Consider the following 57,671-nt stretch of genomic DNA (forward strand, 5'->3'; position numbering starts at 1 on the left):
TATTCTTACAGATATTACTGAGAAGCTCCAATCGCAAAAAAGGCTGGAATACTTGAGTTACCATGACAGTTTAACCACTTTACATAACCGGGCATACATGGACATATTTTGTGAACAGCTCACAAATGATATGTTTCCTTTGGGTATTGTTTTTATTGACATGAATGGGTTAAAGCTCATTAATGACGTCTTTGGACATGAAACGGGAGACCAATTCCTGCAACATGCAGCTAATGTATTGAAGACAGCCGCTCCGGATCATTCAAACATGTTTCGCTGGGGAGGGGATGAGTTTATCATACTTATACCCAACGCCAATGAGGCCATATGCGAACAGTTGAAACAAACGATTAAGAATCATGGAGAGAACCATTCTCAATCAGAAGCAAATCATATCCAACTTCCGTTTGAAATAAGTATGTCAATAGGCATTTCTATTATGGAAAAAAATACAGATCACATCACTTCTTATTTAAAAATAGCAGAGAAAAAAATGTATAGAGAAAAATTCCGGGAAAGTAGAGTATTTCAAAATCGAATGATACAAAAAGGTATCAAAATGTTAGAAGAGCTTCAATTGATCAGTCCAGGACATTTGGAGCGAACAAAAGAAATGGCTACTCATTTTGCCATAAAGCTGGGATATCAGCCAAACGATGCTAAAGTTCAAAATCTTCAACTGGTTGCTGAATTGCATGATTTGGGGAAAATTACGTTTCCTAAAGAATTGATTGCGAAGACAGGGTCCCTAACAGAAAAAGAAATAGAATTGATACAATCCCATAGTGAAACTGGATTCAGAATTGCAAAATCCACAGGCTATGCCAGAGTGGCAGAAGCAATATTATCCTTACATGAGAAATGGGATGGAACCGGATATCCGTATGGATTGATGAAAACGGAGATTCCCTTTTTATCCAGACTTTTTTTAATTGTTGAGGCATTTGATGTGATGACTCATCATCGGGTATATAAGCAAGCAGTAGATACGGAAACAGCCTTATATGAAATAAAGGAGCAAAGCGGCAAGAAGTTTGACCCATACTTGGTGGAAAAATTTATAGAATTTATGCGTGAGCGATAAAGCAGGATCGTGGTCTGACGCGCTCTATAAACGATGTTAAACCTGGGGGGCCTAAGTCGGCATCTTTCGAACAAAGGTGACGACGGTTACCGGAGTTGAAGAAGGATCAAGAGGGTGCCGAAAAGACATACAGGCCATACTTACGGCTTTCGTTGTGAATGCGAAGCGAATGGTTACGTTGATCGAAAAACTGCAGCCCGCCTCCTAAGGGAGGACGGGCTGCAGTTTTTCGTTAAAGTACCTATTTTTGAAAAAGAAGTGTAGGGGTTGCCCTACTCTTACCCCCAAGAAGAACTGTTTTGCAGGGCTCTCCCAGTGGGCAGGCGATGCCGATAGCGATAACTCTACCCGGTTGAAAGTACAGATGGATTGAAGCACCCAAATACTGTACCAGTCGCTATCCCGTAATGGGAACTTGATCATTAATAGGCCACGAAATGGTTCTGAACAGTTGATTTCGCTATACTGAATGATAGAATTGTTCCGATTCTGGTCATTTTCGGAACTTTGCTTGGAGGGGATACTTTGAAGCGAAATGGGGCGGTAGACGACAGTTATCATCCGCCGGCGATGAAGCACGTACAAGGATGGATTGGAAGGAGGAGCCAAAGTGGACGTCATTCAAGACTTGAAGAAAGAGCGTAAAAAATTGCTGATGGAAGTGGAGGGGTTGTTGTCGTTACTAGCCAAGCCCATTTTAGTCATTGATCCTGACGGGCAAGTTGTTCATGCAAATACAGCCTCTGAAACCATTTGGCGCTATTCCCAAGTTACACTTGCAAACAAAAATATTATCGAGCTGTTGAACGCGCCGTTCCTCCTGGAGCTAATCAAAAAAGGAAATCCGTTGAGAGAGTACCCACTTGAGTTACTTGATGCTGACGGGAAAAACCATTCCTATACGTGCAGAATGCACCCGTTGTTCGTAGAGAAACAGGTAGAAGGAGCTATTTTGCAGTTTACGGAGTATGTTGAGCAGGAAGCCAAAGAGAAAAGTAAAAAGTACGTAACCCGTTATACATTTGACGATATACGCGGTAACAGCCAGGATATCACTGCTCTAAAAGAACGGGCAGAAAAAGTGGCAAAAGGTGATTCGACGATTCTGATCCGGGGAGAAAGTGGTACCGGGAAAGAAGTGTTGGCACAAGCGATACACGGGGCCAGTTTACGAAAAGATGCTCCTTTTGTCGCACTTAATTGTGCCGCGATTCCCGAGTCCTTGCTGGAAAGTGAGTTATTCGGCTATGAAGAAGGGGCTTTTACCGGAGCGAAAAAAGGAGGGAGAGCAGGACGTTTTGAAATTGCTGACGGGGGGACGTTGTTTCTCGATGAAATCGGAGATATGCCGCTCTATTTGCAGGCCAAACTACTCCGCGTGCTGCAAGAGCGTAGAGTTGAACGAGTGGGAGGCGCAGAAAGCATTAAGGTAGATGTGCGGGTGATGGCTGCTACTCACAAGGACCTCGAGTCGATGATTTCCTTGAAACTATTCCGTGAAGATTTGTTTTATAGGTTGAATGTGATTCCTTTATACGTACCACCATTACGCGACCGGAACGAAGATTTGTACGAGCTCATTTACTTTTTCATGAGTTCGTTTGGCAAACGCTTCGGGAAGGAGCCGAAGCGCTTCTCATCACAAGCTTTACAGAAGATGTTTCAGTACCCTTGGCCAGGGAATGTTCGTGAATTAGAAAACGTGGTAGAGTATGTCATTAATTTAGAAATTAACGAGCTTATTACCGTTAATAGTTTGCCGGAGTCGATTCAAAACGGCAAAGAGGACGAAGAGGTGCATATTCCACAAAAAGTGAGAACTCCAAGGATAGGCATTTTTGCGGAATTGGAGATTGAAAAGACAGAAGAACAACTGATTATTGAAGCAATTAGACAATACGGTAACAGTACGGAAGGGAAAGTAAAAGCTGCCGAAGCTTTAGGAATCAGTCTATCTACTTTGTACAGGAAATTACATAAGATTCAGCGAAAGCGTTTTTTGTCAAAATAAGAAATAGTGCAAAATAACGACATTTAGCAAGAAAAACTAGGAATTCAGGAGATAATCTTGAAATTCAGGAACTGAAATTTCGGATTTTTCTGTATTCAAATCCATTGGGAAAAAACAGAAGAGCCTCGGAAACGTGATTTTTCCAGTGTTTAAGCAAAAAAAATAGATTGGTATGATAGTTGCTTAATTAGGTGATCAGGAGGTCCATTCATTATGAAGCAGTATATGCATCAACAGGACGTCAGTTCGTTAGCGAGCGGTGCGATGTATCTGGGATCGGGAGGTGGTGGAGATACTACGTTCATGCAATTTATGGCAGAGGAAGCGATTCGTGAATACGGTCCTGTTCCCTTGCTCTCGCCTTTTGCATTGTCGGGTGAAAAGTGGGTTGTGCCTGTTGCGATTTTCGGATCTCCAGTGATTCTAAGCGAGAAGTTAATCAGCGGTAATGAACTGATTGGGGCATTACATCAGTTAGAGCAAGTAAAACAAGTGACCGCCAGTGCTGTAACGGCAGTGGGCATTGGTGGAATGAATGCCCTCTCTCCTATCCTAACTGCTGCTTTGGCCAAACTCCCGGTTGTCGATTGTGATGGCATGGGCAGGACATTTACCGAATTGCAGATGACGACTTTTCATGCGTTTGGGGTTCAAGCCAGTCCGTTTATCATGCAAAATGATCGAGGCCATCGTTACCAAATCAAAAGGGCATCAAATTTTGAAGTTGAGCAAGTCGGACGCCAAAAGGTGACGGAGATGGGAGGGTGGGCAGCAACCGCCTGCTATCCGATGACGGCTCAAGTGCTGCGGGAAGTGGCTGTACATCGTTCTATTTCACTAGCCGTGCGTCTAGGGGAGAGGGTGAGAGCAGCAGGTGCAGACATTCACCAAGTGTTTGCCGCACTTGTTCACGTCTTGCACAATTCCCTTTACGGACGCCCTTGCAAACTGATGGAAGGAAAAGTAGTGAACCTGCAAAGAAATCTGACAGCAGGTTTACTCATTGGGAGCTTGATTATCGAGGGAGGGGGTTTTGATACGGGGGAACAGGCTGAGGTTTTCTTCAAAAATGAATACCTGTCAGTAAAGCGGGGAAAGCAGACATTGGCTACTGTGCCAGACTTGATCTGTATTTTGGACGCAAGCACAGGACGTTCGATGGCTATTGAAGAGCTTGAGCAGAATATGCAGGTGTGGGTTATATCTATACCCTGTCCATACATGGTACGTCATCCAAATATGTTAGAGGTGGTTGGCCCCGAAGCGTATGGCTTGGAAGGAACATACGTCTCTACCCAAGAGCGCTGCCTTTTGGAACAGGGGGGACAGGAACGTGTTTAGGTTGGGAATCGACGTCGGAGGGGAACGAGTAATCGGTGTGTTAGTGAATGCCAAGCTTGAAATCGTCTGTTCGGCGGATCAGCCCACCACCCCTGATGTTATGGGGGGAATTGCTTCTGTGCTAAACATGCTGCTTACAAAGTCCAAGGTGAACCCGGGAGCTATTGGGAACGTGATGGTTGGGACCACCTATTGCCATAATGCTTTGCTAGAAGAAAAGAACCTTGCCAAAGTGTGTGCACTACGCATAAGTCCGGCAGAATGCCCACTTCCTCCACTCTATGAGGGGAGTGAGGGGCTGCGTAAAGCAATTGGCTTGCTTCATTTTCACATCCCGGGCGGACATGAGGTAGATGGTAGTGTTTCCTTGAATGAATCGTTTCTTGATCGTTTGGAAAAATTGCTGCCAGCCCTACAAGCTGAAGAAATCGAGTCATTTGCTGTAACGGGAACGTTCTCAACCGTAAATAGTACCCACGAACAATTGGTGGCCAAACAGATTCGTAAAGTTTTTGGCGACGACTGTCCGATTACCCTCTCACATCAACTGGGAAGTGTCGGCTTTCTGGAAAGAGAAAATGCGGCAATCCTTAATGCTGCTCTATCCAAGGTGATGATGAAGGTTTTAAAAAGAATGGGAGACCTGCTCCAAGACCATGGGATCAATGCCTCGATTTATGTTACGCAAAACGACGGTTCGCTGATGTCGTATGAAAATGCACTGCATTTTCCCATTCGAACCTTCCGCTCAAGCTCGGCAAACTGCTTTCGTGGAGCCTCGTTTCTCACTAAGCTGAATGACTGTGTGGTTGTCGATGTGGGAAAATCATTTACTTCTATTGGGATGTTGAAACAAGGGGTGCCAAAGGAAGGGGGGCATAACCAAGTAATGCTCGGCATCAGGGTTAATTTTCAAATGCCGGAGCTTATTGCCCTTCCTTACGGTAGTGACCATCGCGTTAGTGAAGCGATGATCGATGCCATTTACTGTGCAGTACAACGATTCCAACCGCGTTACGAACCTCTGCCAATTGTGTTCGTCGGAGAAGGACGTGATCAGGTCATGCCTTTATTTAAGTATCCTTGGGCAGATATCTACTGTCCGGATTATGCGGAAACAATTAGCGCAATAGGAGCGTGTATTGCCCCGTTGAGTGGCAGTCTAGATCGTATTTTTTGTCTGGATCATGCAAGTCGTGATGAGGTGGTACAATCCGCAGCACAAGAAGTACTCAACTACGCAGTCTATGCGGGGGCGGATCCTGAGACGGTGAATGTTCAGAGCATAGAGATCATTCCGTTTGCCTATGTTTCTAATCGATCGTTACGGATCAAAGCAAAGGCATTTGGCAGGCTGCCTTAGTAACAGTTAAGACTGGCTTTACAGCGGATATAGGAAAAATATGAATGTACAGGAGATGATAAATACTTATGTCTGGGTCTGGGAAAATGGCGGACGACTTTTCCATCACCAGGGTGCCAGAGAGCGCCCGGCTTCCCATGTGGGAAATCATGTTGATCAGAACAGGCGGTCTGATTGCCTTATCGCAGTTCATGCTGGGAGCGGCTCTGGGGTATGGGTTGACTTTCTGGCAAGCCTTCTGGGCAACCATGCTTGGCAGCGTTTTGCTTGAATTGGTCAGTTTATTCCTTGGACTTGCCGGTGTACGCGAAGGGTTGTCAACCAGCTTGTTAGCCCGTTGGACGGGGTTTGGCAAGTACGGTTCCGGGGCAATCGGCATCGTTATTGCAATTGGTTTAGTCGGCTGGTTTGGAATTCAGAATTCTGTGTTCGCCAAAGGAGTAGACAGTGCTTTAGGCGGAGTCTTAGGTTTTCCACTTGCGGCTATCATTACGGGCTTAGGTGTTACGCTCATCGTGATTTTTGGCCTGAAATGGCTTAGCTGGACAGCGAAAATAGCTGTGCCTGGTTTTTTGGCAGTCATTTCATACGGCGTTTATGTCGTACTGCAAGATCATTCGATTGGTGAATTGATTGCCTCGCCGCCACCCGGCCCTGTGCTTTCTTTGGGAATGGCCACGACTATGGTGGCAGGAGGATTCATGATGGGGGCAATTATCACTCCAGATTTGAGTAGGTATTGTCGGAGTGGGAAAGACGTGTTCTGGATGACAATGAGTACCGTAATATTTGGTGAGTTGGGTGTTAACCTGATCGCCGTGTTGATGGCTCACGCGATCAAAAGCGCCGATGTCGTGACCATCATATTGCAAACGGCAGGTTGGTTTGGAGCGGCGGTCGTCATTTTCTCAACTATAAAAATCAACGATATCAACCTGTATTCCGCTTCTCTCGGGATTACCGGTGTGATTGATTCGGTATTGGGCAAAAAGGTAAATCGAGGATTGATTACACTCATTATCGGTGCAATTGGAACGGTGTTGTCAGTGGTCGGGATACTGGATAAGTTTGTTGGTTTCCTGATGTTCTTAGGTGTGTTGATACCACCGATAGGCGGGATTATGATCGTGGATTACTTTATCTTAAAGCGATCCAGGGGAATATTGGATGAAAGTAGAAAGCAAAATAAATTACCCGAACATTCAGAAAAATTTAATCCAATCACCTTGATCTCGTGGGCAATTGGCTTTTTTGTAGGGTATTTGATCGAAGCAGGTATCCCGTCTGTAAACTCGCTGTTGGTTAGCGGCATCGCCTACTACATCGGCATGAAAATGCTTAGTTCTATTCGGAAGCGGAAGCCTGGTCAAGAGATCAATGTATGACAAGCTCGTGGAGCGTATCACAAGGGAGGAACAAACATGAGAGTATTGGGAAAACAAGAGATTGAAGACATGGCAGTCGGTGCTGCTTTGTTGGGAACTGGCGGTGGTGGAGATCCGTACATCGGTAAGTTAATGGCGCTGCAAGCGATTGAAGAATACGGGCCGATCACCTTGCTGTCTGTAAATGAAGTTCCTGATGATGCCTTTGTAGTATCCACAGGTATGTTGGGAGCTCCGTCCGTAATGATTGAAAAAGTGCCAAACGGAAACGAAGCAAAAGAAGCGCTCGAAACCTTGGAGCATTTTATGGGGAAAAAAGTATTTGCTATATATCCGATTGAAGCAGGTGGTTTAAACTCAATGCTGCCGCTTGCACTTGCTGCCCGACTGGGGCTGCCTGTCGTAGATGTGGATGGGATGGGACGAGCGTTTCCGGAAATGCAAATGGTGACATTTTATTTGGACGGTATTCAGGCTTCCCCGTTCGTCATTGCTGATGAAAAAGGAAATGTCACGTTGCTAAAGACCATTGACAATCTGTGGGCAGAGCGGATTGCTCGCGCTGCGACGATTCAAAAAGGCGGGGCAGTCATGTTTGCTGTCTATCCGATGACAGGTAGAAATTTAAAGGAAAGTGGTATTCACGACAGCTTGAAACTGGAGGAAGAGATTGGGCGCACGATTCGTCTGTCTAAGGAGGACAATTGCGATCCCATCCAGGAAATTCTTAGTCTTACCGGGGGATTTGAGCTGTTTCGCGGGAAGGTGACGGATATCAACAGAAAAACGGAAGCGGGATTTCTTCGCGGGACGGCGAAGCTGGAGGGGCTAGCGACATACAAAGGTGATGTGATGGAGCTTCGTTTTCAAAACGAACATTTATTAGCGAAGACGCAGGATCGCCTGCTGTGCATAACACCTGATTTGATTGCTGTGGTAGATGCAGAAACCGCGATACCGATCACTACGGAAGGCCTGCGGTACGGATCGAGGGCGGTAGTAATAGGCATCCCCTGCCATCCGAAATGGCGTACGGCTAAAGGAATCGAAACGTGCGGCCCCCGATACTTTGGCTACGACATTGATTACACACCGGTAGAAACGTTGATAGGGAAAGGAGTTGCGCTGAAATGAATTATCGTATTGGCATTGACGTAGGCGGAACCCACACAGATGCCGTGTTGATTGACAGTGATTACCGGATTGTGGCTTCGACCAAAACGCCCACTACCGAGGATGTTACCAGCGGTATCTACCAAGCGATGCGGGCGGTTATCAGCAATGCAGGTGTACCTCGCAGCCTGATACAATATGCGATGCTGGGTACGACACACTGCACGAATGCCATTGTCGAGCGGAAGAGACTTAACCGCATTGCCGTCATTCGCATCGGTGCACCGGCGGCTTTAGCCGTTAAACCGTTGGTCGGCGTTCCGGCTGACTTGCGGGAGCATTTAGGCGGGCATGTGTATGTGGTTGGTGGAGGCCATGAGTTTGACGGGCGAGAAATAGCCAAACTTGAAGAGAATGAACTGTATAGAATTGCCTCTGAACTTATAGGGCGTGTTGATTCAGTAGCGATAACTTCCGTCTTTTCGCCAGTGTCGAAACGGCATGAGCTGCGGGCAGCTGAGATTTTTCATGACGTACTGGGGGCGGATCTACCAGTCTCACTCTCACATGAGATCGGCAGTGTAGGTTTGTTAGAACGGGAAAATGCCACGATCTTAAATGCAGCAGTAATACATGTAGCGAAAGAGATGACAGAAGGCTTTGTCCGCGCGCTTGAACAAGAAGGAGTCAATGCCAAAGTCTTCTTCGGACAGAATGATGGCACACTCATGAGTATCGAATACGCAGTCAAGTATCCAATTTTTATGATTGCCTGCGGCCCGACGAACAGTATCCGTGGTGCCTCCTACTTAACGGGGCTAGCAGATGCGTTGGTTGTAGATGTGGGTGGAACGACAACCGACATCGGTGTGTTGGTGAAGTCGTTTCCACGAGAGTCTTCGCTCGCAGTAGAAATTGGCGGAGCGCGGACTAACTTTCGCATGCCGGATATCATTTCGATCGGTGTTGGCGGAGGTACGATGATTCGTAGTAAGCAAGAAGGAGGGGTCACCATTGGTCCGGAAAGCGTCGGCTATCAGTTACAGGAAAAGGGGCTCGTTTTCGGAGGTGATACACTGACTGCTACCGACGTGGCTGTCGCTCTAGGTAAAGCAGAGTTGGGCGATCCGTCAAAAGTGGCTCATCTGGATAAAGTTCTTATGGAGAATATATATGCGGCGCTGGTCGAAAAGGTGGAAGTGGCAATTGATAAAATGAAGACGAGCAGTGAGTCGGTTCCGGTAATTCTGGTTGGGGGTGGAAGCATCCTTTTTCCCGATCATCTGAAAGGGGCATCCGAAGTGTTGCGACCAGAAAATTTCGGTGTTGCCAATGCGATTGGAGCTGCTATTTCGCAAATCAGCGGGCAAATCGAAAGAGTTTTTACCCTTGGCGAATTGGACCGTGACGTTGCATTGGATATAGCGAAAAAAGAAGCAATCGATGAAGCGACAAATGCCGGCGCTGACCCCGAGACAGTCGAAATAGTCGATATTGAAGATGTTCCGTTGGCGTATCTTCCAGGAAACGCTACGAGAATTCGCGTCAAAGCTGCCGGCTCACTTAACGTGAAGGAAGCTTAACATTCAATTAGGAGGGGCTACAGGTGAAGATGATGCCTACCTTAATCGTACAAAGCGAAGCAGAGCTACGGGAGTTCATCGGGTACCCAACGAAAGATGTAGAAGGTAAAAAACTGCCTGTATTTGAATCCGTAAGTCGAGAATTTATCGCACATTCACCTTTCGTCTGTGTAACGACACGGCAGCCGAACGGAAGCATCGACTTGTCTGCGCGGGGCGGCTTGCCTGGGTTTGTCCATGTGCTGGATGATCGTACACTGCTCATTCCCGATCATCCAGATAATCGTTTAAGTGACAGCCTAGAAAACATTCAGGCTAATCCTTTTATCGGTCTTATCTTTTTTATTCCGGTGGTCAATGAGACCTTGCGGATCAATGGGCGTGCCCACGTTGTTCGGGATAAGGATGTGCTAGCTACTCATTTTCCCGAAAATCAGTGTGAAGCGGCAATAGCAGTCACGGTAGTGGAGAGTTATCTGCATTGTGCAAAGGCGTTCATTCGCTCCCGTCTGTGGGATTCTGCTGCACATGTGAATACTCAGTTGACGTTTACACATCAAGTGGAGACGGTCGTTCGTCGGACAGAATTGGACGAACAATGCCAAATGTTTATCCGTAATGCCCCCTTTCTCTGTCTTGGATCAAGCCTAGTAGAAGGCGGAGCAGATGTCTCTCCGCGGGGTGATCCCAATGGATTTGTCATGATGCCAAGTGAAAACACGATGTTAATTCCAGATCGTCCAGGGAATCGACTGGCTGACAACTTCCGTAATATTCTCGTCAACCCTCTACTGGGAGTGATGTTTTTTGTTCCGGGGATTGACTGGGCACTGACGGTTCACGGCCGAGCATGCATTGTCAAGGATCCTGAACTACTCGAACCACTGACTGTTCAAGGAAAAAGACCGGCTTTGGGAATTTGGATTGACATCGAAGAAGTTTTACTGGCTCATAACCAAGCATTGCAACTCTCGCTTTTATGGAATCCGCAAGTTCGGATTGCACGAAAAGATTTCCCATCGTTTGGTCAGATGATTGCCAAACAGTTAGCGTTCCTAGGTAGTCTAGGCGACACGAATGCTGATTCTTTGGATCGTTTTCTCGAGTCGGAAAACAAAAAATGGCTGTACTGATGTCTTACTGACCACCGACCTACCCACCCAACCAATGAACAAGATCGCCCTTCCCTCCTTCTTCTTACCTGGGCAGAAATGGAATGGCAAGTGGTAATACGTTACATACTATCGAGGATAGGATTACCATTACCATGACCTGAAGGTGGAGAAGGGGTAAAGACGAAAATGGCTAAACACCAAGGAGTGGAAGGCAAAAACATACACAGAGGGTCGATTCTGGGTGTGATCATTGCGGGGGCCATCGCCGCTTTGCTGAACCAGACGCTATTAAACGTCGCCTTGCCAAAACTGATGGAGCAGTTCCACATCACTACGTCGACGGCACAGTGGGTCATTACGATTTACATGCTGGTCAATGGGGTCTTGATTCCCACAACGGCTTTTTTAATGCAAAAATATACGACAAGGCAGCTGTTTATGACGGCTATGGGGCTGTTCGCCACGGGAACGCTCATTTGCGGGATAGCCCCCAGCTTTTCAATCATGCTGATAGGGCGTGTCGTACAGGCAGCAGGTGCGGGAATCGTCATGCCACTGATGACCAACGTCATTTTCAATATGTTCCCGCTCGAAAAAAGAGGATCAGCTATGGGGATTGTCGGGATTGCGATGGTGTTTGCCCCGGCGATTGGTCCTACGCTGTCTGGTTGGATTGTCGAGCACTACTCATGGCGGCTGTTGTTTTTCATTATTCTCCCGATCGCACTCATTGTGCTTGTGATCTCATCCTTTGTCTTGAAAAATGTGACCGAGACCAGCAGCCCACGCCTCGATGTTTGGGGAGTTATGCTCTCGACGATCGGGTTTGGCAGCTTGCTCTACGGCTTTAGCTCTGCGGGGGGGCTGGGCTGGAAAAACACAGAAGTGATTATCATGCTTCTCATCGGCTGTATCAGCCTGGTGCTTTTTGTTTGGCGCCAACTAACGATCGATCACGCCATGCTGGAATTTCGCATTTTTCAAACGCCAACGTATACATTGGCCGTACTCATCAGCCTGATGGTAAACATGTCTCTGTATTCCGGGATGATTCTCTTGCCTGTCTACGTTCAAAACATCCTGCACTTTACGCCCGTACAATCTGGTCTGCTCTTGTTGCCGGGTAGTATCATCATGGGAATCATGTCACCGATAACAGGAAGACTGTTTGACAAATTTGGAGCGCGGGGGCTGGCTTTGACCGGGCTTGTGATCACGAGCGTGACGACTTTTGGATTCACCAAGCTGAGCTTGTACACAAGCTACACGTATCTGGTCACCCTTTACACGGTGCGGATGTTTGGCCTGTCGATGCTCATGATGCCAGTAATGACATCCGGTCTGAATGCCCTTCCGCTGAAATTAAACCCGCACGGAACAGCCATGTCGAATACGATCAATGCGATTGGAGGGGCTTTGGGTACTGCACTTTTCGTGACAATCATGACTACAAAAAGTGCGGCCCATACGGCTGACATCGTTCGAAGCCAGCATATTAACCCTGCGGATCAGACACAAATGGGACTAGCTACCATGCAAGGAATGGCGATGGGGACAAGCGATGCTTTTTGGATCGCCACCATGTTTACCGTGATGGCACTCATACTGGCTCTCTTCCTGCGGAATAACACGCCGCGAAGAGACGAGGTCACCGAGAAAAAGCGCGTTCCCCAGCTTTCCTAGGCTGCTGGAAATGGAAAAAGCGTCGCCCTGATGAGGGAGCGACGCTTTTTTGTGCGATCTCATACTTACGCTTGCTTGCGCATAGCACCAAGCTCTTCGACGATGGCAGTCATCTCATTGATGCCAAACGCGGACTTTTTCTGCACCATTTTATACAGGTACAGCAGGTCCTCATAATGCTCCAAATCAAAATCCTCTGGGCGCATGACAGCGGTGTTTGCCATATTCAGCTTCGCTTTGATACCCTCGATGATCACAGCCAGGTTTTCTACCGTAGGTTGATTCAGGTCAGCCATTCTATTACTCTCCTCTCTTCAAAACAGGATGTTATTTCGTCAGCTGTCCACGAGTGACGCCCAATTGGTTGGTTGCCTTGAGGGTACGCCATACGTGTGTGCCGCTTACTTCTCCGCGCAGTGCTTTGCGATACAGACTGATGACTTCCGCTACACGCTCTGGCTCTTCTTCCAGGAACTCGATCCGATAGCTGCCTACATTCAATGAACGGAATTCTTTTAAATACTCCGCACCTGACTGGTCAATCGCATTGTAGACCGTATTGCGGCAGCCAGTATCTACGCGAACCGGATGGGAAAAACCTACACGGTCCTTGAGCGAGATGCGGGAAGTTTCACAAGGCGTTCCGCAGTTCGTATGATCAGTACCTTCGCTCATGAAAGTGCAGTAAACGCAATGCTCGGTGTGGAACATTGGCATGTGCTGATGAATAACTAGTTCCATATTTGCCGCATTGGAGCGACTGAGCAAATCGACCATCTGTTGAATGTTCAAATCGTAGGATGGCGTGACGCGTGTCAGACCAGCCTCGAGGAACAGCTCCACAGCCTTGTGATTGGCTACATTCAGCGAAAAGTCGCCAATCAGCGGAATGTCGATTTCACCCTTGCGTGACAAGTAGTAGTAAAGTGCCCCTGTATTGCGTACGAGAATCGCATCAGGCTTGCTTTTCGCGATCAGCGCCAGTACGCCGTTTTCATCCGGCATATGGATGCGCATCGTTGCAATACCGATTTTTTTCCCGTATTTGTGCGCGAGCTTGACTCCTTCTGGATACTGCTTGACGAACTCAAAGTCAGCGTAGAGGAAATCCACGTCGGTCTGTGCAGCGGCCTCCAATTGCTCAAGCGAACGGCAAAGAGCAGTCAACAGCGGTTTTTCCACAGGCTGCTTCATAGGAACATCTGCGTACACGTTAACATCGTGATGATGGTAGACAGGTGGTTTGGAACGCAGGAACATCAGCTGCTCTACTGCTTCCCGACGCATACGGTTCAGCTCACTGACAGGGACGATCAAATCTGTGTCCAGATCAACGGTCAAATCGCCCGCTTCCAGATGAAACAAGGTTCCGCCCAGACGGCTCAATTGATCATGCAAAAGCTCTGCGGTCAAAGGACGCTTGAGAGCGGCCTCCAAAGCCATTTCCGATGGAACCGTGACGGCGTGATTCGCCTTTTTATCTACCCACGTCACACGTAAGCTTTCACCAAGTTTGCCGCTCGCATGAACAGCTAATGGGAAAGTATGGTACGGCTTTTCCGTCTCAAATGTTTTACGCAGACGTTTGTCCAACTCAGGATCGCTGGTCTTCCATACGCGGTCCCCTACGTGGAGACGCTTCAGGTTGACGTCATTTCGGCCCATAACGATTTCGTACAGACCTTTTTGGACTTCGCCTTCTACCTTTTTGCCGCGTGTAAGAATATCGTAGATGCGTCCGCCTTCTTCTTTTTGCGTAGGGTCTCCCGCGTCAAATACGATGCCATCCCCGCGTTTTACGGGAGAGGTGACTTCTACTAATACAGCGCTACTCATCAGTTTTTTGACTGTGCCCAAAAATACGCCGCGGCTTTTCGGGAACGATCCGTCAACGAGCTGCTTGTTGTTTGTCCCGGTCAAAAATCCGTGGGTGAAGCCCCGAGAAAAGCTTTGCTGCAATTCGCGAACTTCCTGCTCACTTGGACCTATGTCTTGACCTGCAAAATAGCGTTCGATCGCAGCGTTGTATTTGCTCACGACGTTCGCTACGTATTCCGGCGTTTTCAGACGTCCTTCGATTTTAAAGGAAGTGACGCCTGCCTCAATCAATTCAGGTACCAGATCAATGGCAGCCAAATCTTTTGGCGAGAGCACGTAAGCGATGTTGCCCATTTCTTTTTGGACTCCATCTACCATCAAATCATAGGGCAAGCGGCATGCCTGGGCGCATTCACCGCGGTTGGCGGAGCGGCCTCCCCACATCTCAGAGGTCAAGCATTGTCCTGAATAGGAGACGCATAGCGCTCCGTGCACAAATACTTCCATAGGAAGCTTTGCTTTCTCTCCGATCTTTTTGATCTCTTTCAGCGAGTTTTCCCGGCCCAGAACGACACGTTCCATATCAAAAGGCTTGGTAAACTCCACTGCTTCCGGTGAGGTGATCGTCATTTGCGTAGAGCCATGGATCGGGAAGTCAGGCGAGATTTCACGAATCAGCTTTACGAGACCGAGGTCTTGCACGATAACCGCATCTACCCCGGCATGAATACAGGCATCGATTAGCTCGCGAGCGTCCTCTAATTCATTTTCAAATACCAGGATATTAAAAGTAAGAAATCCCTTTACACCGTACATGTGCAAATAGGACATAATCTCAGGTAAATCCGCCATATGGAAGTTCTCCGCTCGCGCGCGGGCGTTGAACTTTTCTACTCCAAAAAAGACAGCATTCGCTCCGTTAGCAACGGCAGCCTTTAAACAGTCCCAATTTCCGGCAGGGGCCAACAATTCAATATCTTCACGCTTAATACCATTTCGCATGTGTATGTCTTACCTCCAAGGTCTTCAAACAAGCTCTTCTTCATCATAGGGAAATGTAAGGGCCATCGCAACAAAAACATCGACTCTACCAGATGTTGAAAATGTCCCTTCCAGACAGACTGGAAAAAATGGTATTCTGTAAGAAAAGTCCAAAAATTTGATTACGATCAGAGGAACCGATATGCCAATCATCAAAGACATTCTCCTGCAGTTTCTATTTATTATCGTCCCTGTCCTATTGTTCAAAAGTGTCTGGCTGGATCGTTCAAATTTACACAAACTGGATATCAAAACATCTCTGGTAGTTTTGCTCAGTTCCGTAAGCGTTATTTCTTGTATGAGCTTCCCTGTACAATTCGGTGATGATCTACAGTATGATTTTCGCTCGATACCTATCATTATTACCCTGCTTTACGCTGGTTATATCCCCGGCATTCTGACGATTATCGTCATGATTGCTTTTCGGCTCTCTCTCGGCGGAGAGGGTATTGTTGCCACGATCTTTAGTTGTATTGTCTATACAAGTCTTACCTGTCTGTGGGTGAAGCGGTGGTATAGCTATTCATTTCGCAAAAAGATGGGAGTTATCCTGCTAGTGGGCATCGTGAAGCAGTTGTCTGTGATGCTCGGAATGCTTGCGGTATACCTCTCGAATGACTTGTCGACCGAGGAGATATATACCCATTTGCGACCCATAGCTGAAATTGGTGTACTGAGTCTGGTTGTATTCGGAGCAATTACCTATTTAATGGAATTCATCCGAGAGTCGTACATCATCCGCATCCAGGTCGAACGATCAGAAAAACTGAATTTGATCAGTGAGCTGGCAGCGAGTGTCGCCCATGAAGTTCGCAATCCGCTTACGGTAGTGCGCGGGTTCGTGCAGCTTTTGGGAGAGGAAACCAAGCCGCACAAGAATGAGTACATACGATTGGTATTAAACGAGCTGGATCGGGCGGAATACATCATATCCGACTACCTGAATTTGGCAAAGCCTCAAGCGGATAGTAAGTCGCGTCTGGAGATTACATCCGTCGTAGGGGAAGTAGCGGCTCTCATGGCTTCCTATGCCGTAATGAACGGAGTAGAAATCGTGACGAATTCCAGAGAGGAGTTGTTCATCTACAGCAATTCCGCCAAGGTGAAGCAAGCCTTGATGAATCTGATAAAAAACGGCATCGAGGCGATGCAGCAAAGTGGAGGAGTCCTGTTCATAAAAGTAGAGAGAATCAACGAGCACATCGTCATCTACATCCGGGACGAGGGCGTAGGAATGTCCAAAGAACAGATTGCCCAGATCGGCCTTCCTTTTTATTCGACCAAAGAAAAAGGAACCGGGCTCGGCCTCATGGTTAGCTGTCGGATTATTGAGTCCATGGCTGGAACTGTCCAAATCAAAAGCGAGCAGGGTAAAGGTACACTGGTAACGATTCGTTTGCCCGCTGTGCCCTGACCTGGAAAGGAGGCGAATATGGGACATGAACAAGCAATGTGGGAAAAGCTGTTTTACGAGCTGGCCTGCATCAAAAGTGAAATGAAGGCGTTCAAGCTGGAAACGCGAGCAGAACTTTATCAAATCAAGGCTGAGCTGAAAGAATGGCAACAACGTATCGAGCATCAACGGCTCCCAAACGAAGGGGAATAGACGATGATCAAATCGCAAAAAAAGTGGTGGCAAAAGACGCTCAAAGCTATTCTGGCAGCAGGCTTATCCGTGTCGCTGGCGGCATGCGCACAAACAAAGGAAGCAGCAAAACCAACGGAACAACCCGGGTCATCGGGGACGACGCAATCAGAAGCAGCTCCTCCTACCAAAGAGCCTCAGCAAGTGCTTCGACTGAACAACTTTACCGAACCGCTCTCATTGCATCCGGGGCTCATCACGGATGTTTGGTCTTCCAACGTAATTTTCCAGACGTTTGAAGGGCTGACCCGCATTGACAAGAATGGCGTGCCGCAGCCGGCCATTGCAGGTGAAATCAAGGCTTCGGATGATCTGTTGACTTACACCTTTACGATTCGAGACAATGCCAAATGGTCCAATGGTGACCAAGTGACTGCCCAAGATTTTGAAAACGCCTGGAAATGGGTGCTGGATGCGAAAAACGGCTCGGAGTATGCCTATCAGCTGTTTTATGTAAAAAATGCAGAAGCGGCATTTAGCGGCAAGGCGAAGCCAGAAGAGGTAGGCGTTAAGGCAACAGACGACAAGACCTTGGTCGTATCATTGGAGAATCCGACTCCGTTCTTTCTGGAGCTGACTGCTTTCTATAGCTATTTTCCACTGAATACCAAAGTCGTGAGCCAGAATCCGAACTGGGCCAAGGAAGCAGGCCCTGCCTATACCTCCAACGGTCCGTTCAAGCTGGCCCAGTGGGAGCATAAGACCAAGCTCATCCTGGAGAAAAATGAAAACTACTGGGACGCACAATCTGTCAAGCTGACCAAGATCGAGATGAATATCATTAATGACGCGAATACAGAGCTGTCGATGCTGGAGAATGGCGATCTGGACTGGGCAGGTGCTCCGACAGGCAATCTGCCGCTCGATGCGATGGAAACGCTCAAGGACAAAGGATTGCTTGCGATCACGCCAAAAGCAGGCACGTACTGGTATGAGTTTAATACGCAGCAAAAGCCATTCCATAACAAGAAAATCCGGCAAGCATTCTCCTACGCGATCAATCGAAAAGATATCGTAGACAACGTGACTCAGGGAGGCGAGCTGGTAGCTACTGCGGTGGTGCCGCCAACGATGTTTGCCGAAAATGAAAAGGGCTTGTTCCTGGACAATGATGTGGAAAAAGCGAAGCAACTGCTCGCCGAAGGAATGAAAGAAGAAGGCTATGCCAGCATCGACAAGCTGCCTCCAATCATCCTTTCCTATAATACAGAAGATGCGCAGACCAAAATTGCACAGGCCGTCCAAGACATGTGGCAGAAAAATCTGGGTGTGCATGTTAAGCTGGAAAATCAGGAATGGAACGTCTACTACGAGAATGTGAAAAATGGTAAGTTTCAGGTAGCGCGGATGGGATGGACAGGTGATTTCAACGACCCGATCAACTTCTTGGAGATTTTCCGAACCAAGGAAGGCAATAACCACACGAGATGGGAGAAGAAGGAGTATGCCGATCTCCTGGCTGCCTCTTCCAAGGAAAAGGATGCTGCCAAGCGCAAAGCGATCCTACAGGATGCAGAAAAGATTTTGGTCGACGACATGCCGGTTATTCCGTTCTATTTCAAGTCGACCGTATATGCAAAAAACCCCAATCTGAAAGACGTCGTTATTTCAGGACTGGGGAACGCGCAATACAAATGGGCCTATTTTGAATAAAAGAAAACGAAGGGCTGGTCGCTAGGATTCTTCCACGACCAGCCCTTCGAATACGATGGAGACCTTCTCTTCCATAATTTCTTCCAATGCCCATGCCCCTTCATTACGAACCCAGTCATAAAGAGCATTGTAATAAATGTTTTCCAGCATGTTGGCAGCGACGAGAGAATTGAATTTGCTTTTCAGCTGTCCTTTTTCTTGTGCTTCTTCGATCAAGTCCGCAAAAAGCTGGCGCAGCTCAAAATACATGTTTTTTTCATTTTCCAGCACTTTGCGATGCTTCATCGAAGATTCAACCACGACCTTGATGAAGTCAAAGTTGGTAATGGTGACTTCATTCATGATTTTATAAATACGCAGCACCTTTGCTTTGCAATCGTCACCAAAATCCCACTCATCACGGCGCTCCTCAATCTCATGCAGCCGTTCGTAGCCCCAGTTGGCAAGGATGGCTTCTTTTGACGTGAAATGCAAAAAGATCGTGCCGCGAGCGACATCCGCTTCTTCTGAGATCATGTCGATCGTGGTTGCTTCAAAGCCAAATGTTTTGAATAGCTTGATAGCCGAACTGAAGATTTTATCGCGAGTCTCGCGCTTTTTTCGTTCCCGTCTTGTCGTCAAAAAAGAAACACCTCCCTGATTCGTATGCTTGATTATAACACAACCATTACCTACAAAAGAATTGATACACAAAGTTCGGGCAAAAAACGCTAAAAAAAGGATAGACTTATGGGAAAGTCGATTGTATATTTATATACTATAATGAATAATTATTAAATCATACCAAGCTGCCAGAGCGTGGAGTGGAGGAGTGTAAAATGAGTGTTGCTAAAGCGCTGACGGTACGTCAGGCAACGATGAGAGACGTTGACGCCATGTTGGAAATTGTTAATGAATATGCACAACAGGGGTTGATGTTGCCGCGAACCAAATTGTCTGTCTGTGAAAATTTGCAGTCGTTTATCGTCGCTCATGACGGAGACGCGGTAGTGGGCGTGGCGGGACTGCATATTTTGTGGGAAGACCTGGCCGAAATTCGCTCGCTCGCCATCTCTGAAAAGGCAAAAGGAAAAGGCGTCGGAAAGCATTTGGTTCTCCACTTGGTCGAGCAGTGCCGTGTCATCGGAATCAAACGGGTACTTGCCTTAACGTATCAAAAAGAGTTCTTTGAAAAATGCGGATTCTGGATCGTTGCCAAAGAAACGTTGCCGCAAAAAGTTTGGAAGGATTGTATCAATTGTTCCAAGCTGCCCATGTGCGACGAAATTGCGATGATCATGGAAACGGTTTGATATTTTAGGAAGAGCCTTCCTTTTTTTCTTTTCTGGTACTATATTTATGAGAAGTACACAAACATAAAGAATAGTTTGCCAGAAGAGATTGTCAAATGGGGGGCTTTTCTATGAAATTGGGGGCGCGCGTACTCATTGTCTTGTTACTTGCTGGAATTGTACCTTTAACGGCAGCAGGCGTATTTGCTTATCAGGAAACAAAGCAAGCATTGCTGAAAGAAAGTGCGGCTACCCTGGAAGCACTGCGCAACAGCAAGAAGGAGCAGGTCGAAAATTACTTTCGTGAAAGGGCCCGCAACGTGGATACATTGGCTGCATCGGGAACAGTGATATCGGCCTTGTCTTCGTTTGAGGGCATCTGGCATGAGGGGCGGGATTCACCTGCGTATCAGGAGGCAGAGCATACCTTTACAAAGGAACTGAAGATGGAGATAGCCCGCTATGGATTTGCCAACGCATTTCTTTTGAATGATAAAGGGGATGTGGTGTACGAGACGAATCCGCAGGCTGATCTGGGCACCAATCTATTGAACGGCCAGTATGCAAACACGATTCTCGGGAAAACCGTACAAAACGTACTGAAAGTGCAAAGCGCAGAAATGTCCGATCTGGGACGATACGAACCATCCGGAAATACACCTGGCGTGTTCATCGCAGCACCTATCTACGAAAGAGGGTATATTCTCGGACAATTAGCGGTGGAGGTCTCCCTGGATTATATCTCCAGGCAATTGAACCAACGTGAGGGACTAGGGGAGACAGGCAAAATTTATCTGGTTGGATCAGACAAGCTGATGCGCTCCCAGATAGGCTCGGGACAGGAGATGCTGCTGCACCAAAAGGTCGAAACACCTGTCATCGAAAAGATCATCCATACAGATCAGTTTACAGGCACCGAAGAGAGCATAGACTTTCGCGGACAACAAGTTCTGGTTTCCTACGATCAGGTGAACATAGGGAAAGCGAAGTGGGCGATTTTAGCAGAAATGGATATGACCGAAATATTGGAAGGACCGAGCCGCATTAAAAACGCCATGGTCGTGTTTAACGGAGTCGTCTTGCTGCTCATTGTCGCGATTTCATTGTTCACCGCAAACTGGCTGCACCGCTCGTTTCAAGGCTTGCTCGCTGTGACTGACCGGATTGGGCACGGGGATTTTTCCAGTCCATTCCCAAGCAAGCTATTGAAGCGAGGGGATGAGCTGGGAGAACTATCACGATCGCTTTTAACCATGCGGGATCAATTACATACGATTTTGCAGCAGGTACGCCAGGCAGCGACCTCCGTTTCCTATGCGGTACGAGATATACACGGAAATACCGGTGAGATCGCTTCCTCTAGCCAGCAAATTGTGCAAGTCGTAGACCAGGTGGCAGCGTCCGCTGACAACCAGATGGATAAAATGGGGACGACCTTGCAGTTAGCAGTGGATTTGACCAATGATGTCGCAGGCGTAACGGAAAATGTAGAGCAGGTTTCGGTATCATCACAGGAAATGAAGCGACATGCAGAGGCTGGCAGAAAAGCTGTAACGGCCGTGATGGTCAGCATGGAAGAAATCAATCGTTCCGTCGAAGGGGTCACTGATGTCATTCATGCACTGGAGAGGCGATCGCAGGATATTTCTCGGATTATTTCCGTCATTACCGAGATAGCTAGGCAAACAAATTTGCTGGCGCTGAATGCAGCGATCGAAGCAGTACGTGCTGGTGAGCATGGCAAAGGATTCGCGGTAGTGGCAGGGGAAGTACGCAAGCTGTCGGAAGGCACAAACGAGGCTACCCAACAAATCGTGAACATGATCAGCGACATTCAAAAGGATACAAAGGCAGCGGTGGCTCGGATGGCAGAAGGCGCCGAAACGACCGCTCACGGGATGAAAACAGCCAGTCAATCCAAAGAGATGTTCCAGCGCATCGAGGAAAATATTATCCGGGTATCGCAGGAAATGGAGAGGGTCAGTGAGGCTTTCACGAGGATGGCTCCCGACGCCAAACAAGTGGTCACTGTAGCCCAAGAAGTGTCCTCAGCATCCATGCAGGCGGCCGCTGGAGTCCAAAGCATTTCCGCAGCAGTAGAAGAACAAAGTGCAGCTATGGAGCTGATTGTCCAGTCAGCTGATCAGTTGGCTAAGATGGCAGAAGACCTGCGCATATCGTTGTCATCCTTTGTTTTGACTGAAAATTAAGAAAGATGAGAGGCCAGGAAAACTGGTCTCTTTTTGCGATTTTGAAGGATATCCAAACCAAAATGTTGAATGATAAGGACGATGGAGAGTTTCGGGCCGGAGGGACGTAAGCGTGCACAAACTAGATTGGGAACTATATCTGCTGCCGTTCGAGCAAGCTGTAGAAGAAATTAAAGTCAAAATTAAAAATATCCGCAATGAGCTGCGCAAGCGCAAGGAGCACTCGCCGATTGAGTTTGCGGTTGGCAGGGTAAAATCCATCCCCAGCATTTATAACAAGGCAAACCGCCTGCAATTTCCAATTGATGAAAACATTTGCTGGGAGATTAGAGACATCGCTGGTGTGCGTGTCATTTGCCAGTTTATTGATGATATTCCCGCTGTCGTGGAAATGATTCGCAAGCGGGGAGACATGCGTGTCTATTTGGAAAAGGATTACGTCTCCACACCAAAAGAAAGCGGTTACCGCGGCTATCACTTGGCGGTAGAGTATCCGTTAATGATGGCGGATGGACAAGTGACGATCCCTGTGGAGATTCAAATTCGTACCTTGGGCATGAATTTTTGGGCGACGATCGAGCACTCCCTGAATTACAAGTATGAGGGGATTATCCCGTCCAATGTTCGCCAGCGCCTGTTCGAGGCTGCCAAGGCGTCCTATAAGCTGGACAGTGAGATGAACAACATTCGGGAAGAAATCAAAGAGGCGCAAGCTGAATTTACGAAAAAAGAAGTGCCCATGGAATCGCTGCTGTCTTTAGTCGAGCTGGATCTCGACATTGATGCCGGAATGGAAGACATGAGCATAACGGAAGGGAAAGAACAAGAAGATGACAACCATTAATTGGCTTGCGGAAACGGAGAAAAGAAGGGAAGAGCTGCTATCCACTACCCAAGCCTTTTTGCGAATCAAAAGCGTACTCGACCCGGCCACTGCCCGGGAAGGCGCACCATTCGGCGAAGGAATACGTGAGGCGTTGGACTATGCTCTGGGTGTATGCGAGGACGCAGGCATGACGATAAAAGACGTCCGCGGGTACGCGGCGCACGCCGAATTCGGTGAAGGTGAGGAATTGATCGGTATCTTGAGCCACGTCGATGTAGTGCCTGAGGGCGATGGATGGAGCACACCTCCCTATGCGGCAGAAATCGTAGACGGCCGGCTGGTCGCACGCGGAGCAATCGATGACAAAGGGCCGACGATGGCCGCTATCTTTGCTGCCAAAATCGTGATGGAGCTGGGGCTGCCTCTCTCCAAGCGGATACGGTTTATTTTGGGAACGGACGAGGAATCCAGCTGGCAATGTGTCAAAACGTATTTTGAATCAGAAGAAATGCCGACGATGGGCTTTACGCCAGATGCCGACTTCCCGCTCATTTACGCGGAAAAAGGACTGACTGACCTGACATTGCGTCAGACTGTGGAAGCATTCCAGGGCTTGTCGGTTCCGGCTGTACAAAATGCGCAGGCGAGGCTTGTATCTTTGCAGGCAGGTTTGCGGATGAATATGGTGCCTGATAAGGGCGTAGTGACGTTAGAGGCTCTCGGATTGGATAGCCAAACGATTGTACAGAGCTATCGCGAGCACTTGGAGAAGACGGGACTCACAGGGAATGCAAAGGAACAAGATGGTCTCGTGCATCTGCGAATGGAGGGTGTCTCGGTACATGGCATGGACCCGAGCAAAGGTGTCAATGCCGGCACTAAGCTGATCCATTTCTTGCAGACGCTCACGCTGGATGAACGAGGAGCTCTTTATGTCGGCTTTGCTGACCGTTATTTGTACCAGCAGCATTACGGTGTGGCTTTAGGAATCGCGCATCATGACGATGAGATGGGCGACCTTACAGTGAATACGGGTGTGCTGGAATACGAGGCAGACAAGGATGCGTTATTTCGACTCAACATTCGTTACCCGCATTCTGTCTCATTCGATCAATGGTCTGCTGTGCTAGCTGGGCATAGTGCCGAGGCTGGGTTCGCACTGGAAGTGGCCGAGCATTTGACACCGCATCGGGTAGACCCGGGCCATCCGTTAGTAACCACGCTGCAACGAGTGTACACGCAGCAAACAGGAGAAGAAGCAGGGATTATTGCCATCGGTGGCGCTACATACGGACGCTCGCTCGATGTAGGGGTGGCATTCGGACCGTTGTTCCCAGGCCGTCCTGACAGCCCATCAGCGCGATGAATATATACTGGTAGATGATTTGATCAAAGCAACGGCGATTTACGCCCAAGCGATTTACGAATTGGCGAAGTAATAGCAAAGACGGCTGGATGTGTAGAGGTTCCATACACGCCTGCCGTCTTTTTTTGCTGCAACGCTGTGTGATTCTGATCCTGTACCTTAGTTCAACTCAAGACTGGGGACAGCTTTCTTGCTCTCGATCCATTTGATGGAGACAAAATAGGCAACGAGCAGGACCAAGGCGCCGAACAAATAAGGCAGATTGATTTGAACATCGAATAAAATACCGGCAAGTGCGGGTCCGAAAATATTCCCTAGACTCATATAAGCATTGTTCATTCCGGCCACGAATCCTTGTTCATCCCCAGCTTCCTTGGAGAGCAGTGTATTGATCGTCGGACGCAAGATGTTGTTGCATGTGAAAAACAGCATCGTGATGAACATCACATACAAAAATTGACCCGAGATGAGAAGCAGGACGAGAGCGATCGAGGACAGCAGCAGTGTGTAATTGATGGTGGTTTTTTCCCCGAAGCGTCGAATCAGTCTGCTCGTCAGCATAATTTGATTAAACGTGCCGATCAAAGAGCATACCGTTATCAAAATGGCGATATCGCGGGTGGTAAATCCGTAGCTCTGTACAACAAATAGAGGGTATATCGCTTCAAAGTGAGTAAGGCCGAAGGTGAGGGCGAAGACAAGGAACAGTAGAACGAAATAGCGAGACTTGATTGAAAGGGCAATCTGTAAAAAAATGTTAGGTTTTTTTTCTGAGGATTGTTGCCGCAGCAGGCGAGTTTCCAAGGAAAGTGACTCCGGTAACAAGAGAATGCTACATACCATCGCGAGAAGACCGACACACGCAGAAGCGTAAAAAGGTGCTCGAATCCCAAACTCAGCGAGCAATCCTCCGACACCAGGACCGATAATAAATCCTGAGGACATGGATGCCCCCAAATACGACATCGCTTTGGTGCGCTGATCGTTTGTAGTGATATCCGCCACATAGGCCATGATCGAAGGGACCAAAGCAGCAGAGCCGACACCCCCAATCAAGCGTGATACGAACAACAGCCACAACTGGTCTGCGATGGCTGCGAGCAGGTTGGAAATCGCGAACAAGCTCAGTCCAATGACAATCATCGGCTTGCGGCCGCGCTTATCCGCAATGTTGCCGGCAATGGGCGAAAAAAGAAACTGCGACAGTCCGAAACAGGAGACCAGGTAACCAGCTGCTTGTCCACCTGCCCCGAATTCGTTCAGAAACTCTGGTAAGACCGGTATGACGAGGCCAACGCCAAGCATAGCGAGAAACATGTTTACTAATAGTAGTGGAAACGATGGGTGAATAGACACGGATTTTTCTCCTTAGAACTTACTTACTTGCTTCTCATGGTTTTTCTCCAGAGAGCAAATGGATTTTTTGCCTCGTCTTCGTTCTTCAGGTGCAAGATCGGCAATGCTTGTTTTTCATAAGGAAGCGCCAGCTGTTCATAGACGTACTTGGTACTCATGCCGACCTCTGCGGCGTCTTTTTCGGTGTAAGCATAGTAAACAGTTTTGGCGCCTGTCCAGTAGATGGCGGCGAGACACATAGGGCACGGCTGCCCGCTGGCGTATACTTCGCAGCCTTCGAGCGAAGGGCTGTTCAATGTTTTGCATGCTTCCCGGATGGCCTGCATTTCTGCATGAGCCGTTACGTCATGAGTAGCGAGAACTTCGTTTACTCCTGTCCCAATCACTTTCCCGTCTTTTACAATGACTGTACCAAAAGGCTTGCCCTGATTCTTCAAAGTGTTTTCGTACGCCATTTCGATTGCTTGCTGCATGAACGGATTTGCTGTCATTGCGATCTCCTCCCAAATAACATGAGATTTATTTTGCTCCAGCTTTCAGTGCTATACGTTACGTCACTATGCTACCATGAGAGCTGATATACGAAAAATATTAATGAAGTTCATGTTGCTTATTTTTTTCGTATAGAAAAAAGGGGGCGCTTCATTTGGATGTCAAGCAACTGCGCTATTTCATTGCGATTGCAGAAGAGAAAAAGATTTCGGCAGCCGCGAAAAGGCTGCATATGGCCCAGCCTCCATTAAGCCAGCAACTGAAAAACCTGGAGCAGGATTTGGGGGTGCCATTAGTCATCCGCCACCAAAAAGGCTTGGACCTGACGGAAGCGGGTGTCAACCTGTACAAGCACGCACTGAAAATCGTGAAATATATGGATGAGTCACGTCTTGAGGTAAAAGAAATCGGCGATGGCACACGAGGAAAATTGAGTTTGGGGGTCAACACCCTCTCCTCCGACTTATTAGCGGATGAATTAAGGAAATATAAAGAGCGATATCCGCACATTACCTATAAAATTCAACAAAACGAGTCGGCTCAGCTCTGCAAGATGGTCAAGGAAAGGGTAATAGAGCTGGCGATCGTTCGCTTCCCGCTTGAGCTCGATGATTTTTCCATTTTGCATTTGAAAAGTGAACCCTTTTATTTTGTTTCTTCTACACAGGAGGAGCGGTGTGCTGCTGTGATTCGTTTTGAGGAGATGCAAGCCTATCCGTTGATTTTACCGAGTACCGAAGGCTTAGGGGTGTACCATATGATTCTTGAGGAATTTTCCCGGCGTAACTTGGAAGTCAAATTTTTGTCCGAATGCTCGGATATCCCCATGCTTTTGGAGCTGGTATCATCGGGTTTCGGAGCGACCATTGTACCTGAGGTCGTGCTGAAAATGCACAAGGGACATGAGCTTTCGGTCATCAAGATTGAAGAGACGAATTTGAGCGGGGCATCTGGAATTATATGGTTGAAGGACCATTATCTCTCCATGGCGGCAAGACACTTTATTGAGCAAATCAAGGATTCTATCCTTCCTTTCACGAAATAATGATTACATAAGTCTGTTGATAAAAGGAGACTGAGGATGGACGATATTACATTAATGATCAAGGAATTGACGGAAGTAGATGGGGTTCCCGGACATGAGAGAGAAGTGCGGATCAAGATGGAGGAATTTTTACAGCCGCTGAGCGAAACGCTGTTGAAGGATCGGCTCGGGGGTGTATTGGGAAAAAAAACAGGACTGGAGGGCGGCCCAAAGATACTTTTGGCTGGACATTTGGATGAAATTGGCTTCATGATCACGCACATTACGTCGAAAGGGTTTTTGCGTTTCATCCAGCTCGGCGGGTGGTGGCCGCACAATGTGCTTTCTCAACGCGTGAAAGTGAAAACACGCAAAGGAGAGTATCTGGGGATTATTGGATCAAAGCCGCCGCATGCATTGGAAAAAGAAGAGCGCGAAAAAGTGATGAAGCTCAAAGAACTCTATATTGATATCGGAGCGAAAAATGAAGAAGAAGCGAAAGCGATGGGAGTACGCCCGGGTGATTGGGTAGTCCCGGCCAGCGATTTTACGACCATGCGTGACGGCGAGCTCTGGGTAGCAAAAGCTCTGGATAATCGGGCGGGTTGTGCGCTCGCCATCGAAGTGCTGAAGCGCCTTACAAGCGTCGAACATCCGAATGTCGTTTACGCTGGCGCAACCGTTCAAGAGGAAGTGGGGTCACGAGGTGCTGGTACTGTGGCGAAGCTCATTGAGCCCGACATTGCGTTTGCGCTTGATGTTGGCATAGCGTACGATACCCCCGGAAATGAAGCGTATCCGATGACCTGTAACGTAGGGGACGGACCGCTCGTCATGCTGTTTGACGCCACGATGATTCCTCATACCGGATTACGTGATCTGGTAATGGATACGGCTGAGGAACTCGGAATCAACATACAGGTGGATGCACTGGCTGGCGGCGGTACAGACGCTGCTAAATTTCATACGAATGATATCGGCTGCCCGTCACTCGTCGTCGGATTTGCAACACGCTACATTCACAGCCACAATTCGATCATGGCAAAAAGAGATTTTGAGCAGGCTGCTGATTTGCTGACTGCGGTCATCAAAAAGCTTGATCGAGAAACGATCAACGCGCTGTTGGATTCGTAGACAAATTAAACCCTCTTTGTTCTTCGGATATGGGAGGGTTTAGTTGTTTTTTTGCAACGACTCATTTAGTATAGGTAGGATAGGAATCCGAGTGGACAAAAGTCTGCCTAGGGATGATTATGATTGACGGTAGCCGGTTTTTTCGCACCCACTGTCCATGCAGTCTTTGGTGTGGCGAATCGGACCGCTTGTGAAAGGAAGTGGACACCATGGCAAAATCGTTTGCGTCTTTTGGCTTTCGACCGGAGCTGATGCAAGGGATTCAAGACCTGTACTATAAAGAACCAACGCCGATTCAGGAGGAAGCAATTCCACTGATTTTAGATGGAAAAGATGTCATCGGACAAGCCCAGACGGGTACGGGAAAAACAGCGGCATTCATGCTGCCGATCCTCAATGGAATAGAAGCGGGCAAACGAGATATTCAGGCGTTGATCCTCACGCCAACACGCGAATTGTCGATTCAAATTGCAAAAGAAGTAGAGAAGCTGGGGAAGCATTTGAATGTAAATGTACTTTCTCTGCACGGTGGTACGGACATTGACAGACAGCTGAACAAACTGAAAGAAACGGTACACGTAGTCGTAGGAACTCCAGGCCGTGTATTGGATCATATGAAGCGGGGCTCGCTTCATTTTGGACGCATTTCCACACTCGTACTGGACGAAGCAGACAAGATGATGGAGATGGGGTTCCTGGAAGATGTGGAGCAGGTCATCGTCCACACGCCATCCCAGCGCCAAGTGCTGCTGTTCTCGGCAACCATGCCTGATCTGGTGAAAAAGCTGGCGCATCGCTTCATGAAGCAGCCGCCACACATCAAAATTGAGGGCAAACAAAAAACGGTTGAGAAAATTGAGCAATTCTACTACGTCGTGAATCAAAGCGACAAGACTGACGCTCTTGTGGACGTACTGGAGCAGGAACAGCCGTTCTTGACGATCGTGTTTGCTAATACGCAGGTGCGTGTGCAGCAGTTGACAGCGCGTCTGCAGGAAAATGGACTCGCAGCGCAAGCACTGTACGGGGATTTGTCACAAAACAAGCGGGAGCAATTGATGAAGCAATTCCGCGACATTCGCTTCCAATATTTGATTGCAACGGATATCGCGGCACGTGGCCTCGACGTAGAAGGCGTGACACACGTCATTAACTACGACCTGCCCAATGACGTAGAAAGCTATATTCACCGTGTCGGCCGTACAGGCCGTGCTGGACAAAAGGGAAAAGCGATCTCGCTCATATCTCCTCGTCAGAAAAACTTAATGGGTCGTTTCGCAAAAGCAACCAAGGCATCCATCGAAGAGCGCATTTTACAGGCAGGTCGCCATTTGGATGCGGGTCGTCGCGAGCGTGCAGAAGAACGGGAAGCTCATTACGTCGAATTGCGTGCGCAACAACAGAAGGAGCAGAAGAAGGAAAAAGACAAAGAATTCGCTCCGGTTCGCGAAGCCTTGAAGAAAAAGGCGAAGGTAAAGCCAGGCTACAAGAAGAAGCTGGCGCGTGAGCTAGATGAATTACAGACCAAGTACGAGCAAAACCGCAAAAAGGCAGAAGCCATCGCGGCACGAAAAGCTGGAAAAACCGCGGGGCCGACTGCCAAGAAAGCAGGAAAAGGCGGAGCAGGACGACCAGCCCAGGGTGGCAAGCCGTTTCGACCGTCTACAGGGAAAGGCAAAGGAAGAGGCTAAAAAACTAAATGGGCTTACTGAAGACTGTTTCGATACCATTCGTATCGGGGCAGTCTTTTTTGGCTGCTTACAAAAAATAATAAAGTGAAATACGATAAAAACTTACATTATTCTTGATTATTTGATAATCGACTTTCATAAATGAATTCGCTGCTATAATGAGAGGAGGAGGGATGACATGGACCGTATAGATGAACAAATTCTACTTTTGTTGAAAGAGAATGGACGAATCACCAGCTCGGATATTAGCAAAAAGGTCCATCTATCCGTACCAGCAGTCTCGGAACGTATACGCAAGCTCGAGGAAGCAGGCATTATTGACCATTTTACCGTCAAGCTCAATCGCGAACAGTTGGGGCTTCATCTGATTGCATTTATTATGGTTCAACTAGAGCGGCCAGAGCATGTATCGGGATTTCGAGAGGCGATCTTGCAAACAGATCGTGTATTGGAATGTCATCATCTCGCTGGTTCCTATGATTACTTGCTCAAGGTCGCACTAAAAGGAACGGCAGAGTTGGAGCGGCTCATATCGGACACCCTCAAGCAGATCGAAGGAGTCACCAAGACCAACACGATGATCGCCCTATCTACCATGAAAGAGGAGATGTGAGAAAGATGGCCGTATGGGATGGTCTGCTGTTCGGAATGCTTCTGCAGCTCTCCGTTGGCCCCGTCTGTCTGGCCGTTTTGCAGCAGTCGATCACGCGAGGTTTTCGGCATGCATGGAGGATGATTGCAAGCGTGGCCCTGGTGGATGCATTTTACATGGCTGGTGCTATCGGCGGGTTGTCTCTACTCTTGCAGCTACACTGGGTCAAGCAACTCGTGTTGATCGGAGGCGCAGTTATACTGGCCTGGTTTGGAGTGGGTAGCTTGCGTTCTAAAGTAGGAGAGGGGAGGACAGAAAGTGAATCCCCAGAACATGGGAAGGAACGGGGGAGCAGTTTTTTATACGGGCTGTCGCTGACCTTGAGCAATCCATTGACGATCCTCTTCTGGTCAGGGGTTTTCGGATCGCTGATGGCATCCCACAGTGTGCAGGGCGGGCTTCAACTATTTTTCTTTGCTGGCGGATGTCTGCTTTCGACTCTTTTCTTCCTTGGTCTGGTCGCTATTCTTGGAGCGTATTTATCACGCTTTTTTGTACCGAAGTGGCTACAGAGGCTTAATATCGTGGTGGGCCTGTTTCTGATCGGTTTTGCCCTGATCCTGCTCCAAAAAGGGTTGTCTCCCGTGAAATAGTGTTTTCCTCCCCACACATTGTGGGTAATATATAGGTAGATAGAACCCTGCGTGCAAAAGACAACAAAGTACAGGGTACGAGGAGAACCAGCGATGACAGATAAATGCTTTACATGCGGCAACATTTTAGACCCTGGGGAGCACAGTTGCAAAGTATGCGGGCAGAACGATATGGATGACTACCGGATGATTCGGAACTATGTGAGAAGCTACCCGAATTCAAACGCCATGCAAATTGCCAACGCGACGGGTATTTCCGTATCAAAAATATTGCGTTATATTAAAAATGGCTCATTGACTGTAGTTGACAATCATTCTCGCCGAGGGAGATAACGAATTGAAACATTGGAAAGCCCATGCCGCCTTTGTGGAGGTAAGTGGGTTTTTTCGCATGCGGCAGGAAGAGAAAGCCAGCAGGGAGCCCATCGTGTCAGAAATTGGCCGAACATGAAAGGAAAAGCTAGAATCGTGGCGAATCATAGTGATTGAGGTGAGAAGATAATGAAGGGATCCCGTGCACAACGTTACCGCTCCCGGCGGAGGAATGATTCAGAAGTAAGCCGGTTTTGGATCATGGGGTTGCTTTTCTCACTGCTGGTGCTCGCTTTTGAATTCTTGATCGAGATTCCCGCTGAAGCAAATTGGCTGCAAGAAATGGAGATGGCTTTGTTTTCTGCCAGCTTCACTTTGCTCGCTTTTTATTTGCTTGGGCTTACCTTTGCCTTTTCCCGCCAACAAAAGGCAGGGAAGATCAATCACCAGGTCATTATTTACGTATGGCTGGGGGCGATCTTGTTTCATTTGTTCCTGCTCATCAGCAATTTGTCCAATCAGCATGTCTATAAAGCAGGGATCATTTTATTTTTAGGCCCTCTTTTTTTAACTGTCTACCATTTCATTACGTACTTGTCTGAATTGCGTGCAGAGCGTGAGGAGCAAGAAGCCGCAACGACTGCATCCATGGAGCGGACAGCCTATCAGATGATTTTGGAGGGCAGCAAGGTATACGGAGAGATCAGCCGTTTGAAAACAGAGTATCCCGAAGTGGAGCAGATGCTTCGAGCCAACGATTTTCACGATAAACTGGAGCGATATGCCCTGGAAATGCAGCAGTATTTGCAGGTCAAGCAATTTGAGCGCAAGGACGTGGAGCTGTTGGAAGGGCATTACCTCTATTTGGAAAATCTGCTGATCCTGGCGAAACAGCATCCGGGAATTATAGAGTCCCGCATGTACTCCCGTCGTGATGACTAACTGTGGACAAAAGGAGAAGGTGAAACATGTTCTGGAAAAAGGACAAGGGACTTGCGGACAAAGAAACAGCAGCGACAGCAGTAGAGGCACAGGTACATAAAGCAGATGAATCGCAAAGGGAGATGAAAAAGGAGCTATCGGCCATTTACGAACAGATGGGGACTATTATTTCTTCACACAACGAAGTGAACGCACAGCACGATGAGCTCGGTCAACTGGCGTCACAAATGAAGCAAGTGGTAGAAAAGATTCGGCGCATTAACGAGAGCGACGATGAATCCGCCAACCAGCTGTTTGAGAGAGGCGAGCGTCTGACCTCAATTTGCCAGCAATCGGTTGAACGCTCTGATGAAGGCAAAAAAGCGATGAATGAGGTCGTACAGGTCATGAACACGCTGGAACAGGATTTCGTCAACACGTCTCGTTCCATGAGCAGATTGGAAGAGCGCTCTTCGGAAATTACGAGTATCGTCAAGGTAATCAGTGATATTGCCAATCAGACGAATCTTTTGGCATTGAATGCAGCGATTGAAGCAGCGCGTGCTGGTGAGCAGGGGCGCGGTTTTGCCGTGGTGGCGGACGAGGTACGCAAGCTGGCAGAAATGACAGCAAACTCGACGAAGGACATCGCAGATTTGATCGGCAAAATTCAGGAAGAGACAAAAGAAGCGCTGGCGAATAGCGAAAAAAGCAGCAGCGCCATCAAAGACGGGCTTTCCATCAGCAAAGATGCTTCGAGTAAAATGGAAGGAATCGTTCATGCCTTCCATCATGTGAATGAAGAAGTGTCTGGGGTTATGCAAATTATTGGGCAGCAAAAGCACTTTGCGGGTGAGGTTTCGCAGCAGGTAAACGAAGCGAAAAGCTTGCTGGACGAGCTGAATGCAAATTTGGTGAGCCATGTAAATGAAGCGGGTGAGGTTGACCGGCTCCTGCAGGCAAGTATCAAAGATGTGAAAAAAGTATTGGCCTAGTATCTTCTTTATCCAATTTAGTTGAAACGAAACGTCCCCTTCCTGAGTCTTAAAGGAAAGGGACGTTTTATTTTCATTCCTTCGAACGAGTTGGAAGAGCCTTTTCCAGCATATACCGGTAAACGGGAACTTCATCGCCTTTTTCTACAGCTATAAAGTTAAAGGTGACGTAGCTGTCAACAGATTCAGGCTCCATTGTGAGTGCGATAAAGTTGGCATTGGGTTGATCCATCTGGTACACATAGCTTCCTGCGGGGAATGTTTTGGTTTTCTCTGACACGTTGGTTGTCACTTGATTGGTAAAATGCCCATTTTCATAAGTTGGATTTACTTTGTTGTCAACGACAGTGTAGCTTTCCACAGCAACGGTTGTTTCCAGTGACAGCTTGCTGACCTTGACACCGAGATTTTGGAGTTTAGTGGCAATGTCATGGTAGGCAGGCGGCATGATATACGCTGTCGGACGTTCGCGTTCCATTACAGGATACGCATCTGTCGAGCTTACCCAATCAATGGGGGCCGATACCTTTTTTGCCTCTGCCAAATCAACGACGACGAGCGATTGATTCGGAATCCGTTTGTTTTCACTGAGGACCACGATTTTGTCATTGTCGTTTGCTTTTCTTCCCTTGTCGCTGATCTCTTGACGCGCCTTTGCTACGGCAGCCTTTACTTCGCTGGCGTGGGCAGCGGTCGACTGGATAAAAGACGAGTGCGCGTGTACCTGACTGTAGACGCGGCGCTCAAAGTCAGCCCGGCCGATACCAATTCCCCGTGTTTCGACCAGGAAGGTCAGCGTATTTTTCAGGCCAAGGGCATTGCGTCCAATCCGTGTTTCCGTGCTTCCTTCTGTGGCGGTTACTTTCCCGTCCTTGCCTTTCGCAAGCGTAAAGTATGCGTGGTGAGCCAGCTCTTCCTTATCCAGTGCTTTTTGGACGTCTGCAAGCAACAGATTGTCTGACATTTTGCGCAGCGACTCGGGGATATTTAGGTTTTTGGCAGAGGAGATCAGCACGTCATAAGACGAATTGGCACCTTTTGTTCCTACATCGGAGAACTGACTGTAATTTACGCCATACTCGTGGGCATCCAGGATGACATCCGGTTCGTACTCATTGATCGCGTTGTGTATGGCCTGGACTTCCGGATACTCGACTTTCATGTAATCGCGATTGGCATCCTGATTCGTTGCTATGTAGCGCTTGAAGCTATATGACCCATCGGGATTGATTCGAGGCACGATCGCGATGTTCACCTTGTCTAGCAGTTCGGCACCCAGCTTTTCTTCGCTTAACCATTTAGCGAGCACGAGAGCCGATTCACCAGCGGCCGGTTCGTTGCCATGAATTTGCGCCTGCAGCCAGATAAGTGGTTTGTCCTTGTTTTTCTTTACATTGCTTAGGTCTTTGCTAAAAATCAACAGAGGAATGTCACGCCCCTCCAGCGATGTGCCGATCGTGACGAGCTTGACTTGCTTGTTGCTTGCTGCGAGCTCGGTTATGTAAGCCATCATTTCTTCTTGAGAGGTGAATGCTTCCTTGTTTTTTTGAAAGGCTGGCGTCTCGAAAGAAACATCAGGCTTGGGGAAAAGGGCTTCGATGTTGGCAGGCTGCACATAGCTGGGGCCATATCCGTAGTACGGTACAAACTGTTTCTCTGCCATCGTTTCTTTTGCAGATGCTTTCCCGACAGCAAAAGACAAAGGCAACACAGAAACGCTTGCAAGTAAAGATACGACTAGAGCTGTTGTAACGGCCTGGAGTGGCCTCGATAGATGTTTTTTTATCATAGTGTCCCTCCTCAATAGGCAGGCTATAGCAACTTAGGATAAAATTATCAGATAATTACGAAAAAATGAATCAACCTCTGTGTTCATTTTACTTGGCAGAAAGTAGGACTATCGTGTGAGTATACTTGAATAATATGGTATTATTTTCATAAGCTTACAAAATATGTGTATATTCAGGCAAAAAAGTGAGGAGAATTTTTTCAGCAAAAGAGTAGGGGGATGACATGGTCAGAAAAGAAAGCATTCTGTTCATTTTGATTACGGCCATCGCCATATGCACCTTTTTTCCCGAGTATTCAGCATCTAACCAATGGGCGAAGCCGCAAGAAAAAGAAACGATCACGCCCATAAAAGGAGCCGTGCACAAAAAAATGGAGGTTCGTTTTGGGGACGGGGATTCGTATTGGATGCATCAGGTTCAAGGGAAGCAAAACGAACAACCGTATACCTTTACTGTACCGATTACCAGCACAGGGAACGTGACGTTTCGCTATCGTGAGTATACAGAAGCAAATCAACCATACTGGAAAATCATCAACCTGAAGGACGCTCGGGACCTGCCTCTCGTATCCGGTTTTATTGAAGCACCAGACATGCATATGTGGCTGGGAATGCCTACTGTATACACGGACAAGGGGAGAGGGACCATCGACGAAAAAAGGGAGCTGTCCCTGCCCGTAGAAGTCAGGAATACGGCGAGCGGCTTTGTTCTGCAAATCAAGCTGCCGATTCGCGCGGGGCATACAAGTGAAGCATGGGCATTGCAATCGAGAGAGCCGCTCGTCTCCTGGGGGGACCCTATTCTGGAAAAGGTGTGGCTCGCTCTTGACGTGACCCAAAATGCAAAATGGTTGTATGACGGCTATTATTACACAAGTCCGTCAACCTATGAACCTTACACACCTAGCTCCTATTGGCGAGTCCCTGAAAATTACGTTCTTAGATCCTTTTTATATACAGGTGGAAGCAGGGCAGCTCGTGATATGGGCTATGTCATGCTGAAAACCAGCTTGCGCCAGCAAGAGCCAGGGGGATACTGGAAGTCCCTGCCCCGTTCACAGTGGTTATATGAGGACTACGGTATTCCAGAGGGCTTCTACGATACCCGTTTTAACACGGGAGCAGCCGATTTGATGTTGCGGGGCTGCATGCAGTATCAAGAAGAGGCCTTTTGCGAGTCGGCGAAGAAATACGCGGTATTTTTCCAAAGCCATGCAGCCTCCAATCACTATGTGATCGAGGGTGTCCAAACGGGATGGCTGGTAGAGGATTACGCTTCCCCTATCAAAAAAGAGGTAAGGACGCATGTTTCTCTCAATCATCAATTGGCGGAAATCAATTACCTCTATAGCAGCTACTTGCACTTTGGCAATCCGACAGATAAAGACTTGGCTGATCTTATGCTCCGTGCTGTCGTGAACCTGGGATCGAAATGGATTTTGGGCAACGGTGATTTGCACTACGCGTATTTTCCGAATGGAACGTTTGGCAGGCCAGACTATCCATATCTCACGTACAACGATCTGGTAGAGACCCAAAGGCTATATCATCTCTTGTACGGCATGGAAGAAGCAACGATTGCGAAGTTGATCACGAGTAAGCTTGCGTGGATGAAGCATAATAATGTTGCCTACGTAAAGTGAGCGGGAAACAAGAGAAGGCTGTTGTTGGCACAAATGTCAGCAGCAGCCTCTTTTTTGGGGGATACCATGCCTTTTATTTTTGCAAGGCGAACAGTGTCAAAAAGCTGACGGCCTCCCGCAATTCCACGCTCAGGCGCCCGGCGATATCCGGGGTGATCCCTTCCTTGTAAACGGGTTCTTCGGCAAGTAAGGAGAAGCCGTTTTCGCAGGCCAACTGTTTGGCTTCCCAGGGCATCATCGTATTTTGAATGGTAGCTTCCTCATAGAGCCTGCGATAGCTGTGCGCGCGTGGTCCAGCGGTTGGCCCGAGAATACCCAAGACCAGCACTCCGCCTGGAGCGAGCACCCGATGCAGCTCTCGTAATGCATGTAAGGGAGAGGGAGTGAATTCAATGACATTAATAGAGAGGATACCTGCGAACAACTCGTCTGAAAAAGGCAGCTTGCTAATGTCTCCTGTTTGAAAATGCACATGACGCTTCGCGGCTTTTGCCCGGTCATTTGCGAGGCGAATCATTTCCCCGGCAATGTCGACTCCTTCCACTGTGAAACCTAGTTCAGCAAGTTTGCAGCTCGCATAGCCATCACCACAGCCGGCATCCAGTACCGGTCCATTCTGTGCCGAGACGTGGTTCAAGAAAAAAGGCAAGATGGTGCGTCGACTACCTGATTCCCACATGGCATCACTTTTCGCGTGCCAGTCTACCGCAAATTCGTCCCATTGTTTGGCTGCTTGTTCACTCCATTGGCTCATAAAATCGGTACTCCCTTCCCTTTGCGTTGTTCCTCTCATTGTACCAAGCGATCGCTCAATTGCGTACTTTAATTAATGAAAGCGTCTGAGCGTTTTCGCGTTATTTCGCGTTCTTGCATGAGGAAGCGCTTCCAATGTAATCTCAATGTATCTGCAAAACAGTCATAATAAGCCAAAGAGTCATATTTATTGAAAAAGAAGGAAAACGGAGGGGTAGAAATGAGCAACACCGATTTTTTTCCCATTCAAGACTGGGATTATCTCGAGTTTTATACCGGGAACGCCAAACAGACGATGCATTATTTTATCAAAACATTTGGTTTTGAAGCAGTAGCTTATTCAGGCCTGGAGACGGGCTCTCGTGAAAAAGTTTCTTATGTACTGAAGCAGAATCATATGACCTTCGTTATTAGCGGAGCGCTCAATCCGGATAGTCCCATTGCTGAATTTGTGAAAAAGCATGGAGACGGGGTGAAAGACGTAGCGCTTCGTGTAGAGGACTGTGAACAGGCTTATCGCGAGGCTGTTTCGCGTGGAGCGATTCCGATCATGGAGCCTACAGAATACACAGACCAATATGGGACGGTTAAAAAAGCAATCATTGGCACTTACGGTGAAAATATTCACTCCTTTATCGAGCGGAAAACCTATACCGGGCCTTTCTTTCCTGGCTTTGTCCCGTACCAATCTTCAGTAAAAGCAGAGGGCACGGGAATTGTCGGTATCGACCACATTGTCGGCAACGTGGAAGTAATGGATGAGTGGGTCGAATACTACCAAAAGGTCATGGGCTTTACAGCCGTTCAAAATTTTAGCGAGGATGATATTTCGACCGAGTATTCTGCCCTCATGTCCAAGGTAATGCAGAGCGGGACTGGCCGGATCAAATTCCCTATCAACGAACCTGCGGAAGGACGACGCAAGTCACAAATCCAGGAGTTCCTCGAATTTTACAAAGGTCCTGGCGTGCAGCACATCGCGATTTTGACCAACGATATTATTGACACGGTTTCCAAGCTTCAGGCCAACGGTGTAGACTTCCTCTCCGTACCCGATACCTATTACGAGGAGCTGAAGGATCGTGTGGGAGAGATCGACGAGGATATTGAAGCGCTGAAAAAGTTGGGTGTTCTGGTAGACAGAGACGATGAAGGATACTTGCTGCAGCTTTTCAGCAAGCCGATTGTGGACCGACCTACTTTGTTTATCGAAATCATTCAGCGCAAAGGCGCACGTGGCTTTGGCAATGGCAATTTCAAAGCACTTTTCGAAGCGTTGGAGCGGGAACAGGAGAGACGGGGCAACCTGTAGACTCGATTCCTCCCAGTAGGGAAAACCATCCTCAGAGCGGTGTAACACACGCTGGGGATGGTTTTTTATTTGTATTCAGTCTTGTCAGACAATTTTCTTGACCGTCCATCGACCTGCTGTAGATAATGGGGGAAGAGTTGGCAGGTGGGGGGATGAATAAATGAATCTGGCTTTGATGGTGCCTTTGGCTGAGCGGACAGCTGTCTTAATTGTTGCCGCACTGCTGTTTACCCGTGTGCGAGCATTCCGCAGTATATTGAACCAACAGGCTACATGGCGGGAGAAAGCAGTCATGGTACTGATTTTTTCTGCCATTTCTATATTAGGAACGTATAACGGAATCTGGTATCAGGATGCCATTGCCAACTCTCGGGTAATTGGTACCGTAGTGGTTGGACTCCTTGCCGGACCTTGGGTAGGGCTGTTAACTGGCTTGCTTGCAGGTCTTCATCGCTATACGCTTGGCGGATTTACCGATTTGGCATGTGCGATTTCCACCATCAGTGAAGGCTTGATCGCAGGATTGATCTACCAGTTTCGACGTAATCACAACCAGGAAATTGGTTGGACGACGGCACTTGTTGTCGGCTTTATCGCGGAATGGATGCAAATGGGGATTATTTTGCTGGTAGCAAGGCCCTATGCAGAGGCGCTGGCCCTCGTGAAGTCGATCAGCGTACCGATGTCTGTCGTAAACTCATTGGGCGTCGCCATCCTGATCATCATTATTGATTTAGTGAAAAAAGAGGAAGACCGAATCGGTGCGCTTCAGGCACAACGGACGATGCAAGTAGCGGACAAGACGCTTTCGTATCTACGCCAAGGCTTGACGTATGATTCCGCGCAAAAGGTAGCCGAGGAAATTTTGCGTACGACCCGAGTGGCAGCGGTTGCGATTACAGATACGAGATCAGTGCTCGCACACGTAGGGGCCGGCTCGTCTCACCACGTGGTAGGAGAAGGAATTACGACAAAGGCAACACAAGAGGTCATCCTTACCAAGGAACTGATGATCGCTCGAACGAAAGAGGAGATCGGCTGCCGGGAACCGAACTGCTTGCTGCGTTACGCAATATTGGTGCCTTTGATGCGAAGGCAGGAAGTGGCTGGCGTATTGAAATTGTACCAGGATCGTTCGCGGAGGCTTTCAGCAGTCGATTTGGAGCTGGTCCGAGGCTTGGGGAACTTGATTTCTACGCAATTGGAGCTGGCTGAGCTGGAAAAGCAGTCACGCCTTTTGGCTGATGCGGAGATCAAAGCGCTGCATGCTCAAATTAACCCGCATTTTTTGTTTAATGCGCTCAATACCATTGTTTCCTTTATTCGCTTTCGTCCTGAACAGGCCCGTGAGCTGCTGATTCATCTGGGTGAGTATTTCCGGCGCAATTTACACGATTCAGGAGGATATGTCAGCCTGGCTGGTGAACTGGAGCATATCGAGGCGTACCTGGCGATTGAGCGTGCCCGTTTTGGTGACAAGCTGCACGTGGCGTATGACATTGAGCCAGGTGTGGAGCGTGTTACTGTACCGGGTCTGATTTTGCAGCCGCTTGTAGAAAATGCGGTCAAGCACGGGCTGTTGCCCAAACGGGAAGGGGGCACGGTGATGATCAGAGCACGACGTATCGACAGACAAGCATTGGAGCTGACCGTAGCGGATGACGGTGTGGGCATGGATCAGGACCCGTTCCTCCCCTCCGCGGCGCAAAAAGATGGCAAGCGGCGACTGTCCGGTATAGGACTTACGAACGTGCGGAGCCGACTGTTATCTATCTATGGGGAACCGTATGGGATCGCCATAGATAGCGAGCCCGGTCAAGGGACGACCTGCACGATACAATTACCGGTGGGGGTGAATGTGAGTGCTAAAAGTATTCATCGTGGATGATGAAGCACCTGCCAGAGAAGAGCTGCGGTATTTACTCGAGCAGTTTCCCGAGGTGTCTGTAGTTGGTGAAGCTAGCAGTGGAGAAGAGGCGATTGAGACGATCGTTCAGCTCGGGCCAGACGCTGTCTTTTTAGATATCCACCTGCAGGATCGGGACGGTGTTGATGTAGGTCAAGAGCTGCTGGAGTCGATGGTAAAGCCACCGGTCATCATTTTTGCCAGCGCCTATGAAATTCATGCTGTCCGTGCATTTGAGACAGAAGCAGTCGATTACATCGTCAAGCCATTTAGTGAAACCAGGCTTGCGAAAACGATGAATCGGGTACGAAAATTGCTCCGTACCTCACATGCGCTGCACGCGATCGAGACCCCACAGCTAGAAGAGAGACTGCAAACCTTGCTGATGAGCGTGCTGAGCGATCAGCAGCCGCGTCGTGTTCCCGTGGAGAAGAACGGCAAGATCATGCTCATCGATCCGAACGAGATCGTGTTTGCTACCTTAGAGGGCCGTTACGCCAGCATTTATACTGGATGCGAGCAATTTGCTACCTCATTTTCTTTGCAAGAACTGGAGAGCAGGCTGTCTCCCCGGCAATTTTTCCGGACACATCGGGCCTATATCGTCAATCTCTCGCGAACAGCAGAGCTGGTTCCCTGGTTCAAGGGCTCGATTCATTTGGTCATGCAGGACAATCGAAAAACAGAGGTTCCTGTCAGTCGCAATGTAGTGAAGGAACTGAAGAGGCGCTTAGGTTTTTAAGGCAGACCAAAAAGCCGGGAACACAGGTGGATACGCCCGCGTTTCCCGGCTTTTGCCATACAATGCTACAGCTTCGCCAAGTATTCGTCCAGTTGGTCGAAGGTACCGCCAAAGCCTTGCTGCATGGAAGGATGCATGGAATAGAAGAATTGAACCTCTTCCTCAGAGGCGTGAATAGGTCCGCCTTGCAAAGTCAGGGTCGTCTGGCCGTCCTGCTCTGTGAAGGTCACGATATTCAGGATTTCCAAGGGATAGAGCTCGCTGAATGGTGCCCGAACGGTATTCCCTTCTACATCAGAGAAGGAATTCACGAAGACGAGCTTATTTGGTCCTGACACTTCGCGAAAAACAAATTTTCCCCACATCTGGTGGCCGTCCGCGTTCTGCATGCTGTAATGAAAGAGGCCGCCCGGTTGTAAATCGAATGTGGCGATGTGGATGTCGAAGCCTGTTGGACCCCACCAATGCTTTAGATGCTCCGGGTCGGTCCATGCCTTGAATACTAGATCGCGCGGTGCATGGAACGTCCGCGTAATTTCCAAATTGGTTGTTTTTACAGCGTCCAGCTCTTCTGCCAGGCGGCCCAAAGTCGACTTGGCGCCTTCGATCGCTCCATATTTATTGACGGTTTCTTCCAATTCCTCGACGGTTGGGAATACCATCCGCATGGTTAGTTCGGTGGCGCTGCCCTTATCCTCCATCGTCACCGTTACACGGAAGCGCTCGTCCTGCTCATCGTCCCCGTGGGAATAAACCAATCGCTCGGGACGAACAATTTCGATGTACTGAATTCGGTTGATATAGTCGGTTCCATCCGGTCCGTGCATGACGTAGCTCCATACTCCGCCTGGTCTCACGTCCATTTCGTGGATAGTGATCGTAAAGCCTTCCGGTCCCCACCAGTGTGACAAGTGCCGTGGGTCCGTCCACGTTTGGTAGACGATCTCCCGTGGGGCTTGAAATACGCGAGTCACTGTCAATTCCCGACCCGCTACTTTTGCGATTGCGTTGTTCAAAATTTTGCTCTCTGCCATTATTCATCCTCCAAATGTGAGTTTTTGTTTTGTAATTTTTGCAGATAACTGTCCAAACGGTCGAATTTTTCTTCCCAAATGGAGCGGTATCTCTCCAGCCATGCGTAGAGATCTTGAAAAGGATCGGGGCGGAGCTTGTAAAACCGGCGGTTAGCCTGTGCATGCACCTCGACGACTCCGCTCTCATAGAGAATGCGAAGATGCTTAGATACTTGGGGTTGGCGAAGTTGCAGCCGATCGGTGAGTTCCCCCACAGTAAGCGGACCTTCTCGAAGCTGTTCTACGATACGAAGCCGGTTAGGTTCTGAGAGGGCATGCAGTAGCTTGCTTTCAAGGTGTTCTTCCTTAGATGAGGCCATGTTTACTCTAGCAGTCCCCCTTCAATGTGGGTTGCTATCCTCTGTAATTACAATATACCATTAAGGGAATATTCCTGCAAGGGAATATTTAATTTAGTGTTTGTCGGGTATTCTTTTATTTTCTTGTTTTTGACTGAGTTTTATTTATCATGGAGAATGAATTGAAGATTGGAGAAAAAACTCGTAGACTAGAGAGAGTGAAAAGAAAGGGAGATGGGTATGATTCAAGTATATCCTTCAAATTTGAGATATTCAGTCGATATTGGGTGGCTGCGCAGTCATCTCAGTTTTTCTTTTGGGGAGTATTTCGACGAGAACAACACAGGTTTTGGAGTCATGCGTGTATGCAATGACGATGAAGTAGCGGGCGGCAAAGGTTTTGGTCCGCATCCCCACAGTGACATGGAGATTGTTACTATCGTTCTACGCGGGCAGATCAAACACGAAGACAATTTGGGCAATGTCGAGGTGACATCTGCTGGAGAAGTGCAGCGAATGAGCGCAGGGAGTGGAATCATTCATGCTGAGTACAATGCTTCGGAAACAGAGGAGCTAAACTTTTTGCAGCTTTGGTTTATGCCATCCGAACGAGGCTTGACGCCGTCTTTTGAAACATCGCGCTACGATGCACAAGGCATGCTGAATCGGTTACTGCCAGTCGTTTCTCCAGAGGGTGGAGAGCAGGTCGCGTCTATTCATCAGGATATGACGATTTATTTGAGCAAGCTCGAACAGGCAAAGGAGCTGCATTTTACCCAAGAAGCCGGTCGAAGGGTATTCCTGTTTGTAATGGAAGGGAAGCTCTCTGTGAACGATAAAACGCTGTCTACGAGGGATACAGCGCGCATTGAGGAAGAGGCGAGCCTGACGATTGCAGCAGAGGAAGAAGCCTTTTTTATGCTGATTGATTTGCCGTAAAGGAGGGGACAAGACATGAAAGAAACATTATTGGTAAAGCATGCTGTCGGAGGCAGAACCTTTATTGATACGGGAAAAGAGGCTGTAGCTTATGTGCTTGAGCCGGCTGGAGAGAGAGTTCGCTTTCGCCTGAACATTTCAGAGCGGGCACGTGTAGAGGAAATCATGAAGTGGAAAGATGAGCTGAACGTGTTTTTGTTCCAGGAGAAAGACGGACAGCCTACGATAAAAATCTGGTTTTACGTCAAGGACGGCCCTGTTACCTACGATGCCGCATCCGGGCAATTGACGATTATGGCCCACTCCCGTATCGAGTACATTCCAGATCATTTCAGTGCGCATTTGTAAAGACAAAGACCAGTTCAACACATATCACATGTGCAGGACTGGTCTTTGTCTGTTATTTTAAAGCGAAAAATCATCTCTTTTCTTGCGTGATACTAAATAACCCCCCAAGACGATCAAGAGCAATCCGAGGATTCCCCCTACTTGACTGGACATTAGATTCGCTACGAGAAACACAAGAGCTACTGCTGTCAATACTCCAATCGGGATCAGCAGGCCGGTTTTCCGCCCGCCAAAAATGTACAGTTCCGTAAGTCCAAGAGCAGGACCTAGCAGGAAGAACGGCCAAACCGTACTCATATCGCCATCCAAAAAGATCTGACTGAAAAAGAAAAGAGGAGCATAGACAAGCAAAATTCCGCCTGGAACTAACAGCCCTGCACGCTGAGGCCGCGGATTCATGAAGAAGAAAACATGAAATAAGATTGCGGGTATGAGCAGAAAGAATGGCCATAGCTTGTCGATTGCAAGCGGTATGTTCAAATAGGTTGTCATTACAAAAATCGCGCCAATGCCGATTAATCCGTATCCTCCGATTTGTCTCATGAACATATTCTCCTTTTTGGTTGATCTTCCAATTTCTGTATCATTTTAACATACGCTGTAAGTGAGAGAATCAGTCCTGGGACGGAGACACATCAAACAAGTAAAATCCTCCCTTTCCAAAGAGAAAAGGGAGGAGCGACAGGGCCATTTACTCTATCCGATATAGTATTTCAGAGCGAACAAGCCCATGACCACGACAAGCAGGCATGCGGAAAAGACTTTGATATCTCTGATGGTTCCTTGAATCATCGCCATTTCTTTTTTCGTATATCTCATGATCTCTCATTCTCCTCTCAGGATTGGCTGTGAGTTCCTTTGAGGAGACTGTCCACAAATTTCGACCCGTACTTGATCGGCATGAGAATGATCCATATTAATCTGGTTTGGACAATGAACAAAAAGCTGACGATGAGTGCAAGCAGCAAATAAAGCGTATGCTGAGGTTTGACAGGAATGAGATACGCATGTTGTTTCTGTGCAAAAAACTTTACAGATGGAAGCGGTCGATAGCTGACCAGATGAAACACGCCTTTATGAAGGCTCGTATAGGAGGCTGGCGCATCCGAAGCAGTCATTTCGGCAGAGATAGAGCTGCCAGGAAATAAGCACAAGCAGGCAATTAGAATAGCAAGCCAACACGTACCCATGAAAGAGTTGGGGCGAGATATCATCTTGTCCCTCCTAGGCTGAAAAAAACAGTAGATATGGTTTACGGATGAACCGTAGAAAGGTTTCATGGGGATGAATACAATCGAATAATTCTGTCGCTGTATCCGCTTACACTCATGCGTGAATGGTGCATCTCGTGTCTGTTTTTGTACGGTTCAGCCACTATTTGTTTAGACAAGTGGTTCCCTGTGATACCTTGTTCTAAGGATAATTACCTGAATTTTACAGAAATAGATAAGGAGGAGACACAGATGAAAAAATGGCTTCTCTCCATCCTGATTTGGGGTGGAATTGCCGCATTGGGCGCTATTGGATTTGGAATCATTGCGCTTACCCGTGGGGAGTCAGTCAACTCGTTTTGGCTACTGACAGCCGCCATTTGCACTTATGCCGTAGCTTATCGTTTTTACAGTCGATTCATAGCAAAAAAATTGATGGGTCTCGATGACAAACGGGCCACACCTGCTGAAGTGAACAACGATGGGAAAGACTTCGTTCCTACAAACAAATGGATTCTGTTCGGACATCACTTCGCCGCGATCGCAGGTGCGGGTCCGCTCGTAGGACCTACGCTGGCTGCCCAAATGGGTTATCTGCCGGGGACGCTCTGGATTATCGTCGGGGTAGTAATCGGTGGTGCCGTTCAGGACTTTGTTATCCTATTCGGTTCGATGCGTCGAAATGGGAAATCACTCGGACAGATTGCGAAAGAAGAAATCGGTCCTTTTGGCGGGGCCCTCGCCCTCGTCGGAATTATTGCGATTATGATTATCCTGATTGCCGTTTTGGCGATGGTTGTTGTAAACGCTCTCGCAGAGTCGCCGTGGGCTACCTTTACGATCTTTATGACGCTGCCGATTGCGATCCTGATGGGATTGTACATGCGGTATATCCGGCCTGGACACGTCATGGAGGGCTCGTTGATCGGCCTTGCCCTGCTGTTCTTTTCCCTCTGGCTGGGGCAGGCTGTAGCCGCATCGCCAACATGGGGTCCTGCCTTTACGTTTACCAAGGTACAGCTTGCCTGGATGATTATCGTTTACGGTTTTGTCGCTTCTGTATTGCCAGTTTGGCTCTTGCTGGCACCACGAGACTACCTCAGCTCCTTTTTAAAAGTAGGAACGATTGCTATTTTAGCGGTCGGTATCGTACTCACACTGCCACCACTGCATATGCCAGCTTTGACCAAGTTCATTGACGGCACAGGGCCAGTATTTGCGGGGAACCTGTTCCCGTTCCTGTTTATTACCATTGCATGTGGAGCTGTATCTGGTTTCCACGCACTGGTATCCTCGGGAACGACGCCGAAAATGATCGCCAAGGAATCCCATGCTCCGCTGATCGGTTACGGCGGGATGCTGATGGAATCCGGAGTGGCGATCATGGCGATGATTGCTGCCTGTGTCCTTACACCTGGCGTCTACTTTGCGATCAACTCTCCCGGGGCTGTAATCGGAGCGGATGCGGCTGCAGCAGCTGCAACGATTTCCAGCTGGGGATTCACGGTCATGCCTGACCAATTGACAACCCTCGCCAATGATATTCAGGAAAAGACCATACTGTCGCGAACGGGTGGTGCACCCTCACTCGCCATTGGTATGGCAACGATTTTCTCCGGCATTTTAGGTGGCAAGGCATTGATGGCGTTCTGGTATCACTTCGCCATCCTGTTTGAAGCGGTGTTTATCCTGACGACTATTGACGCGGGAACACGTGTCGGTCGTTTCATGGTTCAAGACATGCTGGGCAACGTATTCCCGAAAATGAAAGAAGTGAACTGGCTGCCGGGAAATCTGATCGGTTCTGGCATTATCACGATTGGATGGGGATACTTCCTGCTACAAGGCGTCATGGATCCTTTGGGAGGCATCTATACACTCTGGCCGCTCTTTGGGATCGCCAACCAGATGCTTGCAGCGATTGCATTTACCGTCGGGACGACACTTATTTTCAAAATGGGCAAGGCGCGTTATTCGTGGGTCACGCTCGTACCTATGGCTTGGCTGACGACGGCTACGCTCGTGGCGGGCTGGCAAAAGCTGTTCCATGTGGATCCTAAAATCGGCTTCCTTGCACACGCAGAGGTGTTCCAGAAGGCGCTTGATGCCGGAACCTTGCCAAAAGGGGTAAAAACGATGGAAGCCGCGCAAAAAATGATCCTGAATGACCAGATCGACGCTGCCGTGTGTGCGATTTTCATGGTCATCACGATCGGAATTATCCTCGATGGCGCGCGCTTGTGGATCAATATTCTCAGGGGCAAGAAGTACCCGTTGTACGAAGCTCCTTACATCAAGTCCAAAGGAGACTTCTTCGACGGCAAAGGGCATCACGTGGCATGAGGCGCAAGTTAAGAGCGATGCGAAAATCATGGCGCCGCGTAAGCTCTGCCATCAAGACGATCTTTGGAATGCCGGACTACGATCGTTATGTCCAACACTGGTTAGCGACGCATGCAGCACCGGGCATTTTTCCGATGACGGAGCGAGAGTATTACATGTACGCGCTAAGTGAGCGGTATGAAAAAGGCGGCGTGACGCGCTGTTGCTAGCAGCTAGAAAAAACAGGAGTGTCCCAAAGGTCAGTGTATGACAAAGGGATACTCCTGTTTTGCTGGTTCTACGAAAGGAGCGCATCCTTGGCCATGACTGCATGTACACCGCTTACGCCATTGACAAGCTGTGTCATACGCAAATCAACTAAAAGGCTTGCAAGATTCAAGGCTTCTTTTCGGGCATATCCATGTAATTCCTGCATCCAGTCCAGCATACCGTCGAGAGCAAGCATGGCTGCTTCATGGACATCCTGGTGGAAACCAAAGGTAATGATGGATGTGGTTGTTTCCGCCCGTGGATAGGAAAGCGGTCGGTCCACTATCGTAAAAGTCAGGTCGACAAGCTCCATTGGACATTCGAGAGCGGGGCTTGATACTTCACCGTCGCCTTGGACAGCATGGCCATCGCCAACTGAAAAAAGTCCGCCTTCCACAGCGATTGGTAAAAATAGCGTGCTTCCGGGGACAAGCTCTTTGCAGTCGATATTTCCTCCACAATAGCGAGGGTGAAAGGTCGTTTGAAAGCCATCTTCATCAGGAGGCATTCCCAGGATTCCCATAAAGGGTCGCAGCTTTATTTTGTGACCAAGATGACTGACGCCTGTAAGCGTGGTGTTGTCCAAATCCCAGGTCATAACAAATTCGTCTCCTTCATGAAGACCTAATCTTTTGTTAATGACGCTGGGGAACCCACCTCCGGAGCTCCAGCCCCAGCTGCCCGTCCGAATGTCATTGATCCGTATGGCTAATGTTTTGCCCGGTTTGGCCCCGTGGATATAGACTGGGCCAACGAGTGCATGACCACTGTCGCGGGGATGTTCTCGCTCACAAAACTTCACCTTTTCTCCATCTATCTGAAAGGGACCTGCGTTCCAGCCGGCGTCCAGAGTCTCGTAACGGACGGTATCTCCTGACTGGATAGACAAAATGGGTGACAGCTCTTTAGAAAAAGATCCATGCAAGGTGGAACGATCTGGACGGACGACATATTCAGCCATATAGATACCTCCGCAGATTATCTTTGTTTTTTAACTATACAGAAGCAAGCGGTTGAATGTAAGGGAATTGCAAGCTTTATTTAGGCAATTCTGTGAATGGGTCCGAATGAGTAAGGTAACCCATACAGGCCGTTATATTATTTTCCAGTGCAACCTGTCAGTGCCATTAGAGTGTCAACTGTGGTGTAACCGTAGGTAAAGTATGGTACACTAAAAAAAAGTCATGTTTTAGGTGGCGATACGAGTGCAAGCATCAACACTGGCGGCGTTAAAAGAGCTGACTCTTGAGTGCGCCCGCTCAGCGGGTGAGCTGAGTATGAAGCGAATGAAGGAGCCTTTTACCGTCGAGTATAAAACATCTGCCTCCGACCTTGTCACGGCCGTCGATAAAGAAGTGGAGAAACATGTGATCGACATGATTCTAAAACGATTCCCAGATCATGGGATTCTTGGGGAAGAAAGCACGTTTGCCAAGGACTACACGAAGTACGATACGCTTTGGGTCATCGATCCGATTGATGGCACTACCAATTTTGTGCATCAGCAGATCAACTTTGCCGTTTCCATTGCTGTTTATCATAAGGGAGAGGGACTGGTCGGAGCCGTATACGATCCGTCCAGAGATGAGCTTTTTTATGCAGTGAAGGGAGAAGGGGCTTTTCTCAATGACCGACCTCTTCATCTGGACAGGGCCGTCACTCTGGAGGAAGCGATCCTTTGTACGAGCGTCTTTTGGAACAAGCGGGCCGAGCAAATGGGCATCGACTTGATTGTGAAAAAGTTGGCTGGAAAAGTACGCGGTATGCGCTTGCTCGGCAGTGCGGCGCTGGAAATGTCCTATGTAGCGGCAGGACGGTTGGATGGCTACGTCAGTCTGTCCCTCAATGCGTGGGATTTCGGAGCTGGACGAATCATCGTGGAAGAAGCGGGAGGACGCGTGACCAACATGATGGGAGAAGCGCTACCATATGACCAAAAAAGCAGTGTCATGGCCTGCAACCCTACTTTTTATGAAGAGCTGCAGCATTACTTGAATCTGTCGGAGAATACGGACACAGTTTCGTGAAAAAAGAGCGTGCATAGACCCACTGGAATACGGTTTCCAGTGGGTCTTTGTCTTGATAAAAGGACATAATGGTTACACCTAGTGGCCTTGCGCATATGCTATAAAAGCATGGTTGCGAGGGTGAGCGGGAATAGGCTGTCCATGAAGAAGGCTTGTCTCACATGAGGGGGGATAATGTGACGACCAATACCCTGATCACGGAAAGTATTCAGTTGATTTTACGACATCAGGCTGCGACTGGTGCGTATCTCGCATCACCTGCCTTTACCCACTACCGGTATTCGTGGCTGCGTGATGGCTCCTTTACTGCTTACGCCATGAATTGTGTCGGTCAGCACGAAAGCGCAAGCCGTTTTTACCAGTGGTGTGATCGTGTGCTGAGAAGGCATGAGCATAAGGCGCGAGCTGCGATAGCCGCAGTGAACGCAGGAGACGTTGGAGGAAAAACGGGAAGCGACCGTTTTTTGCATACACGATACACAGTGGCAGGGGAGGAGGTTGCTGGCAATTGGGGCAGCTTTCAGCTAGATGGCTACGGGACGTGGCTGTGGGGACTGGCTGAGCATGTGCAGCGCAGTGGCGAGGATGACTTGATCCAAAGGCTTGCGCCGTCGATAGAACTGACGCTCGAATATTTGACGGCTTGTTGGCGGTTGCCCAACTTTGACTGCTGGGAAGAATGGGGGGATCGGGTTCATCCGGTGACGCTCGCGGCTATTTATGCAGGAGTCAAAGCCATGGAGCGTCACCTGCCCCATAGAGCGGGCGAGCTGACACGTCTAAGTGAGACGATTCGCCATTTCGTTCTTGAGCACGGTACGGCACACGGGCAATTTATCAAGTCAGTAGGTCATGCAGTCGTGGATGCCAGTCTTTTGTGGCTGACGCTGCCATTCGGGCTGGTGCAGGTAGACGATCCGTTAATGGAGAGGACCGTACAGTCTATTGAGCAGGAGCTGTTGGTAGGCCATGGTGTCCATCGCTATGCGGATGATACGTATTACGGTGGCGGACAATGGCTGCTGCTATCGGCGTGGCTGGGCTGGTATTACGCCCGGACAGGGAGATGGAAAAAGGCCCATCAGATAGCGGAATGGATTGTATCCAAGCTAAAGGAAACAGGCTTGCCTGAGCAAGTGCAGGAGCATTTGCTTTCGCCGAGTGAGTATACATCCTGGGTAGAGAGGGCGGGTGAACCGGCAGTACCGCTGCTCTGGTCTCATGCGATGTTTCTCGTACTTGCGTCGGAGCTGGGAGTCACCAATCCCTCATGAAAAAACGCGGCACTTCCCAACAAACCGGGAGCCGCGTTTTTCGTTTATTTATATTACTGCCGACGAAAGCCGTACTCCGACAGCTTGCGATACAGGGTATTTCTACTAACCTGAAGCAACTGAGCTGCCCGGCTAATATTCCAACGAGTTGAATCCAACGTCCGCAAAATCGTTTCCTTCTCCGTTTCCTCGAGAGATTGCCTTTGTGATTGGCGTATGGAAAGGGTGCTGTCCTCGGCATAATCTTGCTCCCATTGCAGGTGTACCGGCTCAATGATTTCGCCGTTTGCCAAAAAGGAGGCCTGCATGAGGACGCTGTTTAATTCACGCACATTGCCCGGCCAGGAATGGTGGTGCAAACGTGAAATTGCATCCAGGGAAAGTGATGTGCTGCCATCTATCCTTTGCAGCAGATGGGTAGCGAGTGCGCCGATGTCGCTACGCTTGCGCAGGGGCGGCAGCGTCAACTGGATGCCTCTCAGACGGTAGTACAAGTCCTCTCGAAAGCGTTTGGCGCGAATTTCATCGGGAAGATGCTTGTGCGTTGCGGCGATGATGCGTACATTCACCTGTTTGCTTTTGACACTGCCAACAGGTGTGATCACTTTTTCCTGCACGGCTCGCAGCAGGGCGGCTTGGGCTCGCAGCGACATATCGCCAATCTCATCAAGAAATAACGTACCATTGTGAGCAGCCTCGAACTTGCCGATGCTCCCCTCGGCTTTCGCTCCGGTAAATGCACCACGTTCGTAGCCGAATAGTTCGCTTTCCACCAAATCCTCTGGAATCGCACTGCAATTGACTGCAATAAAAGGCTGGTGAGAACGTGCGCTGGCAAAGTGAATAGCTTGGGCAAACAATTCTTTGCCCGTGCCGCTCTCTCCGCTGAGCAACAGAGGCATTTCGAGGGAAGCGGCACGAACAGCAAGATTCTTCATGCTCGTGATGCTCGGGCAGGTACCAAAAATATCGTCAAAAACATAATGCTTCTGTTTCGACGTCGGTCGCGGGCGTATGGCGACAGAGCGCCACTGCTTCTGGGAATGATCAGAGATGGTTTCCATCACGTAGCCTTCTTTTATGCGAAACTCCTTGCCCAGACAATCTCGGCCAATAATGCGTTCAGCCGCACGATTGACACGGACAATTCGCTGCTCGTTGTCCAGGGCAAGCAGAGGAGTAGGATGTTCATTCTCTAGTTTTTCCAGGTGACGTAGCGCCAGGACATGTTCTTGTCTGGCATCACTGAGCAAAAGTCGGTTTTGCAAGGCGTCTGCCAGCATCGTTACCAAAGGCAGAATGGATGGCGTATATTGTTCGATTCGGCAACTGATGTTTACGGATCCAATCAATTCACCATTGGAGCCTATTAGGGGACTGGCCGCGCACGCGAGAAAGTGGTTGGTACGGTAAAAATGGTCTTCGCCGTAGACTAGAATCGGCTTTTTTTCAAGCAGCGTCACACCCATGGCATTGGTGCCCATCGTCGTTTCCAGCCAATTGGCTCCTGGGCGCATGAAGATCGTGTCAGCGAGCCCCTGAAATTCCGGGGTGGAAACGGCGTGAATGATCGTACCGCTGCGATCGGTGAGAACAGCGATGTACTCGGCTTGCTTGTACAGAGGAAAAATGGATTCAAAAACCGGGATGGCATGCTCCAGCAGGGGACGGGAGTCTTTTTGTAACGAGAGCACCTGCCTCTCAGACAGCAACTGACCACGTACAGCATCGGTAGGATGAAAGCCTTGGGCATAGCAGCGCTGCCATGATTCCCGAATCATTTCATATTCATGGGAATACACGACTGAAGACACAATTACACCTCCTGACAGGAAATGGTATGTCTCAACTCACAGTTAGTATAGCATGAAAAAAGTACGAAAATTTCAAGAGTTGAGCAGTTGTCACGAAAATCCACACCCGATTGTCCCGTTTTGTGACAGTCTGCTGAAAAGGAAATGGCACAGCGTTGATCTGACAGCTTTTTTAGTCGTTGGTACAAAATCTGCTATAACTAGTCAGTGCAATCGCTTCCAACCGAGCGAAAAGATCTGAGGAGGGGTACGAATGGCAGGAAACAAAGCAGTCGTGTACAAAGGAACAGGGAGAGTGGGTGTCGAGGACATCGGCTATCCGGATCTGGTTTTGCGCGATGGCCCCGGAGTAAACCCACTGAACGTCGGACGCAAGTGTGATCATGGAGTGATTTTGAAGGTTGTCACTACCAATATATGCGGCAGCGATCAGCATATGGTGCGCGGACGGACAACCGCTCCTGAGGGATTGGTCTTAGGTCACGAAATTACAGGAGAAGTAATCGAGGTCGGCAGAGATGTAGAATTTATCAAAAAAGGTGATCTCGTCTCTGTTCCCTTTAATATTGCGTGCGGGCGTTGCCGAAGCTGCCGGGAGCAAAAAACGCATGTGTGTCTAAACGTCAATCCGGATCGGCCAGGATCAGCCTACGGATACGTCGATATGGGCGGTTGGGTAGGCGGTCAGTCGGAATACGTAATGGTGCCGTATGCGGATTTCCAATTGTTGAAGTTCCCGGACAAAGAAAAAGCGATGGAAAAAATCCTCGATTTGACCATGCTCTCTGATATTTTTCCGACAGGCTTCCACGGTGCAGTCAGTGCTGGCGTGAAGCCGGGCTCAACCGTCTACGTCGCTGGCGCAGGTCCGGTCGGCTTGGCTGCTGCCCACTCGGCGCAACTGCTCGGTGCCTCTGTTGTCATTGTCGGCGATCTCAATCCAGAGAGACTGGCGCAGGCGAGGAGCTTTGGATGCGAGACGGTGGATTTGAGCAAGCACGCTAATCTGGGAGAGCTGATTGAGCAAATCCTGGGTGAGCCAGAGGTAGATTGCGCGGTTGACTGCGTAGGTTTTGAAGCGCATGGCCATGGACCGAATCATTCAGAAGCGCCAGCAACAGTGCTGAATTCGATCATGACCGTCACACGAGTAGGCGGCGGACTGGGGATTCCAGGTCTGTACGTTACCGGAGATCCAGGTGGAATTGATGCGGATGCCCAAGAGGGAACGCTGAAAATCCGCTTCGGACTCGGCTGGGCAAAGGCACACACGTTTGTAACTGGGCAAACACCTGTGATGAAATACAACCACTCTCTGATGATGTCCATTTTGAGCGGACGGGCGCAAATCGCCAAAGCTGTAAATGCAACACTCATTTCCATTGACGACGCACCAAAAGGCTATAGCGAGTTCGACGGTGGGGCAGCCAAGAAGTTTGTCATTGATCCACACGGTCTGGTACGCCGCTAAGAGAGGAAGGTGGGGACGATGGAGCATCCCCCTTCCCTGTGGAAGCGGAGCGCTGCTGAGCTGATTGGAACGGCTTTGTTAGTATTGATCGGACCGGGGACAGCCGCTTTTTTAGGGATTCTCACCTCGAAAAGCAATCAAGCGGCAACCCTCGCGGACATCGGTGTCGTCAGTCTCGCTTTCGGGCTGGTTGTGGCGGCGATGATCTACACGTTTGGCAAAATCTCCGGGTGCCATATCAATCCCGCAGTTACGGTTGCGCTGGCATCAGTCGGGCGGTTTTCCTGGAGCGAGGTTCCGGCCTATATCGTGGCTCAATGCGCGGGTGGAGTCGTCGGCGCGCTTGGGATCGTAACTGTGCTGGGAGGTGATGGTGCCGTTATAGGCAATCTGGGTGCGACGGTTCTGTCGGCAGATACGAGTTATATCCGTGGGATCGTCATTGAGGCCATCGAAGCCTATGTACTCATGCTCGTGATTATGGGGGTAGCAGTCGATCAACGGGCACCGGAAGGTTTTGCGGGTCTCATCATCGGTTTGACGGTTGCCGGGATCATCATGATGACAGCAGGTCAGACTGGCTCTTCCTTCAATCCAGCCCGGACCTTTGGACCGTACGTCATCGGCTCGCTGATGGGGGGCAAAATCTACTGGAGTCAGTTTCCGATCTATCTAGTGGGACCGATCATCGGGGCGATTTTGGCAGCCCTATCCTATGACAAGATCGCGTTTTCCCGCCCGCGGGGTCATTTTATCCAGCAATAAAAAGAAACGGCACAGCTCACCTATTATTCACGTGAGCTGTGCCTCTTTTTTCTAGTAGAGGCTCGGCGTCTTTTGCCTTGACAGTAGAGAGTAATACACCGCCGAGCGTCACGACTCCCCCGAAAATGGTGAGCAGGGAAGGGACCTCCCCTAACCAGACCCAAGCGATTAAAAAAGCAAGGGCAGGTGTGAGGTAAAGGGAGCTGGTCGCTTCGGAAGTACCTACTACGGAAGTCACGTACGCCAGAGCCAGGTAAGCAACGACACTCGGGAAAATGCCCAGATACAGTACACTCAGCGTGACCTCGGGAGGCGCCTGCAAAATGGCAGTATCCAGCCCTGGCAAAAAGATCAGTATAAACAATGTCCCTGCCCAGATCGTGTAGGCGGTAAAGGCAAAGGAACCGTACTTTTCCACATAGGGCTTTTGAAAGGCAAAGTAGATACTCTCAGAAAAGGATGCCAATAGTATCAGGAATATTCCGCCACTTAGGTGTATAGGTTCTCCTGTTCCCAGAGAACTTAATGCGACGCCGAGGAATCCCACGAATGCGCCGATCCACCCCTTTATGCCAAATCGCTCTCGAAAGAACAGAAGCGCGAGTAAAGCGGCAAAGATGGGTGTTGTCGAGACAAGCAGGCTCGCCACCCCTGCACTGATTGTTTGCTCCCCGTAATTGAGCGCCGTATGATAAACGGTAAAACCCAATGCGCCCAGCGCCAGGAAAGCAGGGACGTCTTTACGCTCAGGCAAACGTACCCGGAAAAACGGGGCCAAAATCGCTAAGAAAAGAGAGCCTACGAGAAATCGCAATAGAGACAAATGCTCCGGCGAGTAAGCCTCAAGTCCAACCCGTATTCCTGCGAAAGCGGATGCCCAAAGAAAGATACTAATTCCGTGTGCTGCGAAAACGCGACCTTTTGTTTGTATGGACATGGCCTTCGTTCCTCCTTGTTTAGTAAAGTAAAACCAACCACCTTGTCATTCCTTTTCTATGGTAATCAAGAAGTGATAAAATATCTGCAACCACTTGGATGACAAAAAAACCAACCACTTGAGCCGAGATGATCATACGAAGGGGATCGAAGAAATGGCGAAAGACAGACAAAGCCAAGCAAGTCAGCTTCCGAAGTATCAGCAAATCATCGACTACATCAAAGGCAAGATTTCTACGGGGGAATGGCCGATTGGCAGCAAAATCCCGAGCCAACGTGTTTTAGCGAGCCGTTTTGGTGTCAACCGCAGTACGGTCATTACCGCATTGGAAGAATTGACGGCAGATGGATTGATCGAGGGCAAAATGGGGATGGGGACGGTGGTCATTACTAATACATGGACTCTCCTCGCGACCACACCACCGCCGGATTGGAACGAGTATGTCAAATCGGGGCTGCATAAACCGAGCCTGACTGCGGTTCGCAAAATCAATCAGGATGAATTTGATACCAGCTTGATTCAACTGAGTAAGGGAGAGCTGTCCCCGGATATTTTTCCACTCGAAAAGATGAAGCTTGTCATGGAAAGAGTCACGCAGCATTTGGGGAGATTCGGTTACGAGGAACCAAGGGGGTATTACCCTTTGCGTCAGGCACTGAGCAACTATTTGAGACGAATGGGGATAGAGGCATCTCCGTCCTCGATCTTAATCGTTTCCGGGGCGTTGCAGGCTCTCCAATTAATTTCAGTGGGACTATTGCATCGGGGCTCTGCTGTACTCTTGGAACAGCCGTCTTATTTGTATTCGCTGCATGTTTTCCAATCAGCGGGAATGAAGCTCGCTGGATTGCCAATGGATCGCCAAGGGCTGGTCCCAGACGAAATCGCCGGGCAAAGAAGACAGGAAAATAGCGCTATTTTATACACCATCCCCTGTTTTCATAATCCGACAGGTATACTGATGTCGGACAAGAGGCGTGACGAGCTGTTGCGTGTCTGCGAGGCAGAGCGGCTCCCTGTGATTGAGGATGATATTTATCGTGAGCTGTGGACCGAGAAGCCGCCTCCGCTTCCGTTAAAAGCAAGAGACAAGCACGG

The 57,671-nt window shown here is 48.7% G+C and carries 51 protein-coding genes and 1 pseudogene (2 of these 52 cut by a window edge); 37 read left to right on the forward strand and 15 right to left on the reverse strand.

From position 1 onward, the window contains the following. From ACIFQN_RS30890 to ACIFQN_RS30930, 9 genes are all read left to right on the forward strand, one after another. Window positions 1-1,084, forward strand: the 3' portion of a protein-coding gene (locus tag ACIFQN_RS30890) for a bifunctional diguanylate cyclase/phosphohydrolase (RefSeq protein ID WP_429836885.1). The gene continues 554 nt to the left of window position 1, outside the view; 1,084 of the gene's 1,638 nt are visible here — the last part of the coding sequence; the start codon falls outside the window, past its left edge; the stop codon is at window positions 1,082-1,084. A 610-nt stretch (window positions 1,085-1,694) separates the two neighbouring features. Further along, window positions 1,695-3,095, forward strand: coding sequence for a sigma-54 interaction domain-containing protein (locus ACIFQN_RS30895; protein ID WP_429836886.1), 1,401 nt, complete (start codon window positions 1,695-1,697; stop codon window positions 3,093-3,095). A gap of 213 nt (window positions 3,096-3,308) precedes the next feature. Continuing rightward, a complete protein-coding gene (locus ACIFQN_RS30900) occupies window positions 3,309-4,436 on the forward strand; it encodes a DUF917 domain-containing protein (RefSeq protein ID WP_429836887.1) in 1,128 nt (375 codons plus the stop codon). Beyond that, on the forward strand, window positions 4,429-5,799 hold the full coding sequence (locus tag ACIFQN_RS30905; protein ID WP_429836888.1) for a hydantoinase/oxoprolinase N-terminal domain-containing protein: 1,371 nt from the start codon (window positions 4,429-4,431) through the stop codon (window positions 5,797-5,799). Before ACIFQN_RS30900 ends, ACIFQN_RS30905 begins: the two co-directional genes overlap by 8 nt. Before the next feature lie 68 nt (window positions 5,800-5,867). Beyond that, window positions 5,868-7,184 carry a purine-cytosine permease family protein gene (locus ACIFQN_RS30910; protein WP_429836889.1) on the forward strand — a complete coding sequence of 439 codons (1,317 nt, stop codon included), beginning with the start codon at window positions 5,868-5,870 and terminating at the stop codon, window positions 7,182-7,184. A gap of 36 nt (window positions 7,185-7,220) precedes the next feature. Continuing rightward, a complete protein-coding gene (locus ACIFQN_RS30915) occupies window positions 7,221-8,318 on the forward strand; it encodes a DUF917 domain-containing protein (RefSeq protein ID WP_429836890.1) in 1,098 nt (365 codons plus the stop codon). After that, a complete protein-coding gene (locus tag ACIFQN_RS30920) occupies window positions 8,315-9,880 on the forward strand; it encodes a hydantoinase/oxoprolinase N-terminal domain-containing protein (RefSeq protein WP_429836891.1) in 1,566 nt (521 codons plus the stop codon). Before ACIFQN_RS30915 ends, ACIFQN_RS30920 begins: the two co-directional genes overlap by 4 nt. Window positions 9,881-9,909: 29 nt before the next feature. Continuing rightward, window positions 9,910-11,013, forward strand: coding sequence for an MSMEG_1061 family FMN-dependent PPOX-type flavoprotein (locus tag ACIFQN_RS30925; RefSeq protein WP_429836961.1), 1,104 nt, complete (start codon window positions 9,910-9,912; stop codon window positions 11,011-11,013). Window positions 11,014-11,181: 168 nt separating this feature from the next. Further along, complete coding sequence (locus ACIFQN_RS30930; RefSeq protein ID WP_429836892.1) at window positions 11,182-12,678, forward strand: DHA2 family efflux MFS transporter permease subunit; 1,497 nt, start codon at window positions 11,182-11,184, stop codon at window positions 12,676-12,678. 65 nt (window positions 12,679-12,743) lie between these two features. On the opposite strand, the gene ACIFQN_RS30935 is transcribed toward ACIFQN_RS30930, so the two are convergent. Further along, on the reverse strand, window positions 12,744-12,974 hold the full coding sequence (locus tag ACIFQN_RS30935) for a DUF1128 domain-containing protein (RefSeq protein ID WP_429836893.1): 231 nt from the start codon (window positions 12,972-12,974) through the stop codon (window positions 12,744-12,746). Between the two features lie 31 nt (window positions 12,975-13,005). Then, window positions 13,006-15,498 carry a DUF3656 domain-containing U32 family peptidase gene (locus ACIFQN_RS30940; RefSeq protein WP_429836894.1) on the reverse strand — a complete coding sequence of 831 codons (2,493 nt, stop codon included), beginning with the start codon at window positions 15,496-15,498 and terminating at the stop codon, window positions 13,006-13,008. Window positions 15,499-15,679: 181 nt separating this feature from the next. On the opposite strand from ACIFQN_RS30940, the gene ACIFQN_RS30945 reads away from it, so the two are divergent. The 3 genes from ACIFQN_RS30945 to ACIFQN_RS30955 are packed head-to-tail and all read left to right on the forward strand — an operon-like array spanning window position 15,680 to window position 18,835. Beyond that, complete coding sequence (locus ACIFQN_RS30945) at window positions 15,680-16,951, forward strand: ATP-binding protein (RefSeq protein WP_429836895.1); 1,272 nt, start codon at window positions 15,680-15,682, stop codon at window positions 16,949-16,951. A gap of 18 nt (window positions 16,952-16,969) precedes the next feature. Beyond that, on the forward strand, window positions 16,970-17,143 hold the full coding sequence (locus ACIFQN_RS30950; protein WP_429836896.1) for a hypothetical protein: 174 nt from the start codon (window positions 16,970-16,972) through the stop codon (window positions 17,141-17,143). A gap of 3 nt (window positions 17,144-17,146) precedes the next feature. Then, window positions 17,147-18,835 carry a peptide ABC transporter substrate-binding protein gene (locus tag ACIFQN_RS30955; protein WP_429836897.1) on the forward strand — a complete coding sequence of 563 codons (1,689 nt, stop codon included), beginning with the start codon at window positions 17,147-17,149 and terminating at the stop codon, window positions 18,833-18,835. A 21-nt stretch (window positions 18,836-18,856) separates the two neighbouring features. Here ACIFQN_RS30955 and ACIFQN_RS30960 read toward each other — a convergent pair whose 3' ends face one another. Then, window positions 18,857-19,456, reverse strand: coding sequence for a TetR/AcrR family transcriptional regulator (locus ACIFQN_RS30960; protein ID WP_429836898.1), 600 nt, complete (start codon window positions 19,454-19,456; stop codon window positions 18,857-18,859). Window positions 19,457-19,653: 197 nt separating this feature from the next. Here ACIFQN_RS30960 and ACIFQN_RS30965 point away from each other — a divergent pair, with 197 nt between their 5' ends. The 4 genes and pseudogenes from ACIFQN_RS30965 (at window position 19,654) to pepV (ending at window position 24,581) form a co-directional block, all read left to right on the forward strand. Next, complete coding sequence (locus tag ACIFQN_RS30965; protein WP_429836899.1) at window positions 19,654-20,127, forward strand: N-acetyltransferase; 474 nt, start codon at window positions 19,654-19,656, stop codon at window positions 20,125-20,127. 110 nt (window positions 20,128-20,237) lie between these two features. Next, window positions 20,238-22,316, forward strand: a complete 2,079-nt coding sequence (locus ACIFQN_RS30970) for a methyl-accepting chemotaxis protein (protein ID WP_429836900.1) — start codon at window positions 20,238-20,240, stop codon at window positions 22,314-22,316. A gap of 112 nt (window positions 22,317-22,428) precedes the next feature. Continuing rightward, window positions 22,429-23,160 (forward strand): GTP pyrophosphokinase, encoded by a 732-nt coding sequence (locus ACIFQN_RS30975; RefSeq protein ID WP_429836901.1) that lies wholly within the window; start codon window positions 22,429-22,431, stop codon window positions 23,158-23,160. Beyond that, window positions 23,147-24,581, forward strand: a pseudogene (gene pepV, locus ACIFQN_RS30980) (dipeptidase PepV). The gene ACIFQN_RS30975 and the pseudogene pepV overlap by 14 nt, the downstream one beginning before the upstream one ends. Before the next feature lie 86 nt (window positions 24,582-24,667). Here the strand turns inward: pepV and ACIFQN_RS30985 are convergent. Both ACIFQN_RS30985 and ACIFQN_RS30990 read right to left on the reverse strand, forming a co-directional pair. Next, complete coding sequence (locus ACIFQN_RS30985; protein ID WP_429836902.1) at window positions 24,668-25,864, reverse strand: MFS transporter; 1,197 nt, start codon at window positions 25,862-25,864, stop codon at window positions 24,668-24,670. A gap of 23 nt (window positions 25,865-25,887) precedes the next feature. Further along, entirely contained in the window at window positions 25,888-26,355 is a 468-nt protein-coding gene (locus tag ACIFQN_RS30990) for a nucleoside deaminase (protein ID WP_429836903.1), read from the reverse strand. A gap of 155 nt (window positions 26,356-26,510) precedes the next feature. Here ACIFQN_RS30990 and ACIFQN_RS30995 point away from each other — a divergent pair, with 155 nt between their 5' ends. The 8 genes from ACIFQN_RS30995 to ACIFQN_RS31030 all read left to right on the forward strand — a co-directional run bounded on the left by ACIFQN_RS30995 (window position 26,511) and on the right by ACIFQN_RS31030 (window position 33,678). Beyond that, window positions 26,511-27,401 (forward strand): LysR family transcriptional regulator, encoded by an 891-nt coding sequence (locus ACIFQN_RS30995; protein WP_429836904.1) that lies wholly within the window; start codon window positions 26,511-26,513, stop codon window positions 27,399-27,401. Between the two features lie 36 nt (window positions 27,402-27,437). Further along, window positions 27,438-28,514, forward strand: a complete 1,077-nt coding sequence (locus ACIFQN_RS31000) for a M42 family metallopeptidase (RefSeq protein ID WP_429836905.1) — start codon at window positions 27,438-27,440, stop codon at window positions 28,512-28,514. A gap of 209 nt (window positions 28,515-28,723) precedes the next feature. Further along, window positions 28,724-30,205 carry a DEAD/DEAH box helicase gene (locus ACIFQN_RS31005; protein WP_429836906.1) on the forward strand — a complete coding sequence of 494 codons (1,482 nt, stop codon included), beginning with the start codon at window positions 28,724-28,726 and terminating at the stop codon, window positions 30,203-30,205. Between the two features lie 178 nt (window positions 30,206-30,383). After that, on the forward strand, window positions 30,384-30,818 hold the full coding sequence (locus tag ACIFQN_RS31010) for an Lrp/AsnC family transcriptional regulator (protein WP_429836907.1): 435 nt from the start codon (window positions 30,384-30,386) through the stop codon (window positions 30,816-30,818). 5 nt (window positions 30,819-30,823) lie between these two features. Further along, window positions 30,824-31,450, forward strand: a complete 627-nt coding sequence (locus tag ACIFQN_RS31015; RefSeq protein WP_429836908.1) for a LysE/ArgO family amino acid transporter — start codon at window positions 30,824-30,826, stop codon at window positions 31,448-31,450. Between the two features lie 93 nt (window positions 31,451-31,543). After that, window positions 31,544-31,783 (forward strand): hypothetical protein, encoded by a 240-nt coding sequence (locus tag ACIFQN_RS31020; RefSeq protein ID WP_429836909.1) that lies wholly within the window; start codon window positions 31,544-31,546, stop codon window positions 31,781-31,783. Window positions 31,784-31,951: 168 nt separating this feature from the next. Continuing rightward, window positions 31,952-32,704, forward strand: a complete 753-nt coding sequence (locus tag ACIFQN_RS31025; RefSeq protein ID WP_429836910.1) for a hypothetical protein — start codon at window positions 31,952-31,954, stop codon at window positions 32,702-32,704. A gap of 26 nt (window positions 32,705-32,730) precedes the next feature. Then, window positions 32,731-33,678 (forward strand): methyl-accepting chemotaxis protein, encoded by a 948-nt coding sequence (locus ACIFQN_RS31030; RefSeq protein ID WP_429836911.1) that lies wholly within the window; start codon window positions 32,731-32,733, stop codon window positions 33,676-33,678. Window positions 33,679-33,751: 73 nt separating this feature from the next. On the opposite strand, the gene ACIFQN_RS31035 is transcribed toward ACIFQN_RS31030, so the two are convergent. Beyond that, window positions 33,752-35,467: a M14 family metallopeptidase gene (locus ACIFQN_RS31035; RefSeq protein ID WP_429836912.1), complete on the reverse strand. Its 1,716-nt coding sequence runs from the start codon at window positions 35,465-35,467 to the stop codon at window positions 33,752-33,754. 224 nt (window positions 35,468-35,691) lie between these two features. Between ACIFQN_RS31035 and ACIFQN_RS31040 the strand changes: the two genes are divergently transcribed. Then, window positions 35,692-37,110 carry a hypothetical protein gene (locus ACIFQN_RS31040; RefSeq protein WP_429836913.1) on the forward strand — a complete coding sequence of 473 codons (1,419 nt, stop codon included), beginning with the start codon at window positions 35,692-35,694 and terminating at the stop codon, window positions 37,108-37,110. A gap of 73 nt (window positions 37,111-37,183) precedes the next feature. Here ACIFQN_RS31040 and ACIFQN_RS31045 read toward each other — a convergent pair whose 3' ends face one another. Beyond that, the gene (locus ACIFQN_RS31045; protein WP_429836914.1) at window positions 37,184-37,864 is read right to left on the reverse strand and encodes a class I SAM-dependent methyltransferase; all 681 of its coding nucleotides are present in this window, start codon (window positions 37,862-37,864) and stop codon (window positions 37,184-37,186) included. A gap of 219 nt (window positions 37,865-38,083) precedes the next feature. Between ACIFQN_RS31045 and hppD the strand changes: the two genes are divergently transcribed. The 3 genes from hppD (at window position 38,084) to ACIFQN_RS31060 (ending at window position 41,823) form a co-directional block, all read left to right on the forward strand. Next, window positions 38,084-39,175, forward strand: a complete 1,092-nt coding sequence (gene hppD / locus ACIFQN_RS31050) for a 4-hydroxyphenylpyruvate dioxygenase (protein ID WP_429836915.1) — start codon at window positions 38,084-38,086, stop codon at window positions 39,173-39,175. A gap of 160 nt (window positions 39,176-39,335) precedes the next feature. Next, window positions 39,336-41,063 carry a LytS/YhcK type 5TM receptor domain-containing protein gene (locus ACIFQN_RS31055; protein ID WP_429836916.1) on the forward strand — a complete coding sequence of 576 codons (1,728 nt, stop codon included), beginning with the start codon at window positions 39,336-39,338 and terminating at the stop codon, window positions 41,061-41,063. Continuing rightward, window positions 41,038-41,823 (forward strand): LytR/AlgR family response regulator transcription factor, encoded by a 786-nt coding sequence (locus tag ACIFQN_RS31060; protein WP_429836917.1) that lies wholly within the window; start codon window positions 41,038-41,040, stop codon window positions 41,821-41,823. The genes ACIFQN_RS31055 and ACIFQN_RS31060 overlap by 26 nt, the downstream gene beginning before the upstream one ends. A 65-nt stretch (window positions 41,824-41,888) precedes the next feature. On the opposite strand, the gene ACIFQN_RS31065 is transcribed toward ACIFQN_RS31060, so the two are convergent. Beyond that, window positions 41,889-42,857 carry an SRPBCC family protein gene (locus ACIFQN_RS31065; RefSeq protein ID WP_429836918.1) on the reverse strand — a complete coding sequence of 323 codons (969 nt, stop codon included), beginning with the start codon at window positions 42,855-42,857 and terminating at the stop codon, window positions 41,889-41,891. Next, entirely contained in the window at window positions 42,857-43,216 is a 360-nt protein-coding gene (locus ACIFQN_RS31070; protein WP_429836919.1) for an ArsR/SmtB family transcription factor, read from the reverse strand. The genes ACIFQN_RS31065 and ACIFQN_RS31070 overlap by 1 nt, the downstream gene beginning before the upstream one ends. 219 nt (window positions 43,217-43,435) lie before the next feature. On the opposite strand from ACIFQN_RS31070, the gene ACIFQN_RS31075 reads away from it, so the two are divergent. Beyond that, window positions 43,436-44,134 carry a pirin family protein gene (locus ACIFQN_RS31075; RefSeq protein WP_429836920.1) on the forward strand — a complete coding sequence of 233 codons (699 nt, stop codon included), beginning with the start codon at window positions 43,436-43,438 and terminating at the stop codon, window positions 44,132-44,134. A 15-nt stretch (window positions 44,135-44,149) separates the two neighbouring features. Further along, window positions 44,150-44,482, forward strand: a complete 333-nt coding sequence (locus tag ACIFQN_RS31080) for a hypothetical protein (protein WP_429836921.1) — start codon at window positions 44,150-44,152, stop codon at window positions 44,480-44,482. Between the two features lie 57 nt (window positions 44,483-44,539). Here ACIFQN_RS31080 and ACIFQN_RS31085 read toward each other — a convergent pair whose 3' ends face one another. The 3 genes from ACIFQN_RS31085 to ACIFQN_RS31095 form a co-directional block, all read right to left on the reverse strand. Then, the gene (locus ACIFQN_RS31085) at window positions 44,540-45,025 is read right to left on the reverse strand and encodes an LPXTG cell wall anchor domain-containing protein (RefSeq protein ID WP_429836922.1); all 486 of its coding nucleotides are present in this window, start codon (window positions 45,023-45,025) and stop codon (window positions 44,540-44,542) included. Window positions 45,026-45,178: 153 nt separating this feature from the next. Beyond that, window positions 45,179-45,301 (reverse strand): hypothetical protein, encoded by a 123-nt coding sequence (locus tag ACIFQN_RS31090; RefSeq protein ID WP_429836923.1) that lies wholly within the window; start codon window positions 45,299-45,301, stop codon window positions 45,179-45,181. Window positions 45,302-45,318: 17 nt separating this feature from the next. Then, a complete protein-coding gene (locus ACIFQN_RS31095) occupies window positions 45,319-45,696 on the reverse strand; it encodes a hypothetical protein (RefSeq protein WP_429836924.1) in 378 nt (125 codons plus the stop codon). 249 nt (window positions 45,697-45,945) lie between these two features. Here ACIFQN_RS31095 and ACIFQN_RS31100 point away from each other — a divergent pair, with 249 nt between their 5' ends. Beyond that, window positions 45,946-48,036, forward strand: a complete 2,091-nt coding sequence (locus tag ACIFQN_RS31100; protein WP_429836925.1) for a carbon starvation CstA family protein — start codon at window positions 45,946-45,948, stop codon at window positions 48,034-48,036. Continuing rightward, the gene (locus ACIFQN_RS31105; protein ID WP_429836926.1) at window positions 48,033-48,245 is read left to right on the forward strand and encodes a CstA-like transporter-associated (seleno)protein; all 213 of its coding nucleotides are present in this window, start codon (window positions 48,033-48,035) and stop codon (window positions 48,243-48,245) included. The genes ACIFQN_RS31100 and ACIFQN_RS31105 overlap by 4 nt, the downstream gene beginning before the upstream one ends. Before the next feature lie 68 nt (window positions 48,246-48,313). Here the strand turns inward: ACIFQN_RS31105 and ACIFQN_RS31110 are convergent, their stop codons facing one another. Continuing rightward, complete coding sequence (locus tag ACIFQN_RS31110; RefSeq protein ID WP_429836927.1) at window positions 48,314-49,246, reverse strand: acetamidase/formamidase family protein; 933 nt, start codon at window positions 49,244-49,246, stop codon at window positions 48,314-48,316. 244 nt (window positions 49,247-49,490) lie between these two features. Between ACIFQN_RS31110 and ACIFQN_RS31115 the strand changes: the two genes are divergently transcribed. Together ACIFQN_RS31115 and ACIFQN_RS31120 are read left to right on the forward strand one after the other, a co-directional pair. After that, entirely contained in the window at window positions 49,491-50,312 is an 822-nt protein-coding gene (locus tag ACIFQN_RS31115; RefSeq protein ID WP_429836928.1) for an inositol monophosphatase family protein, read from the forward strand. A gap of 176 nt (window positions 50,313-50,488) precedes the next feature. Next, window positions 50,489-51,586, forward strand: coding sequence for a glycoside hydrolase family 15 protein (locus ACIFQN_RS31120; protein WP_429836929.1), 1,098 nt, complete (start codon window positions 50,489-50,491; stop codon window positions 51,584-51,586). Window positions 51,587-51,639: 53 nt separating this feature from the next. Here the strand turns inward: ACIFQN_RS31120 and ACIFQN_RS31125 are convergent, their stop codons facing one another. After that, window positions 51,640-53,400 carry a sigma-54-dependent Fis family transcriptional regulator gene (locus tag ACIFQN_RS31125; protein ID WP_429836930.1) on the reverse strand — a complete coding sequence of 587 codons (1,761 nt, stop codon included), beginning with the start codon at window positions 53,398-53,400 and terminating at the stop codon, window positions 51,640-51,642. Window positions 53,401-53,653: 253 nt separating this feature from the next. Between ACIFQN_RS31125 and fdhA the strand changes: the two genes are divergently transcribed. Beyond that, on the forward strand, window positions 53,654-54,871 hold the full coding sequence (gene fdhA / locus ACIFQN_RS31130) for a formaldehyde dehydrogenase, glutathione-independent (RefSeq protein ID WP_429836931.1): 1,218 nt from the start codon (window positions 53,654-53,656) through the stop codon (window positions 54,869-54,871). A gap of 18 nt (window positions 54,872-54,889) precedes the next feature. Then, on the forward strand, window positions 54,890-55,636 hold the full coding sequence (locus ACIFQN_RS31135) for an MIP/aquaporin family protein (protein ID WP_429836932.1): 747 nt from the start codon (window positions 54,890-54,892) through the stop codon (window positions 55,634-55,636). A 16-nt stretch (window positions 55,637-55,652) separates the two neighbouring features. Here the strand turns inward: ACIFQN_RS31135 and ACIFQN_RS31140 are convergent, their stop codons facing one another. After that, window positions 55,653-56,573: a DMT family transporter gene (locus tag ACIFQN_RS31140; protein WP_429836933.1), complete on the reverse strand. Its 921-nt coding sequence runs from the start codon at window positions 56,571-56,573 to the stop codon at window positions 55,653-55,655. Window positions 56,574-56,727: 154 nt separating this feature from the next. Between ACIFQN_RS31140 and ACIFQN_RS31145 the strand changes: the two genes are divergently transcribed. Further along, a protein-coding gene (locus ACIFQN_RS31145) for a PLP-dependent aminotransferase family protein (RefSeq protein WP_429836934.1) crosses the window boundary here: on the forward strand, window positions 56,728-57,671 show its 5' portion. The gene runs 505 nt beyond the window's last position; 944 of the gene's 1,449 nt are visible here — the first part of the coding sequence; its start codon is at window positions 56,728-56,730; the stop codon falls past the right edge of the window.

Source organism: Brevibacillus sp. NRS-1366 (genome assembly GCF_050467985.1).

What these genes read in the sequence shown, in the direction of transcription:
- ACIFQN_RS30900 (WP_429836887.1), top strand. Translation starts at nt 3,309, where the DNA reads ATGAAGCAGTATATGCATCAACAGGACGTCAGTTCGTTAGCGAGCGGT.
- ACIFQN_RS30910 (WP_429836889.1), top strand. Translation starts at nt 5,868, where the DNA reads ATGTCTGGGTCTGGGAAAATGGCGGACGACTTTTCCATCACCAGGGTG.
- ACIFQN_RS30915 (WP_429836890.1), top strand. Translation starts at nt 7,221, where the DNA reads ATGAGAGTATTGGGAAAACAAGAGATTGAAGACATGGCAGTCGGTGCT.
- ACIFQN_RS30920 (WP_429836891.1), top strand. Translation starts at nt 8,315, where the DNA reads ATGAATTATCGTATTGGCATTGACGTAGGCGGAACCCACACAGATGCC.
- ACIFQN_RS30925 (WP_429836961.1), top strand. Translation starts at nt 9,910, where the DNA reads ATGATGCCTACCTTAATCGTACAAAGCGAAGCAGAGCTACGGGAGTTC.
- ACIFQN_RS30930 (WP_429836892.1), top strand. Translation starts at nt 11,182, where the DNA reads ATGGCTAAACACCAAGGAGTGGAAGGCAAAAACATACACAGAGGGTCG.
- ACIFQN_RS30935 (WP_429836893.1), bottom strand. Translation starts at nt 12,974, where the DNA reads ATGGCTGACCTGAATCAACCTACGGTAGAAAACCTGGCTGTGATCATC.
- ACIFQN_RS30940 (WP_429836894.1), bottom strand. Translation starts at nt 15,498, where the DNA reads ATGCGAAATGGTATTAAGCGTGAAGATATTGAATTGTTGGCCCCTGCC.
- ACIFQN_RS30945 (WP_429836895.1), top strand. Translation starts at nt 15,680, where the DNA reads ATGCCAATCATCAAAGACATTCTCCTGCAGTTTCTATTTATTATCGTC.
- ACIFQN_RS30950 (WP_429836896.1), top strand. Translation starts at nt 16,970, where the DNA reads ATGGGACATGAACAAGCAATGTGGGAAAAGCTGTTTTACGAGCTGGCC.
- ACIFQN_RS30955 (WP_429836897.1), top strand. Translation starts at nt 17,147, where the DNA reads ATGATCAAATCGCAAAAAAAGTGGTGGCAAAAGACGCTCAAAGCTATT.
- ACIFQN_RS30965 (WP_429836899.1), top strand. Translation starts at nt 19,654, where the DNA reads ATGAGTGTTGCTAAAGCGCTGACGGTACGTCAGGCAACGATGAGAGAC.
- ACIFQN_RS30970 (WP_429836900.1), top strand. Translation starts at nt 20,238, where the DNA reads ATGAAATTGGGGGCGCGCGTACTCATTGTCTTGTTACTTGCTGGAATT.
- ACIFQN_RS30990 (WP_429836903.1), bottom strand. Translation starts at nt 26,355, where the DNA reads ATGACAGCAAATCCGTTCATGCAGCAAGCAATCGAAATGGCGTACGAA.
- ACIFQN_RS31000 (WP_429836905.1), top strand. Translation starts at nt 27,438, where the DNA reads ATGGACGATATTACATTAATGATCAAGGAATTGACGGAAGTAGATGGG.
- ACIFQN_RS31005 (WP_429836906.1), top strand. Translation starts at nt 28,724, where the DNA reads ATGGCAAAATCGTTTGCGTCTTTTGGCTTTCGACCGGAGCTGATGCAA.
- ACIFQN_RS31010 (WP_429836907.1), top strand. Translation starts at nt 30,384, where the DNA reads ATGGACCGTATAGATGAACAAATTCTACTTTTGTTGAAAGAGAATGGA.
- ACIFQN_RS31015 (WP_429836908.1), top strand. Translation starts at nt 30,824, where the DNA reads ATGGCCGTATGGGATGGTCTGCTGTTCGGAATGCTTCTGCAGCTCTCC.
- ACIFQN_RS31020 (WP_429836909.1), top strand. Translation starts at nt 31,544, where the DNA reads ATGACAGATAAATGCTTTACATGCGGCAACATTTTAGACCCTGGGGAG.
- ACIFQN_RS31025 (WP_429836910.1), top strand. Translation starts at nt 31,952, where the DNA reads ATGAAGGGATCCCGTGCACAACGTTACCGCTCCCGGCGGAGGAATGAT.
- ACIFQN_RS31030 (WP_429836911.1), top strand. Translation starts at nt 32,731, where the DNA reads ATGTTCTGGAAAAAGGACAAGGGACTTGCGGACAAAGAAACAGCAGCG.
- ACIFQN_RS31035 (WP_429836912.1), bottom strand. Translation starts at nt 35,467, where the DNA reads ATGATAAAAAAACATCTATCGAGGCCACTCCAGGCCGTTACAACAGCT.
- ACIFQN_RS31040 (WP_429836913.1), top strand. Translation starts at nt 35,692, where the DNA reads ATGGTCAGAAAAGAAAGCATTCTGTTCATTTTGATTACGGCCATCGCC.
- ACIFQN_RS31045 (WP_429836914.1), bottom strand. Translation starts at nt 37,864, where the DNA reads ATGAGCCAATGGAGTGAACAAGCAGCCAAACAATGGGACGAATTTGCG.
- hppD (WP_429836915.1), top strand. Translation starts at nt 38,084, where the DNA reads ATGAGCAACACCGATTTTTTTCCCATTCAAGACTGGGATTATCTCGAG.
- ACIFQN_RS31055 (WP_429836916.1), top strand. Translation starts at nt 39,336, where the DNA reads ATGAATCTGGCTTTGATGGTGCCTTTGGCTGAGCGGACAGCTGTCTTA.
- ACIFQN_RS31065 (WP_429836918.1), bottom strand. Translation starts at nt 42,857, where the DNA reads ATGGCAGAGAGCAAAATTTTGAACAACGCAATCGCAAAAGTAGCGGGT.
- ACIFQN_RS31070 (WP_429836919.1), bottom strand. Translation starts at nt 43,216, where the DNA reads ATGGCCTCATCTAAGGAAGAACACCTTGAAAGCAAGCTACTGCATGCC.
- ACIFQN_RS31075 (WP_429836920.1), top strand. Translation starts at nt 43,436, where the DNA reads ATGATTCAAGTATATCCTTCAAATTTGAGATATTCAGTCGATATTGGG.
- ACIFQN_RS31080 (WP_429836921.1), top strand. Translation starts at nt 44,150, where the DNA reads ATGAAAGAAACATTATTGGTAAAGCATGCTGTCGGAGGCAGAACCTTT.
- ACIFQN_RS31085 (WP_429836922.1), bottom strand. Translation starts at nt 45,025, where the DNA reads ATGAGACAAATCGGAGGATACGGATTAATCGGCATTGGCGCGATTTTT.
- ACIFQN_RS31090 (WP_429836923.1), bottom strand. Translation starts at nt 45,301, where the DNA reads ATGAGATATACGAAAAAAGAAATGGCGATGATTCAAGGAACCATCAGA.
- ACIFQN_RS31095 (WP_429836924.1), bottom strand. Translation starts at nt 45,696, where the DNA reads ATGATATCTCGCCCCAACTCTTTCATGGGTACGTGTTGGCTTGCTATT.
- ACIFQN_RS31100 (WP_429836925.1), top strand. Translation starts at nt 45,946, where the DNA reads ATGAAAAAATGGCTTCTCTCCATCCTGATTTGGGGTGGAATTGCCGCA.
- ACIFQN_RS31105 (WP_429836926.1), top strand. Translation starts at nt 48,033, where the DNA reads ATGAGGCGCAAGTTAAGAGCGATGCGAAAATCATGGCGCCGCGTAAGC.
- ACIFQN_RS31110 (WP_429836927.1), bottom strand. Translation starts at nt 49,246, where the DNA reads ATGGCTGAATATGTCGTCCGTCCAGATCGTTCCACCTTGCATGGATCT.
- fdhA (WP_429836931.1), top strand. Translation starts at nt 53,654, where the DNA reads ATGGCAGGAAACAAAGCAGTCGTGTACAAAGGAACAGGGAGAGTGGGT.
- ACIFQN_RS31135 (WP_429836932.1), top strand. Translation starts at nt 54,890, where the DNA reads ATGGAGCATCCCCCTTCCCTGTGGAAGCGGAGCGCTGCTGAGCTGATT.
- ACIFQN_RS31140 (WP_429836933.1), bottom strand. Translation starts at nt 56,573, where the DNA reads ATGTCCATACAAACAAAAGGTCGCGTTTTCGCAGCACACGGAATTAGT.